This window comes from Streptomyces sp. NPDC002602 (assembly GCF_042889445.1).
GTDB lineage: Bacteria > Actinomycetota > Actinomycetes > Streptomycetales > Streptomycetaceae > Streptomyces.
This window is the reverse complement of the sequence record NZ_JBIAQX010000010.1, coordinates 113503-168982: the sequence shown is the minus strand read 5'-3', so window position 1 is coordinate 168982 and position 55480 is coordinate 113503. Positions and strand designations below refer to the sequence as shown.

Annotated in this window: 51 protein-coding genes; 14 read left to right on the top strand and 37 right to left on the bottom strand. The window is 72.1% G+C overall.

Going from position 1 to position 55480, the window contains the following annotated elements; genetic code table 11:
- The first annotated feature begins 89 nt into the window (after positions 1-89).
- Both ACFYW3_RS25035 and ACFYW3_RS25030 read left to right on the top strand, forming a co-directional pair.
- The gene (locus ACFYW3_RS25035; protein WP_351760922.1) at positions 90-455 is read left to right on the top strand and encodes a hypothetical protein; all 366 of its coding nucleotides are present in this window, start codon (positions 90-92) and stop codon (positions 453-455) included.
- The gene (locus tag ACFYW3_RS25030) at positions 452-1111 is read left to right on the top strand and encodes a nucleotidyl transferase AbiEii/AbiGii toxin family protein (RefSeq protein WP_351760925.1); all 660 of its coding nucleotides are present in this window, start codon (positions 452-454) and stop codon (positions 1109-1111) included. The genes ACFYW3_RS25035 and ACFYW3_RS25030 overlap by 4 nt, the downstream gene beginning before the upstream one ends.
- 62 nt (positions 1112-1173) lie before the next feature.
- Here the strand turns inward: ACFYW3_RS25030 and ACFYW3_RS25025 are convergent, their stop codons facing one another.
- On the bottom strand, positions 1174-2037 hold the full coding sequence (locus ACFYW3_RS25025) for an alpha/beta fold hydrolase (RefSeq protein WP_389387385.1): 864 nt from the start codon (positions 2035-2037) through the stop codon (positions 1174-1176).
- A gap of 76 nt (positions 2038-2113) precedes the next feature.
- Between ACFYW3_RS25025 and ACFYW3_RS25020 the strand changes: the two genes are divergently transcribed.
- Positions 2114-2731, top strand: coding sequence for a sigma-70 family RNA polymerase sigma factor (locus ACFYW3_RS25020; protein ID WP_351760931.1), 618 nt, complete (start codon positions 2114-2116; stop codon positions 2729-2731).
- 79 nt (positions 2732-2810) lie between these two features.
- Here the strand turns inward: ACFYW3_RS25020 and ACFYW3_RS25015 are convergent, their stop codons facing one another.
- A complete protein-coding gene (locus ACFYW3_RS25015) occupies positions 2811-3347 on the bottom strand; it encodes a MarR family transcriptional regulator (protein ID WP_351760933.1) in 537 nt (178 codons plus the stop codon).
- 290 nt (positions 3348-3637) lie between these two features.
- Between ACFYW3_RS25015 and ACFYW3_RS25010 the strand changes: the two genes are divergently transcribed.
- The 3 genes from ACFYW3_RS25010 (at position 3638) to ACFYW3_RS25000 (ending at position 6610) form a co-directional block, all read left to right on the top strand.
- Positions 3638-4717 carry an alkene reductase gene (locus ACFYW3_RS25010; RefSeq protein ID WP_351760936.1) on the top strand — a complete coding sequence of 360 codons (1080 nt, stop codon included), beginning with the start codon at positions 3638-3640 and terminating at the stop codon, positions 4715-4717.
- 52 nt (positions 4718-4769) lie between these two features.
- On the top strand, positions 4770-5675 hold the full coding sequence (locus ACFYW3_RS25005; protein WP_389387384.1) for an NADP-dependent oxidoreductase: 906 nt from the start codon (positions 4770-4772) through the stop codon (positions 5673-5675).
- A 140-nt stretch (positions 5676-5815) separates the two neighbouring features.
- Positions 5816-6610: an alpha/beta fold hydrolase gene (locus tag ACFYW3_RS25000; protein WP_389387383.1), complete on the top strand. Its 795-nt coding sequence runs from the start codon at positions 5816-5818 to the stop codon at positions 6608-6610.
- A gap of 98 nt (positions 6611-6708) precedes the next feature.
- Here the strand turns inward: ACFYW3_RS25000 and ACFYW3_RS24995 are convergent, their stop codons facing one another.
- The 6 genes from ACFYW3_RS24995 to ACFYW3_RS24970 form a co-directional block, all read right to left on the bottom strand.
- Positions 6709-7200, bottom strand: coding sequence for a DUF3515 family protein (locus ACFYW3_RS24995; protein WP_351760944.1), 492 nt, complete (start codon positions 7198-7200; stop codon positions 6709-6711).
- A 64-nt stretch (positions 7201-7264) separates the two neighbouring features.
- Positions 7265-8512: an MFS transporter gene (locus ACFYW3_RS24990; RefSeq protein WP_389387382.1), complete on the bottom strand. Its 1248-nt coding sequence runs from the start codon at positions 8510-8512 to the stop codon at positions 7265-7267.
- Positions 8513-8738: 226 nt separating this feature from the next.
- Positions 8739-9356: an exonuclease gene (locus tag ACFYW3_RS24985; RefSeq protein WP_389387381.1), complete on the bottom strand. Its 618-nt coding sequence runs from the start codon at positions 9354-9356 to the stop codon at positions 8739-8741.
- Between the two features lie 113 nt (positions 9357-9469).
- Positions 9470-9790: a hypothetical protein gene (locus tag ACFYW3_RS24980; protein WP_351760952.1), complete on the bottom strand. Its 321-nt coding sequence runs from the start codon at positions 9788-9790 to the stop codon at positions 9470-9472.
- Entirely contained in the window at positions 9783-11150 is a 1368-nt protein-coding gene (locus ACFYW3_RS24975; protein WP_389387380.1) for a hypothetical protein, read from the bottom strand. Before ACFYW3_RS24975 ends, ACFYW3_RS24980 begins: the two co-directional genes overlap by 8 nt.
- Entirely contained in the window at positions 11147-13960 is a 2814-nt protein-coding gene (locus ACFYW3_RS24970) for a helicase HerA domain-containing protein (protein WP_389387379.1), read from the bottom strand. Before ACFYW3_RS24970 ends, ACFYW3_RS24975 begins: the two co-directional genes overlap by 4 nt.
- A gap of 882 nt (positions 13961-14842) precedes the next feature.
- On the opposite strand from ACFYW3_RS24970, the gene ACFYW3_RS24965 reads away from it, so the two are divergent.
- From ACFYW3_RS24965 to ACFYW3_RS24955, 3 genes are all read left to right on the top strand, one after another.
- The gene (locus tag ACFYW3_RS24965) at positions 14843-15853 is read left to right on the top strand and encodes a M48 family metalloprotease (RefSeq protein ID WP_351760959.1); all 1011 of its coding nucleotides are present in this window, start codon (positions 14843-14845) and stop codon (positions 15851-15853) included.
- Positions 15850-17760, top strand: a complete 1911-nt coding sequence (locus tag ACFYW3_RS24960) for a hypothetical protein (protein ID WP_389387378.1) — start codon at positions 15850-15852, stop codon at positions 17758-17760. The genes ACFYW3_RS24965 and ACFYW3_RS24960 overlap by 4 nt, the downstream gene beginning before the upstream one ends.
- Before the next feature lie 278 nt (positions 17761-18038).
- The gene (locus tag ACFYW3_RS24955) at positions 18039-19004 is read left to right on the top strand and encodes a LysR family transcriptional regulator (RefSeq protein ID WP_351760964.1); all 966 of its coding nucleotides are present in this window, start codon (positions 18039-18041) and stop codon (positions 19002-19004) included.
- 102 nt (positions 19005-19106) lie between these two features.
- On the opposite strand, the gene ACFYW3_RS24950 is transcribed toward ACFYW3_RS24955, so the two are convergent.
- From ACFYW3_RS24950 to ACFYW3_RS24930, 5 genes are all read right to left on the bottom strand, one after another.
- Positions 19107-20297 (bottom strand): NAD(P)/FAD-dependent oxidoreductase, encoded by a 1191-nt coding sequence (locus tag ACFYW3_RS24950; protein ID WP_389387377.1) that lies wholly within the window; start codon positions 20295-20297, stop codon positions 19107-19109.
- Positions 20298-20377: 80 nt separating this feature from the next.
- Complete coding sequence (locus ACFYW3_RS24945) at positions 20378-21322, bottom strand: RNA polymerase sigma-70 factor (RefSeq protein WP_389387376.1); 945 nt, start codon at positions 21320-21322, stop codon at positions 20378-20380.
- 130 nt (positions 21323-21452) lie between these two features.
- Complete coding sequence (locus tag ACFYW3_RS24940) at positions 21453-21911, bottom strand: hypothetical protein (RefSeq protein ID WP_351760973.1); 459 nt, start codon at positions 21909-21911, stop codon at positions 21453-21455.
- 290 nt (positions 21912-22201) lie between these two features.
- The gene (locus tag ACFYW3_RS24935; protein ID WP_389387375.1) at positions 22202-23047 is read right to left on the bottom strand and encodes an SDR family oxidoreductase; all 846 of its coding nucleotides are present in this window, start codon (positions 23045-23047) and stop codon (positions 22202-22204) included.
- A complete protein-coding gene (locus ACFYW3_RS24930) occupies positions 23044-24183 on the bottom strand; it encodes a WYL domain-containing protein (protein WP_351760979.1) in 1140 nt (379 codons plus the stop codon). The genes ACFYW3_RS24935 and ACFYW3_RS24930 overlap by 4 nt, the downstream gene beginning before the upstream one ends.
- A 60-nt stretch (positions 24184-24243) precedes the next feature.
- On the opposite strand from ACFYW3_RS24930, the gene ACFYW3_RS24925 reads away from it, so the two are divergent.
- The gene (locus tag ACFYW3_RS24925; RefSeq protein WP_389387374.1) at positions 24244-24858 is read left to right on the top strand and encodes a TIGR03086 family metal-binding protein; all 615 of its coding nucleotides are present in this window, start codon (positions 24244-24246) and stop codon (positions 24856-24858) included.
- Positions 24859-24923: 65 nt separating this feature from the next.
- Here ACFYW3_RS24925 and ACFYW3_RS24920 read toward each other — a convergent pair whose 3' ends face one another.
- The 5 genes from ACFYW3_RS24920 to ACFYW3_RS24900 form a co-directional block, all read right to left on the bottom strand.
- Positions 24924-26456: an FAD-binding oxidoreductase gene (locus ACFYW3_RS24920; protein ID WP_389387373.1), complete on the bottom strand. Its 1533-nt coding sequence runs from the start codon at positions 26454-26456 to the stop codon at positions 24924-24926.
- A gap of 178 nt (positions 26457-26634) precedes the next feature.
- Complete coding sequence (locus ACFYW3_RS24915) at positions 26635-28335, bottom strand: tryptophan 7-halogenase (RefSeq protein ID WP_351760986.1); 1701 nt, start codon at positions 28333-28335, stop codon at positions 26635-26637.
- Between the two features lie 61 nt (positions 28336-28396).
- Positions 28397-29872 (bottom strand): FAD-dependent monooxygenase, encoded by a 1476-nt coding sequence (locus ACFYW3_RS24910; RefSeq protein WP_351760989.1) that lies wholly within the window; start codon positions 29870-29872, stop codon positions 28397-28399.
- 217 nt (positions 29873-30089) lie between these two features.
- Complete coding sequence (locus ACFYW3_RS24905) at positions 30090-30494, bottom strand: PPOX class F420-dependent oxidoreductase (protein ID WP_351760991.1); 405 nt, start codon at positions 30492-30494, stop codon at positions 30090-30092.
- A gap of 15 nt (positions 30495-30509) precedes the next feature.
- Positions 30510-31994, bottom strand: a complete 1485-nt coding sequence (locus ACFYW3_RS24900) for an MFS transporter (protein WP_389387372.1) — start codon at positions 31992-31994, stop codon at positions 30510-30512.
- Positions 31995-32149: 155 nt separating this feature from the next.
- On the opposite strand from ACFYW3_RS24900, the gene ACFYW3_RS24895 reads away from it, so the two are divergent.
- Positions 32150-32563: a helix-turn-helix domain-containing protein gene (locus ACFYW3_RS24895; RefSeq protein ID WP_267803129.1), complete on the top strand. Its 414-nt coding sequence runs from the start codon at positions 32150-32152 to the stop codon at positions 32561-32563.
- A gap of 26 nt (positions 32564-32589) precedes the next feature.
- Here the strand turns inward: ACFYW3_RS24895 and ACFYW3_RS24890 are convergent, their stop codons facing one another.
- From ACFYW3_RS24890 to ACFYW3_RS24880, 3 genes are read right to left on the bottom strand one after another with little or no spacing between them, the layout of a single operon-like run.
- On the bottom strand, positions 32590-33129 hold the full coding sequence (locus tag ACFYW3_RS24890) for a flavin reductase family protein (protein WP_351760998.1): 540 nt from the start codon (positions 33127-33129) through the stop codon (positions 32590-32592).
- Positions 33130-33163: 34 nt separating this feature from the next.
- Positions 33164-34516 carry a cation:proton antiporter gene (locus ACFYW3_RS24885; protein ID WP_389387371.1) on the bottom strand — a complete coding sequence of 451 codons (1353 nt, stop codon included), beginning with the start codon at positions 34514-34516 and terminating at the stop codon, positions 33164-33166.
- A complete protein-coding gene (locus ACFYW3_RS24880; RefSeq protein ID WP_389387370.1) occupies positions 34513-34998 on the bottom strand; it encodes a nuclear transport factor 2 family protein in 486 nt (161 codons plus the stop codon). The genes ACFYW3_RS24885 and ACFYW3_RS24880 overlap by 4 nt, the downstream gene beginning before the upstream one ends.
- 226 nt (positions 34999-35224) lie before the next feature.
- Here ACFYW3_RS24880 and ACFYW3_RS24875 point away from each other — a divergent pair, with 226 nt between their 5' ends.
- The 3 genes from ACFYW3_RS24875 (at position 35225) to ACFYW3_RS24865 (ending at position 38089) form a co-directional block, all read left to right on the top strand.
- Complete coding sequence (locus tag ACFYW3_RS24875; protein ID WP_267825784.1) at positions 35225-35917, top strand: antibiotic biosynthesis monooxygenase; 693 nt, start codon at positions 35225-35227, stop codon at positions 35915-35917.
- Positions 35918-36269: 352 nt separating this feature from the next.
- Positions 36270-37280, top strand: a complete 1011-nt coding sequence (locus tag ACFYW3_RS24870) for an aromatase/cyclase (protein ID WP_389387369.1) — start codon at positions 36270-36272, stop codon at positions 37278-37280.
- A complete protein-coding gene (locus tag ACFYW3_RS24865; RefSeq protein ID WP_351763492.1) occupies positions 37280-38089 on the top strand; it encodes a 4'-phosphopantetheinyl transferase superfamily protein in 810 nt (269 codons plus the stop codon). The genes ACFYW3_RS24870 and ACFYW3_RS24865 overlap by 1 nt, the downstream gene beginning before the upstream one ends.
- A 103-nt stretch (positions 38090-38192) precedes the next feature.
- Here ACFYW3_RS24865 and ACFYW3_RS24860 read toward each other — a convergent pair whose 3' ends face one another.
- From ACFYW3_RS24860 to ACFYW3_RS24785, 16 genes are all read right to left on the bottom strand, one after another.
- Positions 38193-38432: an acyl-CoA carboxylase epsilon subunit gene (locus tag ACFYW3_RS24860; protein WP_389387368.1), complete on the bottom strand. Its 240-nt coding sequence runs from the start codon at positions 38430-38432 to the stop codon at positions 38193-38195.
- Between the two features lie 26 nt (positions 38433-38458).
- A complete protein-coding gene (locus tag ACFYW3_RS24855) occupies positions 38459-40027 on the bottom strand; it encodes an acyl-CoA carboxylase subunit beta (RefSeq protein ID WP_267803142.1) in 1569 nt (522 codons plus the stop codon).
- Positions 40028-40125: 98 nt separating this feature from the next.
- Complete coding sequence (locus ACFYW3_RS24850) at positions 40126-40485, bottom strand: phosphopantetheine-binding protein (RefSeq protein WP_351763487.1); 360 nt, start codon at positions 40483-40485, stop codon at positions 40126-40128.
- 42 nt (positions 40486-40527) lie between these two features.
- Complete coding sequence (locus ACFYW3_RS24845) at positions 40528-41817, bottom strand: MFS transporter (protein ID WP_389387367.1); 1290 nt, start codon at positions 41815-41817, stop codon at positions 40528-40530.
- A gap of 143 nt (positions 41818-41960) precedes the next feature.
- Positions 41961-42821, bottom strand: a complete 861-nt coding sequence (locus ACFYW3_RS24840) for an alpha/beta fold hydrolase (RefSeq protein ID WP_351763494.1) — start codon at positions 42819-42821, stop codon at positions 41961-41963.
- Positions 42822-43009: 188 nt separating this feature from the next.
- On the bottom strand, positions 43010-44524 hold the full coding sequence (locus ACFYW3_RS24835) for an FAD-dependent monooxygenase (RefSeq protein WP_389387366.1): 1515 nt from the start codon (positions 44522-44524) through the stop codon (positions 43010-43012).
- Between the two features lie 37 nt (positions 44525-44561).
- On the bottom strand, positions 44562-46139 hold the full coding sequence (locus tag ACFYW3_RS24830; RefSeq protein WP_389387365.1) for an FAD-dependent monooxygenase: 1578 nt from the start codon (positions 46137-46139) through the stop codon (positions 44562-44564).
- 1 nt (position 46140) lies between these two features.
- Entirely contained in the window at positions 46141-47076 is a 936-nt protein-coding gene (locus ACFYW3_RS24825; protein WP_389387364.1) for an aromatase/cyclase, read from the bottom strand.
- A 59-nt stretch (positions 47077-47135) separates the two neighbouring features.
- The gene (gene fabG / locus ACFYW3_RS24820; RefSeq protein WP_351763707.1) at positions 47136-47921 is read right to left on the bottom strand and encodes a 3-oxoacyl-ACP reductase FabG; all 786 of its coding nucleotides are present in this window, start codon (positions 47919-47921) and stop codon (positions 47136-47138) included.
- Between the two features lie 95 nt (positions 47922-48016).
- A complete protein-coding gene (locus ACFYW3_RS24815) occupies positions 48017-48289 on the bottom strand; it encodes an acyl carrier protein (RefSeq protein ID WP_053677111.1) in 273 nt (90 codons plus the stop codon).
- A gap of 188 nt (positions 48290-48477) precedes the next feature.
- The gene (locus ACFYW3_RS24810) at positions 48478-49692 is read right to left on the bottom strand and encodes a ketosynthase chain-length factor (protein ID WP_351763705.1); all 1215 of its coding nucleotides are present in this window, start codon (positions 49690-49692) and stop codon (positions 48478-48480) included.
- The gene (locus tag ACFYW3_RS24805; RefSeq protein ID WP_351763703.1) at positions 49689-50960 is read right to left on the bottom strand and encodes a beta-ketoacyl-[acyl-carrier-protein] synthase family protein; all 1272 of its coding nucleotides are present in this window, start codon (positions 50958-50960) and stop codon (positions 49689-49691) included. The genes ACFYW3_RS24810 and ACFYW3_RS24805 overlap by 4 nt, the downstream gene beginning before the upstream one ends.
- The gene (locus tag ACFYW3_RS24800) at positions 50957-51286 is read right to left on the bottom strand and encodes a TcmI family type II polyketide cyclase (protein ID WP_351386728.1); all 330 of its coding nucleotides are present in this window, start codon (positions 51284-51286) and stop codon (positions 50957-50959) included. The genes ACFYW3_RS24805 and ACFYW3_RS24800 overlap by 4 nt, the downstream gene beginning before the upstream one ends.
- A 135-nt stretch (positions 51287-51421) precedes the next feature.
- On the bottom strand, positions 51422-53182 hold the full coding sequence (locus ACFYW3_RS24795) for an acetyl/propionyl/methylcrotonyl-CoA carboxylase subunit alpha (protein WP_389387428.1): 1761 nt from the start codon (positions 53180-53182) through the stop codon (positions 51422-51424).
- Between the two features lie 244 nt (positions 53183-53426).
- On the bottom strand, positions 53427-54362 hold the full coding sequence (locus ACFYW3_RS24790; protein ID WP_389387363.1) for an NAD-dependent epimerase/dehydratase family protein: 936 nt from the start codon (positions 54360-54362) through the stop codon (positions 53427-53429).
- A gap of 28 nt (positions 54363-54390) precedes the next feature.
- Entirely contained in the window at positions 54391-55449 is a 1059-nt protein-coding gene (locus tag ACFYW3_RS24785) for a ScbA/BarX family gamma-butyrolactone biosynthesis protein (protein ID WP_351762977.1), read from the bottom strand.
- Positions 55450-55480: the final 31 nt, after the last annotated feature.

The window sequence follows — 55480 nt, the reverse complement described above, 5'->3', positions numbered from 1 at the left end:
TTGACGACAGGCCCTGGGCCGGCGCACACCATCGGGGGAATCCCCCACCCGTCGTGCCGGGGACGAGTGGGACACGCGATACTGGCCCCATGGCCCAGCTGTCCTCTCCCGTCCCGCCGGCACCGGTCGGCGAGGTGCTCCGCTCGCGGTACGCCGGCCGCCTGCCCGGCTCCCTCGCCGAGCTGACGGGGCCCGTCCGCGGGCCGGTGGCGCTGCCGCCGCACGTCGCGTGGTCCGGGCTGCGGACGTACGACCTGGACCGCCCGCGCCAGCGCATGAGCCTGTACCGGACGGTCCTCGCCGAGGGCCGGCGCGAGGATCTGATCGCCTTCCTGGACCGTGACCTGCTGATCGCGCAGTGGCCCGTCCTGCGCACCCTGGTCAGCCGGCACGTCCGGCAGGTCTGGGAGGACCGCTTCCCGCAGCTCCCGACCCGGACCGCCACGCTCGCGTGAACCTCAGCGGGCTGCACCGCCGACTCCTCGCCGACGTCATCGCCATCGGCTCCCCGTACCCGCTCGTCCTCACCGGTGGTTACGCGGTGCAGGCCCACGGGCTCGTCGACCGGCTCAGCCAGGACCTCGACGTCGCCACCGAGAACCCGGCCCCGATGGAGGACATCTCGGCCGACCTGGTCCACGAGCTCACCAAGCGCGGCTGGGCCGTGGAGGTCGTCGCCGTGGACCCGCTCGCCGCTCGTCTCATGGTCACCGACCCCGTCGACGGCGCGCGGTGCGAGGTGGACGTCCTCAAGGAGAACCTCTGGTCCGCACCGGAGGACACCGAGTACGGGCCGGTCCTCGCCCTCGACGACGTGATCGGCACCAAGGTCCGCGCTCTGGCCGACCGGGGCGCCCCGCGCGATCTCATCGACGTACAGGCGGCCCACCGCCTGCGCCGGCGCGACCTGGGCGAACTGGAGCGTCTGGGCGCGCGGCACGGGCGCGACGAGTTCCGCCTCGACGACCTCCGGGACCGGCTGGCCGGCTCCGAGTGGTACGACGACGAGGAGTTCGCCGAGTACGGTCTCGACGCGCACGCCATCGCCGACCTGCGCGAGTGGGCGCGGCGGTGGGTCATCGACCTCGAAGGCCGACTCACCGACGACTGAGCGGCCCACCTCACGACCGGGCCGAGACCGCCACACGCGGTTCCGGCGGCGAGCCGCGCCGCTCACCCCGTGAAGGCGGCGAGGGTGGCCACGAACCGGTCGGGGTCGTCGATCCAGGGGTGGTGGCCCGCTCCCGGCTGCACCACGAGCACGGCGTCGGGGAAGAGCGTCGCGAGTTCGGCCACCGACGCCGGGGGGCTGTTCAGGTCGAACTCCCCGACGAGCAGCAGCACGGGGACCTCGAACCCCGCGAGCGCCGCCCGCGTGGCCTCCGGGGTGAAGGCGCCCTCGGCCCCGAAGAGGGCGACGGCTTCCGCGTTGTCCGGCCGGCCCGCCTCGTGGTGTCGGCGGGCCTCGGCGTCCCAGCGGCCGTGGAAGAAGGGGGCGACGGCCTCCGTGTCGCCGCCCGTGCCCTCCATGATCGCTTCCAGGGCGGCGAACGCCTTCGGGAACCACGGCTCGTCGCGCCGGAGCAGCGCGAGTTCACGGCGCGTCCGCGCACCGATGTCCAGGCCGACGGCGCGGGTACCGGGGCCGACCAGGACGAGCCGGTCGAGCCGGTCCGGGTACCGGGCGGCGTACTGCGTGGCGATGTTCGCGCCGGCGGAGTGGCCGAGCAGCGTCATCCGGGGCAGCCCGAGGTGGACGCGCAGCGCCTCGACGTCGTCGACGAGGCGGTCGCAGCGGTAGGACGAGGGGTCCTCGGGTACCGCCGAGCCGCCGGTGCCGCGCAGGTCCGGCACGATCAGCGGGCGGTGCGCGGACAGGCCGCCGAGGTCGCCGAGGTAGCGGGAGTCCGCGGGACCGCCCGGGACGCAGACGATCGGGCCGGCCGCCCCGGCCAGGGCGTCGACGGCGGACGGGGCCGGGTCTGCGGTGACGCGGTAGGCGAGCCGGGTTCCGTCGGGTGCGTGAAAGGTGGGCATGACGTGCACCCTGCCGGCCATAACCCGGTTGTACAACCTGGTTATGGGCGAGCGGGTTCCGGTGTACAACAGAGCCATGGGTAGCGAAGACTTCACGCGACGCGGCGCCGCCACGCTGACCGACGAGCAGGCCGGGCGGATGCTCGCCGACCTGAACGACGTCATCCGCGCGGGCGAGGAGGCGCGACGGCTGCGGGCCGAGATGATCAGGACGCTCGTCGACCACGGCTGGACCCAGGAGAAGATCGCCCGCCTGAGCGACATGAGCCAGCCGGCCGTGTCCAAGCAGGTGGCGAAGCACAAGGCGGACGACCCGGCACCCCCGATGGGGCTCGCCCTCGACCAATGCGACGCGCCCTGGCTGGAAGGGCGTCTGTGGGGTTTGGCCGAGGCGCTCGCCGAGACCCTCGACGGCGGCGCCCGCTGCGCGCGTCTCGTCCACGCCATCGCCCGGGGGCGCAGGCGCTTCACGCCCGGGACGGTCGACGAGCTGCGGCGCCTCGTCGAAGAGGACCTGCGGCTGCACCGGGCAGAACTCCCCGCCGACCACCGGACCGCCTACGACGAGATCAGCCGGGGCCTCGACGTCCCGCCGAAGGCCGCCGGCGCCGCCGACGAGCCCGCCGGGCCGCCTTCCGTACGCCGCGCCCTCGCCCACCGCATCCAGCGCGACCGCCTCGGGAACGCCGACTGAAACGACGCCCGGGGCGGGCCCGGGCTCGGGGGCGTCAGCGAGCCGCACTCCCTGGGCGCCTCCCCTCCCCGGGGCGGGCTCAGCGCTCCACGCCGACCTCGCAGGTGGGGTCGACGGCCGCCTCCACGAGGTTCTTCTCCAGGCGTTCGAGGGTGTGCAGGGCGGCCGCGCGCTCATCGTCCGTGAGGCCGGCCGTCGAGATGTCCTCCAGTCGGGTCCAGATCTCTTCGACCTGACGGCGCAGCGCGTGGCTCGCCGCCGTGGGCTCGATCAGCGACGCGCGCTTGTCGGTGGGCGAGGGCCGACGGCGGACGAAGCCGGACTGTTCCAGGCGTCGGACGGTGCGGGTCATGGTGGCCGCGTCGGAGTCCATCAGCCGCACCAGGTCGATCTGCCGTTGGGGACCGCGTTCCCACAGGTGCATCATGACCAGCTCCTGGCCCGGGTGCAGGCCGATGCGGCGCAGCAGCTGACCGGCGAACATCCGGTGGAGGCGGGCCAGGCGGAAGATCGCGTGACTGACGGGTCCGCCGCCGGCCGCCGCCGGCAACGGCACGGTGGCTTCCTGTTCCGTCACCGCGAGCTTGCCCCCGGTGTCCGGCGTGAGCTGCGTCATCGTCTTCCTCCCGTTACCGATCGGCCAGCTTTACTGCCCGGTCAAGGTAACCCTACCGCCACCTGAAGCCGATGGCGCCACTCCGACACCTTTCTGATATGCCCAGGTCAGAGCACCTTCACTGGGCCCTTCCTGTCGCGTCATTCACTTCCCTCTTGGGTCCGGGGAACAAACCCGGACTGGTTACTTGTTCGGACAGGTGATTTACTTGTTCAGACAGGCAACTGCGTCGACTCGGGCACCCTGCCGTGCCCGTGCCGTCCAGACCCACCACTTCGAGGGGACTCGACATGACCACCGCGACCTCCGCGTTCGATCCGATCGAGCTGGGCGGCAAGCGCCTCGCCAGCCGCATCGTGATGGCTCCGATGACCCGCAGCCGCGCCCACGGGGCCGGCGCGGAACCGACGGAGCTGATGGCGACGTACTACGCGCAGCGCGCCTCGGCCGGGCTGATCGTCACCGAGGGCATCCAGCCCTCGCCGGTCGGCCAGGGCTACCCCGACACCCCCGGCCTGCACACCACCGGCCAGGTGCGGGCGTGGCGCAAGGTGACCGACGCCGTGCACGACGAGGGCGGCGTGATCTTCGCCCAGCTCATGCACACCGGGCGGATCGGCCACCCGAGCCTGCTGCCCGACGGCCTGGTGCCGGTGGCGCCCTCCGCGGTGACCGCCAACGGCCGGGTCTTCACCCACGAGGGGCCCAAGGAGTTCGTGACGCCGAAGGAACTGAGCGACGCCGAGATCCGGCAGACCATCGCCGACTTCGCCGCCGCGGCGCGCCAGGCGATCGAGGCGGGCTTCGACGGCGTGGAGCTCCACGGCGCCAACGGCTATCTGATCCACCAGTTCCTCGCCGACCGCACCAACCGGCGCACCGACTCCTGGGGCGGTGACATCGAAGGGCGGATCCGATTCGCCGTCGAGGTCGTCACCGCCGTGGTGGAAGCGATCGGCGCACAGCGCGTCGGCCTGCGGATCTCGCCCGGAAACCAGTACAACGACATGTCCGAGACCAACACCGGCGAGGTCTACGAGGCGCTCCTGGCGCGGATCGCCGGACTGGACCTGGCCTACCTGCACCTGATGGAGGGACCCGACCCCGAGCTCACGCCGCGGCTGCGCACGGCGTGGCCCGGCACGTTCGTGCTCAATCCGTTCACCCACCCGGACGTCACCGGTCCCGACGCGCTGAAGCTGGTCGAGGACGGGAGCGCGGACATGGTGGCCTACGGAGCCCTGTTCCTGGCCAACCCCGACCTGCCGCGCCGCCTCGCCGCCGGCGGCCCGTTCAACACCGCGGACCAGTCCACCTTCTACGGCGGCGACCACCGCGGCTACACCGACTACCCCACCCTCAACGGCTGACGCCCCCGCCAGTCGTCGACGAGGCCCCTACCCGACCACCCGGGAGTCCCTGATGTCCAAAGCGATCACCTTCTCCGAATACGGCACGGCCGACGTGCTGCGACTGTCGGAGGTCACCACCGCGGAGCCCGGTCCCGGCCAGGTCCGCATCCGTGTGCGGGCCGCGTCCGTGAACCCCCTCGACATGAAGATCCGATCCGGGCTGATGGCCGGCAACGCCCCGGCCCACTTCCCCGTGACACCCGGCCTGGACGCGGCCGGTGTCGTCGACGCCGTCGGCGAAGGAGCCGAGGCGTCCGTGGGCGACGCGGTGCTCGGTTCGACCACCGGCGGCAGCTACGGCGAGTACGCCCTGCTCGACCGGCCCGTGGCCAAACCCGACGCCCTGCCGTGGGACGTCGCCTCCTCGCTCGTCACGGTCGGTCTGACCGCCGCCCGCGTCCTGGCGGAACTGGACGTGCGGGCCGGGCAGACCCTGCTCATCCACGGCGCCGCGGGCAGCGTGGGCATCATCGCGGCCCAACTGGCCGTCGCCCGGGGCATCACCGTCGTCGGAACGGTCGGCGAACACGACGTCGAGCGGTTGACCGCGCTCGGAGCGGGCGCGGTCCGCTACGGCGAAGGCTGGGTGGAGCGGGTGAAGGCCGCGGCGCCACAGGGCGTCGACTCCGTCTTCGACGCCTCGGGCGCCGGCGTGCTCGCCGACTCCGTGGCCCTGACCGGCGACAGCGCGCGCGTCGTCACCATCGCCGACATGTCCGCCGCGCGGCACGGCGTCCGCTTCAGCGCGGGCGGCGGCGAGCAGACCGGAGAGTCCTTGTCCGAGCTGGTCGCCCTGGCCGCCGACGGAGGGCTCACCGTCCCGGTCTGGCGCACCTACCCCCTCGCGGAGGCCGCGCGGGCGCACGCCGACCTCGAAGCCCACCTCAACCGGGGCAAGGCCGTCCTGCTGCCCTGACCTCCGGTGGCCGCCGCCCCGCCCGCTCGGAGCGGCGGCCCCGGGGCCTGCCGGAGCAGTCCGCTACCGCCCTGTCCGCCACAAGGGCACACCGAAGAGCGAACCACCTGAAACCCGCCGTCTCGAACATGGGAACCGTCATGTCCGCACACCCCCTCCCCGAACCCTCTTTCGCCCGCACCGTCCTCGGCTCCGGCCCCGGCCTCGCACTCGCGCACGGAGCCGGGAGCAGCGTGGCCGGCACCTACGGCCCGATCCTGGAAGGCCTCGCCGCGCACCACACCGTCGTCGGCGTCGACTACCCCGGCAGCGGCGACACCCCCCGCTCCACCACGCCGCTGTCGCTGGACGACCTGGCCGACCAGCTCGTCGCCGGCGCCGTCGCCGAGGGCCTGGACACCTTCGCGGTGTCCGGATACTCGCTCGGCGGCCCCGTCGCGATCCGCGCGGCCACCCGCCACCCCGAGCGAGTCACCGCTCTCGTGCTGACCGCGACCTTCGCCCACCGCGACAACCGGCTCGCGCTCGCCCTGCCGGTCTGGCGCAAGCTGGCCGCGTCGGGCGACCGTGAACTCCTGGCCGAGTACCTCACGATGATGGCCGTGGGCGCCGACGCCCTGGAGGCGATGCCGGACGAGCAGCTCCGGCAGGCCGTCGGATTCACCGCCGCCGGAGTGGTCGACGGCACCCCCGAGCAGGCCGAACTGGCACCCCGGATCGACGTGCGCGACGACCTGCCGCACGTCCAGGCACCCACCCTGGTCATCTCCACCACCCAGGACCGGTTCACGTCCACCCGCCTGCACCGTCAGCTCGCCGACGGCATCCCCGGTGCCGAACTCGTGGAGATCGCCACCGGCCACCTGCCCATGGTCGAACGCCCCGAGGAGTGGCAGCGGCTCATCGTCGACTTCGCCGGTCGACACGGCGCCTGACCTCCCCGGCGCCCGGCCCGGATCACGACACGGCGGTGATCCGGGCCGCCTCTGCGCCCGCTCGGGGCGGCGACCGGCTCGGTCCGGGACACCGATCGTCAGGTGTCGCTCAGCGCCAGACACCCGGTCTTCCGCGCGAGACTGCCCAAGGCGTCGTTGATCGTGACCAGGGCGTCCCCCGCGGGCTGGGAGCCGCGCGCGAACGCCACCTCGACCGCGGGTTCGCGTCCGTACGTGGTGAACACCCACGCTCCGTCCCGCTCGACCCTGGCGTCGTCCAGGACCCAGTCGAAGCCGTTGACGTTCACACAGGTGTCGATGGTCGGGGCGAGGGGTTCCGCGCCGCAGCGCAACACGACGGCCCCGGCGCCCCATCCGGCGGTCCCCGCGCCGTCGACCGCGTCGCGTCCGCGTCCCATGAGGGTCTCGGGAAGGCGCGCGACCACGTCCGAACACGGAGCGGTCCGGGCGAAGGGTCCCGCCGGCACGCTGTAGTCGGCGCGGGCGTACACGGCGACGGCGGCGCAGAGGGACGCGGCGGCCACGGCGCAGACGAGCACTCCCCGCCTGCGCGGCCAGGTGATTCCCATGCCCGCCACGGTAGTTCCCCCTCGTGGCGCGCCCCTCACCGCCCCGCCCACGCCCCCGCCCGCGTCACGCGCGGTCGCGGGCCGCTTCGCGTCCGGGCCGTGGCGTGCGGTCGTGCCGGGGAAGGAGCAGCGGGGTCGCCCACATGAGGAGACCGGCGACCGCGATGGCCGTGCGCGGGCCGGTGACGGCGGCCAGCAGGCCCCACAGGGCGGTCAGCAGGGCGATGGCCGCCCTGCTGGTGACCGACCACGCGGCCAGGGTACGGACGACCCGGTCCTCCGGGGTCCGTTCGAGCCGGTAGGTGGCGAACACCGGATTGAACACCCCCATGCAGGTGATCAACCCGAACTCGACGGCCATGAGGAACACCAGCCCGGCGGCGCCGGGGCCGACGAAGGCCGTCCCGAGCGACCAGCAGGCCCGCAGCGTCCCGGCGGTGCGCATGACCCTGTGCCGGCCGAACCGGGCGACCAGCCGCGGGGCCAGCCGTGAGCCGATCAGGCCACCCACGCAGGGCGCGGCGAAGGCGAGGGCGTACTGCCAGGGCGCGAACCCGAGCGGGCCCAGCATGAGGACGGCGAGCAGCGGCGAGGTCGCCATGATGAGGCCGCTGACCAGGACCGTGTTGAGGAACAGCGGGCGCAGAGCGGAGTCCGCCAGGATGTACCGCCACCCTTCGAACACCTCGCCGACGCGTGACCGGGGCGGTGCTTGGCCGGGCGCGGGTCGCGGCTCCGGGCCGCCCATCGCGCGGATTCCCGCCGCCGAGAGCAGGTGGCTGACCGCGTTGGCGACCACGGTCACCACCGGGCCGAACGCGGCGATCGCGGCCCCGCCGAGCGGAGGTCCGAGCATGGTGGCGGTCCAGGTCGTGGACTCGAAGCGGCCGTTCGCGACGAGCAGGTCCTCAGGCCGGACGAGCGCCCTCACGCACGCGCCGGTGGCCGCCGTGAAGGCGATGTCGGCCGCGCCGACGACGATCGCCACGACCAGGAGCTGGGGGAAGCCGAGCCAACCGAGCGCGTACGCCGCGGGCACGCTCATCAGCGCGGCGAACCGGACCAGGTCCATCGCGACCATCACGGGCCGCTTGCGGCGGAACTCCAGCCAGGGGCCGAGCGGCAGCGCCAGCGCCGCACCGACCGCCGGTCCGGCGGCCGCCAGCAGCGAGACCCCGGTCGGTCCGGCGTGCAGGACGAGGACCGCGATCAGGGGGAACGCGTCGAACGCGAGCCACGTACCGAGGGTGCTGATCGCGTACGCCGTCCAGAGCCGGCAGAACGGCCGGCCCAGCGAGCGTCCAGCCACCATGATCGACGCACCTCTCGCCCGCTCGTGGAACCACCTCGTCCACCTCGTGTGGACGGGAGGAATCAAAGCGAGTGGCATCCCGGCGGGTCAAACAACCCGTCGACCGGCGGTCACAACCGCGCGTTGTGTGACGGGGCAGGGCCTGGGACGTCGTCCCGCCGCGCCCGCCCCGGCACAGACCGAGGCAGCCACGGCCGCGCACGCGTTCCCACTCGGCGACGCAAGCTCACCTCGGCGGCAGGCCCCGGTGGTCGGCGCGGGGGGCCTCCCAGCGCATCAGGTTCTGGAACAGCTCGCCCTGCTCGATCGCGTCGTCCAGGGCGTTGTGGGTGTGGGGGCGCGAGGACAGCAGGTGACCCGGCATCGACCGCTTCGTCGCATCCCCGATCCGCACGTCGGCCTTGGCCGCGTACAACGACTTCAGGTCCAGGCAGCGGGAATGGCCGAACGGCGAACCGCCCTCGGCGAACCGCATGAAGTACCAGTACATCCACATCCAGTCGTAACCCAGCGGGTACGCGACGAACACCGGCGTGGCGCCCAGCTCGTCCGACACGGCGGCCAGCCACGCGGCCGCACCGTTCATCGCCTCGGCGGGATCCAGCCCCTCCCGCGCCAGCCGCCCGCGGTCCAGGCCACTGACCGCCAGGGCCTCCGGGTCGAAGTCGTCACCGATCGGCTTGAGCTCGGCGTAGAAGGTGCGCTCGGCGGGGTCGACCACCCGGAACCCGTCCCCGTCGCGGACCCCCGCCACCGCGAGACCGAAACTCGACATCGAGAACGGCCCGGGCACCGGCCCGTCGGCCTCCACATCGACCGACACGTAGAACTCTGCTTTCGCCATGCTCTCGCCCTTTCCGAGTGCTGGTGCCGTGACCTGAAAGGTTCACGGCGCTAGGCCGTCTCTTTCGGATCTTGCCGGGCGGCGCGGGTCCGGCAAGATCCGGAAGGGACGGCCTAGGAGGAGACCTGGGCGGTGACAGTCAGCCCCGCGTGGGCCACCGCGTCCAGGATCGTACGTCGCAGTGCCTCCGCCTCTTCGGCGGGCAGCGGATCGCGCGCGTAGTCGAGGGAGAGCAGCCAGTCGTCATCCGCGTAGCGCCACAGCGACAGTTTCACCCTGCCCTCCTCCTTGGCACGCAGCTCCAGCCTCCCGAGCTCCTCGTCCCAGTCGTCATCGAGACGACCGCGCGGAGTCAACCCCACCTGCTCCCGGAACACGGAAAGCCCTCCCTTGGAGAAGGCCCCCTTGAGCCGGACACTCAGCTGCCTATTCACGTGCGTCGCCTCCCGGGCGGTTGATGATCCAGTCTGTGTCGCGGAAGTGTGTGGAGATTCCCGTACCGACGCCGCTCGTGTCCGGAGGGCCCTCCGAGGAGAACAGGGCCGGAGCCACTTCGCGGCCGGTCTCCTGCTCCCAGTGCTTCGTCCACTCGTCCAGTGCGGGGAACGCCCGCTCGGCGACTCTCTTGTCCACGAAGCCGTACTTCGGGTGCATGACGTCAGGCTTCCGCTCAGCGGGATCGGCGGCCTCCCATGTCTCCGTGGCCTTGTCGACCATGCTGTCGGAAGAAATCTGGACGTCGTAGTCGCTCGGCGGCTCGGCCACGCCCTCGGCATCCTCGACCTTCAGCAGGTGCTTGGCGTCGAAGGGTATCCGGGCAGGGCGTTCGGATTCCGGCCGGTCCCCCATCCAATCCGCCAGCCTGGTCTGCGCCTCGGGCTGGTCGGCGAGATCCCTCTCCGTGGGGAAGTCCTTGTGGGAACCGGAGAAGAACTGCGCCGACGAGCCCTGCAGCCGGATGTCGACTCGCTCGGGGTCGATTCCGTCCGCCGCAAGGGCGTCGTTCAGGCTGGACTTGAACTCCTTGAACTGCTCCGGAGCCATTCCCAGGGGTGCCTCGAACCGTTGCCAGGCTTCGACCTGTTGCTCGTCCAGGCCCAGGTACTCGAGGTCCTCGTCCCGAATCTCGTACCCGGTGTCGTCGCACGGCCGGCCACGTACCCGGTCTCCCGATTCGAGCTCCTCCACCGGAACGCGCCCTGCGTCGTCGATCAGCCCGTCGGCCCGGGCCGCCTGCGCCCGGGCATCCACGGCGTCGACGGCATCGACGGCGTCATCGACGGAGTCCGGCTCCGCCGATTCATCGGAAGCCTCGGGCTCCGCCGGTTCGAGGTCCTCGCCCGCGTCATCCGGATCCGCATCCGCACCCGCATCCGCGACGTTGTCGACGGACTCCGGCTCAGGCTCCACCGGGCCCTCGGGGTCGTCCGACTCCGTCGGCTCGACGTCCTCGCCCGCCCCCGCGTCATCGATGCCGTCGGAGGTCTCGCGCTCTTCGAACTCTTCGGGCTCTTCGGGCTCGGCGGGGTCGGCGGGGTCGGCGGGGTCGTCCGCAGCCTCGCCTGAGGCATCGGCGGTTTCAGAGGGGTCGTCTTCAGAGGGGTCGTCGGAGACCTCGGGCTGCTCCGGCCCCTCCGGGTCGGCGTGATCGTCCACCCCGTCCTCGTCAGGAGCCTGGTCGCCGTCCGCCTCCGGCGCCTCCCGCGGTTCCCCGACGGGCTCCGGCACATCCGGCGGTGGAGAGGGCCGCGGGACGTCCGCCTCTCTGGTGCCGGTCGTGTCGAGCTCGCTCATCTCGTGTCCCCCGTTGACGGTTCGGGCAGCACCGGCTTGCGTGGCTTGCGCGCGAAGCACGCGAGCGCGCGGGCGAAGCGCCTGGACCAGTCCTCCGACGGGTCCGCACAGCCGACGGTCTCCTCCAGCACGGACGGCGTGTGGCGCCCGTGGTAGTACTGGCGCGTCTTCGTCCCCTTGCGCGCCTTCCACCGCGGCTCGGCGACCGGGCAGGGATCGGACCCGTCGAGTTGGGCCCGCATCACCGCGGCGACGTGCCCGGCCAGGGCGGTCGGTGAGGCCGGGGCGCCGACCCGGCTGTGCACCGCGCGGTCGACGGCCTGGCCGATGGCGCACTCCACCAGACGCCGATCCGAGGCCCGGTACGGAGCCAGATCGCGGCGCATGGCCTCGCCCGGCAAGGGCGTGACCCAGCCCAACAGATGGGCGGCCACCGCCATTTCGGCCCAGAGGGTGATGCGGAGCTCGTCCTGCTCGGTCAGCCGCTGCGCCGTGCGTAGCTGCCGCAGCGTGCAGGGAGCCGCCGAACAGCCCTCACCGCAGGCCCCGCTGCGCGGCGCGACCATCGGGGCCGGGGACGCCGGACGGATGGCCGCCGCGTCCTCGCGCGACGTGCCGTCCTCCATGCGGACCAACAGGGGGTAGTCCATGCCGTCGGCGAAGACCGCCGCCTCACCGGGCTTGAGGGTGACCAGGTACTCCGACTGCGCCTCGGTGATGTTCATCGTGGCGCCGACGGCCTCGCGGTCGTCCCGTGCCGGCAGCCGGTGGACGATCTTGGCCGCGGTGTTCTTGATGACGTCGGGGACCAGCTTGCCGGGGATCTGGTCGGCGATCACCAGGCCCTCCCCGTACGCGCGGATCTCGGCCAGCAGGCCCGCGAACATCTCCACGGCGTGGGCGCTCGCCCCGCCGTCCTCCGAGCGGCGCAGCAGCCGGTGGGCCTCCTCGAAGACGGTCAGGTGGCGCAGGGGGAAGGAGAGCCGACGGGTCGTCCGCTGTTCCATCCTCAGGTACTCGACGAGCCGGATGAGGATGGTCCCCATCAGGAACGCCTTGTCCTTGTCGTCACCGACGTCCTCGATCTCGAAAACGACGTTCCGCTTGAGTAGTTCACCGAAGTCGACGGGGTGCCCGCCCTCCAGGAACCGGCCCGTCGTGCCGAGCCGCAGGCTGGCGAGCCTGATCTTGATGAAGCCCTGGACGTTGTCGGTGATCTCCTTGCCGTAACCGATCTCCGCGACGATCCGCAGGGCCGTGTGCTCCAGGTCCTCGAGCGTCGGGTAGCGCGGCTCCGTCCCGGCGAAACGCGGTTCGCCGAGGGTGAGGTCCCAGCCCAGGTCCTCGTAACAGCGCGTCAACGCGGCACTTAGCACCTGCGGGAACGGCTCCTGCGGGTCGAACGAGGCGAGGAAGAGCGCGCGGACCATGTCGAGGTGGGTCTGCAGGGGGAAGCGTTCGCCATCCGCGAAGACGGACGGTTCCAGCGGGTTCAGGCCGGCCGGGAGGGCGTCACGGTCACCGGGCTTGATGACGATGACCTCGTGCTCGTCGCCCAGGCGGGCGGACATGAACCGGTACTCCGCCTTGGCCGGTTCGACGACCAGCCACGGCAACCCCTCCCGCGTGGCCGCTTCGAGCAGGCCGCGTACGGTCTGGGACTTGCCGCCGCCCGTCGCTCCGCAGACGAAGGTGTGCCGGTTGAGGGTGGACCGCGACAGGTCGAGGGCGCCGACGGGGCTGCGGTTGCGGTCGAGGACCGTGCCGAGTCGGATCGGATCGGCGCCCGGCCGGGGGGTCCGGGACGCCGTCTCCGGGGTCACGTCGAACTCGGGGCGCAGCGCGAACCGTACGCCGGGCACCTCCCGGGCCGGGGGTCGGGCCAGGGCCGCCAGCAGCTCCGAGCTCCCGTGGAAGGGGAAGTGCGCGGCACCCGGCAGGTCGGCCCCCGTCCCGGCACCGGTCGCGGTTCCGGCCGTGAGGACCGACGCGAGGTCGCCCACCCGACCGGTCGGCCTGAGCGCGTACGGGAGCCCCTCCAGGTCGGCCGACGCGCAGACCAGGGCGGCCACCCGCCGTGCGTCCTCGGGCGTACGGCCGCCGGCCAGCAGGCGTATGCGCCACAGGCCGGTGGCGGACGCCTTCGCCAGCTCCTTGTGCCTGCGTTCCAGCCGGGCGGCTGCCAGGCCGTACTCGGGGGAGCCCGCCGCCTTGGACTGGGCCCTTCGCTGCCGGTCCGCGGTCTCGCCGGTCAGCTCGTCGAGCTCGTCCGGCGCGACCGGATCGGCGAGGAGCAGCCAGGCGAAGCCCTCCTGCCAGACGCCGAGCAGACAGTCCTCGAGCGTGGGGCGCAGCCGGGGCGCCGCCCGCTCCGGGTTCTCGTCGTCGGCGAGCAGTCCGTCGGCGACCGCGGCGACGGCGGTCCAGTGGGGGAAGTGGGCGAGTCCGGCGGCGACGGCCCCGGGGGGCTGCCGCCGCGCTCGCGCCCCGGCGGGGAGGCGGAGCAGGATCGTGCCCGGGTCGTTGGTGTCGTCACCGCCGGCCAGAGAGGCTCCGCCGAGGAAGACGTCGAGGGGCCGGGCGGCCGACGGGCGCGACCAGCCGACGAGGACGCCGCCCCCGCCCGGGTCGTACGGGTCGCGGGCGTGGAAGGCGGAGACGAGGGCGGCGAACCGGTGCCCGCGCAGTTCGTCGTCGGAGTCCGCCGGGCGGGAGGCGTCGGGGCGCTGCCGCGGCACCTCGGTCAGTGCGTACGTGGGCATGGCGAGGAGGTGGTGCCAGGCCCGGCCGTCGGTGTCCGCGGCCGTCATGTCCGGCGTCCCGTCGACGTGTCCTGCTCGCCTTCGCCTTCGCGCGGCATGGTCGACACAGCCCGGCCCCCGTAGATCGATCTCGACGGCACATCCTAGGCCGGAAGGGTTTGCCGGGTCACGGCCTGGAGTCGATCAAGATCGAGACCAACCCGGCGGTGGATACCGCACTCTCCGCCGGGAAGCGAACTGGACGTCGGGCCAAGGGTGATGCAGCATGACTCGACCTCAAGGTCGAAAGATGACATGACTCTCCGCTTCGGCGGATTCGGGGGCGAGTCGAATCACTGGGATCTCCCATGAACCGTCTGCCGAGTCAGCATCTGGTCAATCATCCAGATTTCAGCGCCTTTTACAGCGCATGGCACCCATGGGGGCGGAAATTCCGTGACTCAACCCGTCGATCCTCGCCTACCGCACCACCCCCCGGGCGATGGCGAATTCACCGAACCCGGCTCACCCACGACCCCGCCCTCTCCGCACGGACAGCGGCCGGGGCACCAGGAACCGGCCCCTGCGCAGGACGCGCCCGCTCATCCGCAGCAGGGTCACCCCTACCCGCAGGGCGCGCCCGCTCATCCCCAACAGGGCCACCCCTACCCGCCGGCCCCGCCCGCGCAGGCACCGGGCCACCCGGCCACGCCGCCTCCCCCGGCGTACGGAACGTACGCCGGACAGGCCTCCCACGACCGGCCGGCCGCGCCCGCTCCGCCGCGGCACGCCCCCGGCGCCTTCCCGACACCGCCGGCCGCGGGCTTCCAGCCTTCCGGGCACCCGCCCGTGCCTGGTCAGGGGCAGGGTCCGGGGTACCACCCCGCCCCGGGCCCGACTCCCCCGCCCGCGCCTCCCACGCTCGGGATGCCGCAGCCCGGACACCCACCGATGCCGGGCGGAGCTCCCGCACCCGCGTACCCGCCGGCCGCGTACCAGGCACCCGCCTACCCGCCGGCCGCGTACGATCCGGCCGCGCCGCCGGCGGTCCGTCGCGGCGCGGACTCGTCGTCCATCACCACGATCCTCCTCAACCTGCCCCTGTTCTTCGGCAGTCTGCTCGTCATCTGGCTGGTCTCCCGACTGCTGCCCACGGGGTTGGACGTCGTCTTCGTCATCGCCTGGCTCGCGTCCGGTGCCCTGATGTTCCACCGTCCGACCGAACGCGCCCTGGCCCGGACGCTGTTCAAGGTCCGTGAACCCACGGCCGCCGAACTGGCCAGGCTCCGGCCGCTCTGGGACGACGTCACCCGGCAGGCCGGCATCGACGGCTCGCGCTACGACCTGTGGGTCGAGGACAGCAGTCAGATCAACGCCTTCGCCGCCGCCGGCCACATCGTCAGCGTGACGCACAAGTCGCTCAACACCCTTCCTCCGGAGCGGCTGGGCGCGGTCCTCGCCCACGAACTGGGCCACCACGTCGGCGGTCACGCCTGGTCCGGGCTGCTCGGCGTCTGGTACGCGCTCCCGGCCCGGATCGTCATGGCCGTCGTGAAGTTCGTGGTGACGTTCGTCTTCCTGGTGGCCGCGCAGATCGCCTGCCTCGGCGCGCTCCTGTTCGCCCTGATCATCGGTGCGCTCGCGATCTCCCTGGCCCTCGCCTTCCCGCCCGCGCTCGCCCTGTTCGCCGTCCCCGTCCTCCTCGCCTGGGCGGGGCGGCTCGGTGAGCTGCGGGCCGACCGGTTCGCCGCGGAGATCGGCTACGGGCCCCTGCTGCTGGCCACGTTCACGGACTGGCACGCCCAGGGTGCCGACGACGACAACGGCAAACAGCGCCTGATGGACCGGCTGATGGCCACGCATCCCCCGCTGCACCGGCGCATCCGCGCGCTGGAGCCGTTCGTGGCCGGACCCGCCGGACCCGCCGGACCCCTCGCACCCAACGGAGGGCCGGCCTCATGACCCACCCAACGACCGCGACCGTGGCGGGAGCCGGCACGGCACCACCCGACCACCACCTGCGCCTGTTCGCCCCCGGGCAGCGGCTGGGCTGGACCTACCGCGACCCCGAGTCGCTGCGCCGGCCCTTCCCCGAGCCCGAACCGCAGCGGCATCCCGTACCCATCGCGTACGAGAACCGGGCGCACGCCGCCCGACTGACCCACCAGGAGCGCAAGGACTCCACCGTCAAGACCGGCGGCGCGATCGTGCTCGTGTTGCTGCTGCTGGCCGCCGTGGTCGGCAGCTTCATGGCCGTGCTCGCCGTGGTGGCCGCGGTGGTGTGCCTGGTCCTGGTCGGCCACGCCGGACGGTCGGCGACGACGGCCGGCGCACAACTGGAAACCAAGCGCACGGAACTGGAGAACCACTTCCAGTACGCCTGGCACGACTGGAACCAGCGCCGCCACCAGCACGACGCGGCACAGGACCAGTGGGTGCGGAGCCTGGACGCGTGGGGCGCGCTCCCGGCGGAACCGGGTACGCGGCGCCTGGACATCTTCGGCGGCAGTCAGCGCAGCCGAGAGGGCTTCCTCACCGTCTTCGGCACGTCGACGCTCCAGCAGCGACCGCTGATCGTCCTCGACCTGACGCAGGCCCTCGTGTGCCAGGAGTTGGCGACGCTCGCCGAACTCGCCGACGTCCCCGTCGACGTACAACTGCTGCCGAGCCGCCTGGCCGAGAGCGGGATCGTGAGCGGTCTGACGCCGCAGGAGCTGGTCGACACCCTCGTGGAGGCCGTGTACGCCGACGGCTCGGAGGCCAACAGGGCCGCGCGGGTCATGGACACCAGGATCCTCCACCAGTTGTGCGGGGCACTCGGCGACGACGTCACCCCGGCCCGCCTGGGTGCGGGTCTGCGGGCGCTGATGGGCGAGACCGACGACACCGAGGCCCTCACCCGGGCCGAACGCAACCGCATCGCGGACGACCTGGTGGGCGACAAGAACAAGGACCAGATACGCGACAGCCTGTTGCGGCTCGCTTCGTTCGTCCATCCGCTGGAGCGTCTGGGCGCCGAGCGCAACGGGCGCGGCCCCGGCTACCTCACCTGCATCGCCATGGACTTCACCATGGGATCGGCCGGGACCGAGCTGCTGGCGGACCTGGCGGTGCAGAGCGTGACCCGGCGCCTGGCCTCCTTCCCGGAGGCCGCGCCGTCGGTGGTCGTCGCGCTCGGCGAGAAGGGCCTCCACCGGCAGTACCTGGAACAGCTGGCCAGTGTCTGCGAGCGGCGCGGCGCGCAACTCACCGTGCTGCACCCGCACCTGCGCGAGGGGTCCCAGGAGGTGATCGGCAGTGGCACCGTCGGCTTCATGAAGCTGGGCAACCACCAGGAGGCGGGGGTCGCGGCGGACTTCATGGGCCGCCACCACTCCTTCGTCCTGCACTCGCTGACGAACACCGACGGAACGACGGTCAGCACCTCCGTGGCCAAGACCTTCGGGTCGTCGGTGAGCACCGGCACCACGTACAGCGAGTCGGTGAGCCGGGGGTCGAACTGGGGAAACAGCAGCTCCAGCAACTACCAGAGCGGGCCCGCCTCGTTCTCGACGAGCAGCAGCTCCGGCGGCAGCCACAACAAGACGACCGGCACGTCGACCAGCACGACCCACTCGACGAACGAGTCCACCTCGTACACGACGAGTGACGGCCAGAGCACCAGCCTCGCGCGCGGTGAGCAGCGCGTCTACGAGTACGCGGTCGAGCCGACGCAGCTCCAGGCGCTGGCCGACTTCAGCCTGTTGGTGGTGGAGCGGCGGCCGGACGGCTCCGTGACCGTCCAGGCGGCGGACTGCAATCCGAACATCGTCCTGCTGGACCGGGTGAGCACCCAGCCGCTGCCGTACGCGACGCCCGGCGCACCCTGACGGACGGCCCCGGCCCCGCACGTGCGCGAAGGGGCCGGGGCCGGCTCGCATACGGGTCCACCCCGGGCCGTCGGACAGGCAGGACGTCGACGACAGGGCCTGGGCCGTCTCTTTCGGATCTTGCCGGTCAGGCCCGCGTCGTCCGGTGCCGTGCATCGCGAGGCGGAGAGGCTCCCGAGTACCGGACGTCCTCGGGTGCCTCGACAACGCGGCGAGGCGCGGTGCCGGGCGGCGCGGGTCAGGCACGATCCGAAAGAGACGGCCTAAGGTGGGTCGGCGTGAACCTCGATGCCGTACGCACCTTCGTGGCCATTGCGGAGGCGGGCCGCTTCCAGCAGGCCGCCGACGACCTCTCGATCACCCAGCAGGCCGTCTCCAAGCGCGTCACCGCCCTGGAGAGGGATCTCGGGGTGCGGCTGTTCATCCGCACCCCGCAGGGGACCCGGCTGACCGTCGACGGGCAGGCCTTCCTGCCCCACGCCCGCGCTCTCCTGCGCGCCGAGGAGCGGGCGGCGGATTCCGTACGCCCGGGCCGGCGTGCCCTGCGCGTCGACGTGATCAACCGGCGGATCGCTCCCGCACGTCTGCTGCGCGCGTTCCACAGCGCGCATCCGGAGTGCGAACTCGACGTCGTGACCAACGTCCTCGACGCCGAGTCGGCCATCGCCGCCGTCCGGTCGGGCGCCATCGACGCCACCTTCCGGGCCCTCACGATGGCGACCCGGGAGCTACCCGAGGGCATCGAGACCGCCCGTGTCCTCGACGACCGGCTACAACTCCTCACCGGGCCGGCCCACGCACTCGCGGGGGTCGGCGCGGTCACGCCCGGTGAACTCGCCCGGCACAAGATCTGGATGCCGGGCATCGTGCCCGGCACCGAATGGGCCGCCTACTACGACGAGCTGTCGGCCGAGTTCGGGCTCACCATCGACACGATCGGCCCCAACTTCGGCTCCGACGCACTCCTGGAAGCGATCGCCGGCTCCTCGACCCTGGCGACCTTCGTCGGCGAGGAGGACCCGCTCGTGGGGCCCGCCCACCACGACCTGCGGCGCATCGAGGTGCGCGACCCGACACCGGTCTACCCGCACTCGCTGGTGTGGCTCGGCGACAACCCGCATCCCGCGCTCGCGATGCTCCGCGACCACCTCCGGTCCACCCGGCCGGGCCGCTCCCCCGACGAGACCTGGACGCCGACGTGGGCTCGGGACCGGCGCCCCCGCCGCGGCGCCTCCCCGGCCTGAGCGCGCGGGCCGGGAGGGGCGCTGCGGAGCACACCGAAGCGCGGGGGGACCCGATGGGGCGGTCCGAGCGGGGGGTCGGACGCGACGGACGCGACGGGCGCGTCACGTGGTGACGAGTCGGGTCTCCGCCTCGCGGGTCGCCGCGAGGCGACGGCGGCGGCTCGGCATCAGCATGGTCGGGTGCGAGACGCTCCAGGCGGCGGCCGAGCAGATCAGCTCCTTGATGCGAGCGCCGCCGCGGCCGGCGATGACGGTGGAGGTGACCTCGTCCTCGTGGGTCACGCGCTGGAGGATCCCGTCGCGGCGTCCGAGGCTGACGCACTGGGCGGCGTAGCCGATCGTGGTCTCCGGTACCTGGCGCCCGGTCAGGCGCGCGGCGAGGGCGTCGGCTGCCTGCCACGCCATCGGGCCGGCCGTGGCGCAGGCCATCCGCAGCGGTTTGCCGCCCGCCCCTTCGGCGCGTGCGGCGTCGCCGACGGCGTACACGTCGGGGTGCGAGAGCGAGCGCATCGTGCCGTCGACGACGATCTGCCCGGTGTCGGAGACGGTCAGGGTGGTGGCGGCGGCGATCGGGTGGACGGCGAAGCCCGCGGTCCACACGGTCACCCGGGCGGGAATCCGTCCGGCCTCGGCGGTGACCACGGCGTCCGCCTCGACGCGCGTGACGTCGGCTCCCGCGTGGACGGCGATGCCGAGCCGGTCCAGGACGAGGTGCAGGTGGCGTCGGGCCTTGTCGCCGAGCCAGTCGCCGACACCGGCGCGGGCGGCGATGGAGACCTCGAGGTCCGGGCGCGCCTCGGCGATCTCGGTGGCCGCCTCGATACCGGTCAGGCCGCCGCCCACGACCAGCACGGTCGCGCCGGGCTCCAGTTCCGCCAGACGCGCCCGCAGCCGCAGCGCGTCCTGCTTCCCGGCGACGTTGTGGGCGTGCTCGGCGACGCCGGGGACGCCGTGGTCGGTGGTGGTGCTCCCCAGGGCGTACACGAGAGTGTCGTAGCCGAGGGTCTCGGGGCCCTGCTCGCCGGTGAGGGCGACGGTCTTGCGGTCCGCGTCGACCGAGGCGACCCATGCCGTGCGCAGCCGCACGCCGGTGCCCGCGAAGACCGCGCGCAGCGGGCGGGGCCGCAGGTCCTGGCCGGTGGCGAGCTGGTGCAGTCGTACGCGCTCGACGAACTCGGCGTCGCCGTTGACCAGGGTGATCTCGACGTCGTCGCGGTGCAGGCGCCTGGCGAGGCGACCGGCGGTGACGGCTCCGGCGTACCCGGCTCCCAGGACGACAATGCGGTGCTTCATGGTTCGCTCCTATCCGGTGGGACTCACCTCCTGAACCGGACAGCCACGCGATCCCTGACAGGTATCGAACGTGACGTGGGTCACCACACCTCGGCGAGGGGGTGGTGCGGGCCGGTGGCCGCCCACCGGCGGGTGATGCGGTCCAGCTTGTCGGGGTTGACCTGGATGTGGATCGCCCCGACGCCCTCGGGAGTCGCCCCGAGGCAGATCACGCCGAGGATCTGCTCGCCGGACGCGATCAGCACGGCGGGAGCGCCGTTGACGACGGCGGCGTGCAGGGCGGCGCTGCCGCCGACCCGGGCCCGCTTGGCGGGGGTCGGTCGGAAGAGGGAGCGCAGGTAGCGCGCGATGCGGAGCGCGCCGATGACGGGGGTCCTGCGGGCCTGGACGTTCGCGCCGCCGTCGGCGACGCTGACCGCGTCGTCGGTGAGCAGCCGGATCAGCGGGTCGGTGTCGCCGCTGAGGGCCGCGGCGAGGAACTCCTCGACGACCTTCCGCGCGGCGGCCGCGTCGACCTCGGTGCGGGCCCGGTGCGTGGCGAGGTGTTGTCTGGCACGCCGGTGGATCTGCTGGCAGTTGGACTCGGTGAGGTCGAGGATCTCCGCGATCTCCCGGTGCGCGTACCCGAACGCCTCGCGCAGCACGTACACCGCGCGCTCGTTGGGCGTGAGCCGCTCCATCAGGGTGAGCATGGCGACGGAGACCGACTCGCGCTGCTCGGCGGTGTCGGCCGGGCCGAGCATCCGGTCACCGGCCAGGACGGGTTCCGGGAGCCACTGTCCGACGTAGGTTTCCCGCCTGGCCCGCGCGGAGGTGAGCTGGTTGAGGCAGAGGTTGGTGAGTGCCTTCGTCAGCCACGCCTCGGGCGTCTCGATCCGTTCCCGGTCCGCCGCGTGCCACCGCAGGAACACGTCCTGTACCGCGTCCTCCGCGTCTCCGGCCGACCCGAGCAGTCGGTACGCGATGGCCTCCAGGCGGCCCCTGGAGTTCTCGAACAGATCGACCTCGTGCGTACGGAGCGGCATCGGGCCATGATCGGCCATGTCGGCCGGCGTCGTCCACCCGCCCGCGACCGACCCGATGCCCCGGGCCGGACGTGAAGGGGCCCCGCTCCGGTCCGTGTCGGGCCGGGGCGGGGCACCTTCGTGTGCGACGTCAGGGGGCGGCGGCCGTTCCCGACGGTGCGGGGTGCGTGTCGGTCGGGTGCCAGCGGGGGCCGCGCTGTTCCGCCAGCCGGAAGGCGGCCAGCGCCTTGAGGTGCTTGGCGATCGTCGGCGGGGTGAACCCGACGGCGGCGGAAAGCTCTTCCAGGGTGGCCCCGGCCGGTGCGGTGGCCCTCAGTCCGTCCCAGGTGCGCGCCGCGGGCAGGCCGAGGCCGCCGTTGCGGACGGAGGTGTGGAACAGGTCGTGGTGCGGCTCCGGCCCACTCGGATCCGCCGCGGCGGCCACGGGGTCGGCCCCGGAGGACGACACGGGGTGGGTCTCCGCGGACGACACGGGGTCGCTCTGCGCGGGCCACACGGGGTCGGGCCCCGGGGCGGGTACGGACATGGCGGCCGGCACGCGCACCGAACGGCCCCGGGCCGGTCCGACCGGCCGGGGCGTCATGTTCACGGTGCGGTGCCTTCGGCCCTTTTGACGTTTGCTCACAGGCTTCGCGTCCCTTCACCAGTACGGATCACGTGAGGGGAACGAGTGAGCGGGAGACCGGTGACTCGCGAACCCGTTTTCGTTCGTCTGAAAGGGTGCCCGCCGCGTCACACGGGGCCTGTACGTCGCAACGCGGGCCCCGTACTTCGGGCGGCACGGGCCCCGGACCAAACGGGGACGCGGGCCTCCCCGCCGTCCCGTGCGGGGGACGGGCGGGCGGCGGGGAGGCCCGCGGGTTCGGTCGGCCGGCAGGCCTACTTGAAGGCCGGCAGGCTGCGCTCGGCCCAGGCGGAGAAGGGGGAGGCCGGGCGGCCGAGGACCTTCTCCACGTCGGGGCTGACGCGCTGCTCGGCCGGGAGGGGCTGTCCCAGGATGTCGAGGGTGCCCTGGACGACGCCCTCCGGCATGAACTGCGACATGTGGGCGTAGGCGGCCTCGCGGCTGAGCTCGATGAAGGTGATCTCCTCGCCGAGGACTTCGGCGAGCGCGGCGGCCTGCTCGCGCGGGGTGACCGCGGCCGGGCCGGTCAGCTCGTAGGTCTGGCCGGCGTGGCCCTCCTCGCGCAGGGCGACGGCGGCGACGGCCGCGATGTCCGCCGGGTCGACGACCGGGAGCGCGACGTCGGCGAACGGCGCGAGAACGGTCCGGTCCGCGCGGACCGACTCGACCCAGGCGTAGGCGTTGGAGGCGAAACCGCCGGCGCGCAGGACGGTCCACTCCAGGCCGGAACCGCGAACGGCGTCCTCGAACTCGCGCAGCCGGTTGTGGGACTGCGCGTCCGGACGGGTGGCGGTGATCTGCGAGGAGAGCAGGACGACCTTGCGGACGCCGGATTCCCTGGCCACGGTCAGCAGGGTCTCGGCGCTCTCGCCGCCGCCGAGCAGTTCGCCGGCGAGCAGGATGAACAGGGCGTCGGCGTCCTTCAGGGTCTCGCGCAGGCTCTCCGCCCGACCGAGGTCGGCCTGTACGTGGCGTACGTCCTGGGCGAGTTCGGCGGGCAGCGGGTTGCGGGAGACGGCGGTGACATCGGCGCCGGCCGCGGTGAGGGCGGCGATCAGCGGGCGGCCGACGTTTCCGGTGGCTCCGGTGACAACGATCATGAGAATGCTCCTTCATCAAGGGTCATGGTGGGAGAAAGCCGCTGTCGGGGGCGGCGCCGCGGTGGCCGGACGGTGTCCTTCGCCGTGATACCGGGGACGCTAACATCCTCGACATAGTAAGTACCTAGGGGAAAGTGACTATCCCTCCGGGAGGTACTGTCCCCGGACGGGACGACCGGCCCCGGTGCGGACTGCCCGTGTACGGAGGCGAGTTCGCGGCCGAGGCGCGCCAGGTGGGCACGCGCCTCGGGTGGGCCGAGTACTTCGACGCGGGCGCCGAAGCCGGCGAGTCGGGCCGTGAGCACGTCGAGTGACGGCCCGTCGGCCTCGATGTCGTGGCGGCCGTCGGCGCGCGGCCGCGGCCCGCGCAGCCGGTCTCCGAACAGCTCGCGCAGGGCGGGCAGCACGTCGGTGTGCACCGCCGCGCGCACCGTGGCGGTGCGCAGGCTCCGTTCGACGCCGTCGGTCAGCGCCTGCCATGCCGTGGCCAGGTCGAAGTCCTCGGGGCGGCGGGCGGGTTCGCCGGTGGCGGTGACGGAGGTGACCCCGGTGTGCCGGAAGGACCGCAGGCCGTCCTCGGTGGCGGCGACCAGGTGCCATTGGCCGGCCTTGCAGACCAGGCCGAGCGGGTCGACGGTCCACCGCCCGGGCGGGGTGTCGGGGTCCGCGTACCCGAGGGTGATCCGCACCCGGTCCAGGACCGCCTGTTCCAGGGCGTCGTGGTGCGGCCCGCCGGCGGTGCGCACGGCGGCCCGGGACCAGTCGAGGCCGTCCACGACGAGTGCCTTGGACGCGGCCTCGGCGTGCGGGCGCATGGGGGCGGGCAGCGCCTGGACCAGTTTGCGCAGGGCGGCGCGGAGTTCGGGTGAGGCCGAGAGCGGGCCGGCGGCGAGGAACAGTGCCCCGATCTCGCGCTGGGTGAAGCCGGTGAGGTCGGTACGGGAACCGCCCACCAGGCTCCAGCCGCCGCCGCGTCCGCGCTGTGAGTAGACGGGCACGCCCGCCAGGGTCAGCGCCTCCAGGTCGCGGCGGGCGGTGCGTTCGGACACTTCGAGTTCGCCCGCGACCTCCTTGACCGTGACGCGTCCGCGCGCCTGGAGGAAGAGCAGCGTGGCGACCAGACGATCAGCCTTCATTTTGCCCACGTTCTTTTTAATAGGCCATGAGATGACCTGTTTGGTGGGGAAGATGGAGTCATGACAGAGACTGTGAATGTTTCCGGCGCCCCCGCCACCCGTCCGTCCACCGACCCCCGCGGCGGCCTCTTCAAGGTCGTCGCACTGGCCCACGAGGTCCTCGCCGGCATCCGCCCGGACCAGTACGACGAGGTCACGCCCTGTCCGGACTACTCGGTCCGGGACATGGCCAACCACCTGGTGTCGGTGCTGCGCCGGGTCGCCGTGCTCGGTGCGGGCGGTTCCTTCATGAGCGTTCCGCACTTCGCGGAGGACATCGCCGACGGTGACTGGGCCGAGGCCTGGGCGGTCTCCGTCAAGGAGTTCGACGCGGTCTGGTCCGACCCGGCCGTGCTGGGTCGTCAGATCGGTCTGCCCTGGGGCCCGGTGCCCGGTGTGGTCGCCTCGGTGATCTACACCAACGAGTTCGTCCTGCACGTCTGGGACCTCGCCAAGGCCACGGGCCAGAACCCGGCGTGGGACCCGGAGATGCTCGCCGCTCCGCTGGCGAACATGCACCGCGCCGTGCCGGCCGAGCCGCGTGGCGGCCAGGTTCCGTTCGGTCCGGTGGTGGAGGTGCACGAGGATGCTCCCGCGATCGACAGGCTCGTCGGCTGGTACGGCCGCCGTCCCTGACGGCCGCCCGGGATCCGGGGTCGCCGTCCCGGGACGGCGACCCCTTCCCGTGTCCCGGGTCCGGATCAGCCGGCGGACCCGATGCCCTGCGCGAAGGAGAAGAACCGCGCGGGGTCGTACTTGGTCTTGATCCTGGCCAGGCGGGCGTAGTTCTCGCCGTAGTAGGACCGCTTCCAGTCCGTGAGGGCCGGGTCCATCCAGTTCTGGTACGTCTCCCCGTTGGACAGCGGGTCGATCGTCCGGAAGCCGTTGTCGATCCAGTGGGTGGCGGCCGCCCGCGCGTCGGCGGTGTTCTGCTGCGGATCGTTGATCAGGGCCCGGTAGTTGACCGAGAACAGCGAGTCCCGGTGGACGTACGCCGTGTCCGTGCGCCCCGGGTCGTTGGCCGCGCCCCCGAAGAAGTGCAGGTCGAGGTAGCGGGCCTGGCCGGCCCGGCGCTCGGCGTCGAAGGCCGTCATCACGTCCGTCCAACCGGTGTGTCCCAGCGGGCGGCCGGCCAGGCGGGTGCGCTCCAGACCGAACTCGGGTCGGGTCAGCACGCCGGACGGGGACTTGCCCGCGCGTTGGCACTGGTCCTGGCTGAGCGTCCCGCAGCCGAAGATCATCATCATGAGCTGCTGGTACGTCATGACGGCGTCCTGGCGGGCCAACGGGGCGCCCGTCAGGGCGATCAGCCGGGCCGCCTCGGCGTCCCGCTCGGCCGGGGTGCCCCGGGAGGCCAGCATGATGTTGACGTTGGGGACGGAGCCGGGTGCCGCGTCCGGCTGGACGACGTATCCGCCGCCGCCGATGGTGCGGGGCGCATCCACCAGCCACGTCGTGGCGGCGTCCAGGACGTCCGCGGCGCGGTCGTACGGGAAGATCAGGTTGGTGATGGCCATCTGGTCGCCGACGTGCGGGGTGACCGTGAAGCGGGTGACCACGCCGAAGTTCCCGCCGCCACCGCCGCGGATCGCCCAGAACAGGTCGCTGTTGCGGGTCGGCGAGGCGGTGACCACCCGGCCGTCGGCCAGGACCACCTCGGCCGAGGTGACGGCGTCGCAGGCCATGCCCATCGGGCGGGTCAGGAACCCGTAGCCGCCGCCCTGGAGGAAACCGCCGGCCGCGACGGTCGGACAGCCGCCCTCGCTGACGACGAGGCCGTGCGGGGCCAGGGCATTGAGGATGTCGACGTTCTTGGCGCCGGGTCCCACGTTCACCGAGCCGTTGCCGGCGGCGACGGCGACCGTGTTCAGCCCGGACACGTCGATGATCAGGCCGGGGGTGGTCGAGTAGCCCCCGAAGCTGTGGCCGCCGCTGCGGACGGCGGCGGGCAGGCAGTTGTCCTGGGCGAAGCGCAGCGCGACGGAGACGTCGGCGGAGCTGACGCAGTAGGCGACGGCCTTGGGGTTGGCGGCGTCGAACTGGGCGAGTTCGAGCTGCTTGGCCACGCCGTACGCGGCGTCGGTGGGCAGGACCAGCCGGCCCTGGAGGTTGCGCGCGAGCTGGTTCCAGGGGGCGCGGCCGGCCTCGGCCGCGGCGGTGAGGTTCGCGGCGGGCAGGACGGTCAGGCCGACCGCGGCCGTGCCGGCGCCGATGAGTGCTCTACGAGTGATCACGGGTTGTCCCATGGGTCGAGGCGACGGGGGTGTGACAAGGCGGTGTGACGAGGCGGTGTGACGAGGCGGTGTGAGGAATCGATGAGGGGGCCGGAGCGGCCTCCGGGCCACCGGCCCGGCCGCCCGGAGGGGGACGGCGGGGCCGGTGGAGCCGGGAGGGGCCGGGAGGGGCCGGGGCTCAGGAGACCTTGCGGCCGCGCACGCCCTGCCGGACGACGCCCTTGAGCATGGAGCGTCCGAGGTCGCGCATCTCCTTGGGGCCGGAGGTGCTCGCCCACCACATGAACTTCATCATCGTGGGGGTGGTCGCCCGGAAGAACCGGTGGTCCTCCGGGTCCTTCCAACCGAACGGCGTGTTGACCGACTCGCAGTCGCGGATCGCCTGGAAGACGATGTCCGCCGCCTTGTCCCCGTCGATCTCGCCGGCCTCGAACCGTTCGCAGGTCTCGGCGGTGATGTCGAAGAGCTGCTTGAAGGCGTGACTGTCCGGCCACCACAGGCCCGTGTAGGGGGCCTTCTCCATCTCCCTGAAGTGGCGGTCGTCGCCGTCCAGGGTGAAGTTCTGGCGCGCCATGATCTGGCGCATCGTGGCCGGGGTGGTGAAGCAGGCCCACACGCGGAAGACGGCGTTCCAGAGGCGGAAGTGGTTGAACGCGATGTAGGAGGCGTTGACGATCTTGTCGTTGTACTCCAGCAGGCCCTGCTCCAGGCGCTCCACGTACTCGAAGCGCTCCACCGAGAAGTCGTCCTCGCGCAGCGCGTCCAGCACCCGGTAGGCGAGGGCGTCGACGACCTCGAAGGTGTTGGACAGGCCGCGCGAGTACAGCGGGTCGATGAAGCCCGCGGCGTGCGACATCAGGCACCAGCGGTGGCCGATGGTCTGCTTGGAGGAGTACTGGATCCGGTCGGTGGAGACCCACTCGCGGACCCGCTTGGCCCCGTCGAACTGGCGCTTCACCGCCGGGTACATGTCGAGGTAGTGGTTGAACTCCTCGTCGGGGGTCATGTCCTTCGGCTTGGGGTACAGCCGCTCGTCGAAGGTCAGGCCGACGCTGCAGAGGGGGTTCTTGGAGTCCTTGTAGTTGTCGAACGGGATGATCCAGAACCAGCCGCGCTCGATCAGGTGGTGGAGCGTGCCACCGTGGAAGGGCGATTCGGCGGGCGGGCGCAGCGCCTCCGGGTAGTTGCACACGTCGTCGTACGGCTTGATGCCGACGTAGTGCGTGAAGAGCGACCGCGAGTGGTGCTTGTGGCGGGGCGGGTTGTCGCGCAGGGCGAACTTCTCGGCGAGCGGGGAGCGGAACCCGCTCGCGTCGATGAGGAACTTCGCGCGGAACACCTCACCGGTGTGGCCCGTGACGGTGACGCCGTCCTCGTCGAAGTCGAGGTCGGTGGCGCGCCAGTTCTGCCGGATCGTGCAGCCGTACTTGGCCGCCACGGTCAGGTAGTACGAGTCGGTGTCCTGCCGGTAGAGGTGAACGGCCTCCGTCAGCATCTTGGGGATCACGAACATCGTGGCCTCGGCCGGGTTCGGCTCGCGGTTCTTGTCGTGCGAGACGAAGCCGAAGCTCTGCTTGCGGCCGTGGTGCGGGCCCATGTGCTCGGTGATCGCCTTGACGTCGAGCATGTGCTTGATCTCGGGGACGTCGTAGCGCGCGGCGAGGATGTGCAGCCACTCGACGAGCTGCGGGTTCTGCGACTCGCCGACGGCGAAGCGCGGGTGCTGGCCGGCGTCTATGAGGACGACGTTGGCGCCCTGGCGGGCCAGGATCGCGCCGGTGATCGAGCCCGCGAGACCCGATCCCAGGATCAGGACGTCGCACTCGTTCCACTCTTCGGCCTGGGGGGCCTCTTTCGTTGCCTCAGCCTTGGTGGGCAAGACCGTACTCCTCTTTGTCGATTTCACTCGGCGCTTGCGTGGACGCCGGCCGGTCATCGGGTCAGGCGGTGTGGCGCGGCGCGCCGAACCAGTCGGTCAAGGCCTGGGCCAGGCCCTCGGCGGAGCCGTCGGCGGCGACCCAGGCGACGTAGCCGTCGGGGCGCACCAGCAGGCTCGCGGCCGGGGCGTCGGCGTCGTTGCGGGTGGCGGTCACCACGTCCACGCGGTCCGTCCAACCGGCGGCGGCGGCGCGCAGTTCGGCGTTGTCGTGCAGGTCGAGCAGGACCGGGCGGCCCTTGTGGAGCAGTTCGTACGTGCTGGTCTTCGCGTCGTCGACCAGGAGCTCCTGGTCGGGCAGGCGGCGGCCGAGCAGCGGGTGGTCGCCGGGGGCGGCGCCGTAGGTGGTGTCGAGGCCGGTGACCAGTCCGACGAGGTGGGTGCGGACCTCCTCGATGCGGACCAGCTCGGCGAAGAGCTCGCGCAGCGGGTCGGCCTCGGGGCCGCCGAGGTAGAGGGTGCGCTGGACCAGGGTGTTGGCGACGATGCGGGCGCCGACCGGGTGGCGCTCGGTGTGGTAGGTGTCGAGCAGCCCCTCGGGGGCGGTGCCCTTGACGGCCGCGGCGAGCTTCCAGCCGAGGTTGACCACGTCGCCGACGGCGGCGCTGATGCCCTGCGCACCGATGGGCAGGTGGATGTGGGCGGCGTCGCCGGCGAGGAAGACGCGGCCCTTGCGGTACTCGGCGGCGTGCCGGCTCGCGTCGGTGAAGTAGCTGGTCCACAGCGGGGTGGCGCCGCTGATGTCCTCGCCGGTCACCCGCTGGAAGGATTCGGCCACCTCCTGGAAGGTGGGGGGCTCCTGGGTGGGGCGGACGCCGGCGCCGCGCTCGAAGACGACGACGCGGGTGGCGTGCGGGCCGAGCGGGAGGACCACGACCATGCCCTGCTCGCCGACCTCGCCGGTGGGGCGGATCCGCAGCGGGACGCCGGTCACGTCGGCCATCTTCATCTCGATGGTGGCGCTGGTGCCGGGGAAGTCGATGCCGGAGAGGCGGCGGACGATGCTGCGGGCGCCGTCGCAGCCCACCAGGTAGGCGGCGCGCAGGCGCTCGACGCCCTCGGGGCCGGCGATCTCGACCTCGACGGCGTCCTCGCCGTCGGTGAGGCCGACGACCTCGTGGCCTCGGCGGATCTCGGCGCCCAGGCTCACGGCCCAGTCGTGGAGGATCGCCTCGGTGCGGGACTGGGGCACTCCGCGGACGCCGAAGTTCCCGCCTTCGATGATGCGGTAGTCGATGGGAAGGCCGCCGAAGTGGCCTCCCGGAATGGTGTCGAGTTCCCCGAATTCCGCGAGGAGACCGCGCTGTCCGAATTCCTCGATGGTGCGGGCCGAGAATCCGAGTGCGCGGGATTGGCGCATCGGTTCGGTGAGGCGGTCGAGGACGATCACGGAGAGACCGGAAAGGCGCAGTTCTCCTGCGAGCATGAGTCCCGCAGGGCCCGCTCCGGCAACGATGACATCGGCGTTCAAGCTTTCCATCTTCCCTCTCCCGCTGGCGTTTTCTTCAGTATTCCGAGGGGCCGCGGGAAGCTGAACGGTCTCCGATACAGGGCTCTGAAAAGTTCGTCAGATCCCCGGCAGCAGTGTCAGGGGACCGCTCCGGGGAGGTGAGAGGGGGTGCGGGCGGACGCGCGAGGGTGCCGGAAGCACTGCTTCCGGCACCCTCGTCACGCGTACCGCTGTCCGCGGTGTCCTCTCAGCCGCCGAGCACCCGGTCGACCCGGATCTCGACGACGGCCAGGCCCGGCGGTTGCGGCGGCGCCGACCGGTATCGCCTGGTGTAGCGGCGTACTCCCTCCGCGACCCGGGAGGGGTCGGTGGAGACGGTGGCCGTCCCCTCCAGGGTGAGCCACTGCCAGCCGGCCATCTGGCAGACCGACACCCGGCCGCCCGGATTGGCCAGCAGGTTCCTGGCCTTGCGCCGGGTCGCCGTGGTCATGACCCTGGCGAGGCCCGCGTCACCGTCCCAGGTGAAGCGCACCGGCGCGGTGTGGGGGCTGCCGTCGGGCCGCAGCGTGGTGAAGGTGCACAGGTGGTTCTCGGCGAGGAAGGCCTCGGCCTCCGCGGAGAGCCGCAGTGCCGGTGTGCGTGTGGGTGCCATGGAGGGGTTCCGTTCTCAGTGGACCGGCGTGCCGGCCGGCTGGTCCTCGGCCTTGGTCAGGGGCAGCAGCACCAGGGTCACCAGGAAGGCGAGCGCGGCGAATCCGGCGCTGATGAGGAAGGCGTCGTGGAAGACGGTGGTGCGGGCCTCGCGGACCAGGTCCGGGACCCCGTGCGCCTTGGCGGTCAGCTCGGGGATCCGGCGGAAGGCGAAGGTGGCGGCGACGGCGAGGCCGAGGGCTCCGCCGATCTCCTGCGCGGTGTTGATGAGGCCGGCGGCCAGGCCCGCCTCCTGCTCCTCGGAGCCGGCGAAGGCGGAGATCTGGAGCGGGACGAAGGAGGCGCCCAGACCCAGGCCGCAGATGATGAACGCGGGGAGCAGCTCGGTGAGGTAGGCGGCGTCGGAGGGGGCGTTCCACAGGAGCAGCATGCCGCCGCTGACCAGCGTCAGACCGACCATCAGGACGGGCTTGGCGGCGACCTTGGTGACGACCTGGGAGGCGATGCCCGCGCCGACCGCGGTGGTCAGCGCGAGGGGCACGTAGGCGAGACCGGTCCGGATGGCGGACCACTCCAGCACCTGCTGCATGAAGAGGCTGGCGAAGAAGAACAGGCTGACGCAGGTGCCCAGCAGCAGGATCGCGATGACGTTGGCGGCGCGCAGCGAGGGGCGGCGGAAGATGCCGAGCGGCATCAGCGGGGCCTTGGCGCGGCGTTCGATGAAGAGGAACGCGATCAGCAGGACGGCGGCCAGTGCGAAGCCTCCGTAGATGCGGGCGGCCGGGACGTCGGAGTCGTCGATGGTCTGGCCGAGGGTGAAGATGAGCAGGATCAGACCGGCGGTGAGGACGACGGCGCCCGCGAAGTCGAAGCCGCGGGTGCGCTCGGCGGCGCGGCTCTCGCCGACGACGAGCGGGGCGATCAGGGCGCCGATGATGCCGATGGGCACGTTGAGGAAGAAGATCCAGCGCCAGCCGGGGCCGTCGGTGAGCAGACCGCCGAGGGTGACGCCGGCGACGGCGGCGACGCCGCTGAGGGCGCCCCAGGCGCCGAGCGCCTTGTTGCGCGCCGGGCCTTCCTCGAAGTTGTTGGTCAGCAGGCTGAGGGCGGCGGTGGCGATGAAGGCCGCGCCCAGGCCCTGGGCGCCGCGGGCGCCGATCAGCATGGAGGAGTTCTGGGCCAGGCCCGCGAGCAGCGAGGAGGCGGCGAACAGGAGCAGGCCGGTCTGGAGCATCCGACGGCGGCCGAGGGTGTCGGCGAGGCGGCCGGTCAGCAGCAGGAAGCCGCCGAGGACCATGCCGTAGGTGGTGACGACGTACTGAAGTGCCGTCTGGGAGATGCCGAGTTCGTCCTCGATGGTCGGCAGCGCGACGTTCACGATCGACACGTCGAGGAAGGTCATGAAGCCGGCCAGGCAGAGGAACGCCAGGATGAGGCCGGGGTGCCGGGCGGGCCCGGTGTCCGGGGTTGTGGGGGTTCGCAGGGACTCTTGGATCGACATGCCACTCCTCGAAGCGGGATGAGAACGGGGACGGAAAACGGGGACTGCGGGAGGGGCGTCGGCCTGCAACACCGGCGCTCTCTGGTGGCTTTCGGGAAGCTAGCATCCCCAGTAAAGTAGGTACCTAGAGGAAAGTGACTTCCTGGAGGGTTCGCATGAACAGCAGCACCGCCCTGTCGGGCGAAGCGGCGGCGCACGCCGCCCGGGTGACGTCGGAACAGGCCTGCCCCATCGCCCCGGTGCTCGACATCGTCTTCAGCCGGTGGACGACGCCGATCCTGTGGACGCTGAACGAGTTCGGGGTCCAGCGTTTCGTGCAACTGCACCGCAACATCGGCACGATCACGCCGAAGGTGCTGACGCAGCGTCTGCGGCAGTTGGAGCGCGACGGGCTCGTGGTGCGCACCTACCACCCCGAGGTACCGCCGAGGGTGGAGTACGAGATCAGCGAGCTCGGACGCAGCCTGGCGCCGCTCTTCTCCCACCTCGCGGACTGGTCGGCCGACAACCTGCCCCGAGTGGAGCGCGCGCGGCAGGAGTTCGACGCGGCGGACGGGAGCGCCCGCTGATCGAGGCGGGGCGCACGGCCGGGGGTTCAGCGCGCGGGCAGGTCCGCGGGTTCGCGGTCCAGCTCGCGCATGTTCCCCTGGAAGAAGATCAGCGGGTCCTCCTCGGCGCCGGGTGCGTCGAGTTCGACGACCTCGCCGAGCAGGATGGCGTGGTCGCCGCCGTCGTACTCGGCGATGAGTCGGCAGTCCAGGAAGGCCAGCGCCTCGCTGAGCACCGGCAGTCCGGCCTCCGAGCGGTGGTGCGGCACGTCCTCGAAGCGGGCGGACTGCCGCCCGGCGAACGCCCAGGCTATGGACTGCTGCTGCCGGGTGAGGAAGTTGACCACGAAGCCGCCGCTCTCCCGGACCACCGGCAGCAGCCGGGAGTTCTGGTGCAGGCATATGAGCACCAGCGGCGGATCCAGCGAGACCGAGGTGAAGGAGTTCACCGTGGTCCCGGCGGCGTCCTGGCCGCCGCCCGAGGTGATGACCGTGACACCGGTGGCGAAGTGCCCGCACACGTCGCGCAGCGCGCGTCCGTCGATGGGAGCCCGGTTCTCGGTGGTTGCTGACTGAACGGGAATCACGACATGCCTCTCTCTCGGCTTCGGCCTTCGGCTCTCAGGTACGGGGTGCGATGAAGTCCGCGGCAGGCGCGGGAACGGTCGGCGACCGCACCTCGTCCGCGTCCGACGGCGCTGCGTCGGCGAGCGGTTCGGCGGCGGGCGCGGGACGGCGGCGCGACAGCAGGGGGCCCGCCATGGCCGTCGTCACCAGCGCCATGATCACCAGCATGGTGAACATGCGTCCGTCGAGGACACCGAGGCTGACGGCGGCGTTCAGGATGATCAGTTCGGTCAGGCCCCTGGTGTTCATGAGCAGGCCCAGGTCCCTGGACTCCCGCCAGGAGAAGCCCGCCAGCCGGGCCGGGAGGATGGCGCCCACGAGCTTGCCGGCGCAGGCCACCAGGATGATCAGCGCGAGCGCGACGTAGTCCGATCCGGTCAGCGCGCCGAGGTCCACCCCGAGACCGGTGACGATGAAGAACACCGGGAGCAGCACGACGCTGACGTGGTCCATGGGCTTGCGCAGGTGCTCCGCCAGGACCCGGGAGGGTTCGCGCGGCATCACGAAGCCGAACAGGAACGCCCCGAAGATCGCGTGGATGCCGATCCAACTGCTCAGGAACGCCGAGGCGAGCGCGCCCGCGCACAGCACGGACAGCAGCGCGGGCCAGCGTTCGGCGGCGGCCCAGCGCCACACCAGGCGTGCCACGAGCGGCTTGACGACCAGGAACATCAGGGCGACGAAGCCGACGCTGAGCGCGCCGATCCGGGCGAGGTTCGAGTAGTCGCCGTCCGAGGCGACCAGGGCCGACACGTACGCGAGCAGGCACCAGGCGAGCAGGTCGTCGATGGCGGCGCTGGCCAGGGACAGCGAGCCGACCTTGGTCTCCATCAGCCGGTTCTCGGTGAGGATGCGGGCCAGCACCGGGAAGGCGGTGACCGACATGGCCGTGCCGAGGAAGGTGGCGAAGGCGATGAAGGAGATCTCCTTGCCCGCCACGACCATGTGCTCGGGGTAGAGGAACGGCGCGAGCGCGACACCCAGTCCGAAGGCCACGGCGATGGACGACATCGAGACGCCGGCCGCGAGCTTGGCGTGCGGTTTGATCAGGCGCTTCTCGAACTCCCAGCCGACCACGAACATGAAGAGGATCAGGCCGACCTGGGAGACTGCCGACAGCAGCGGGCGCACCTCGGCCGGAAAGAGACGCTCGGTCAGGTGCCCGGGCAGCAGGCCCAGGATGCTCGGGCCGAGCAGGATGCCCGCGGCGATCTCACCGACCACGGCGGGCTGGCGCAGCCGCTGCGCGAGGCGGCCGAGTGCCGCGCCGGCGAGCAGGACCACGCCGATGTCGAGCAGCATCATCGCCAGGGTGGACTCCTTGAGCCCGGCCGCCAGGGTCGTCATCGGGACTCCTCGGTCACGGGCGGATTCCCCTCGGCCGCGGGCGGGTTCCCCTCGACCACGGGCGGATTCCCCTCGGTCCACAGGACGCGGAAGGTGAGCGCGGACAGCTTCCAGCCCTCGTCGGTCAGTTCGGCCTCGCCCGTCGCCAGGGTGCCGACGGTGAACAGCGGCCGGCCCGGGGTCCCGGGGTGGTGGACGTGCGTGGAGACGAGGTTGGCGCGCAGCACGGCCCGGCCCTCGTCGACGAGGTTCACGACCGCGGGCGATCCCAGGTGCTGGGTCGCGGCGAAGGCCGCCAGGGCGTCCCGGTGGTAGGCGGCGAGGCCTTCGAGGCCCTTGTGACCGCTCATGGGGAACTCGACCCGGGCGTCACGCGTGAACAGGCGCGCCGCCCAGGCGTCGTCCAGTTCGTCGTCGTCGAGACCGATGAGGTAGCGGTCCAGCAGAGTACGTGTGTCGGCGGTTGCCTGTCCTGGATGCATGGGGCGAGCATGGCGCCCGCCCCTTGGGGAACCACGCCGTTTTTCAGACCTCTGACAAAGTCGTGAGAAGTCCTTGAAAGGCTTTCCGGAGCTTGACAGAGCGGATCCGAATTCTGACGCAACAAGGCTTTCCCCGCTGCCCTTTCATTGAGCAGGATGCACTGGGAACACCGGCCGGCAGTGATGGCCGTTCGTACATCATTTTCCTCGAATGGAAGAGAAGAGAATGCCGAAGATTGCAGCCGACGGTCAGCACCTGACTGTTCTCAACCTGTTCTCGACCGACGCTCCCGAGAAGCAGGTCAAGCTGCTCGCCGCCATGCGGGAGATCGTGGACTCCGCGGCCTACGACGGCTGGATCTCCAGCACCGTACACGCCGGCGAGGACAAGCCGGGCACCGCCAACTTCATTCAGTGGCGCAGCACCGAGGACCTCGAAGTGCGTTACTCGGGCGAGGAGTTCAAGCACCGTACGCTGCCGCTCTTCGGCGAGATCACCACCTCGATCCGGCTGCTCCAGAACGAGATCGCCTTCGTCCAGGCGAAGCCGGAGCTCGACGGCGTCGAGATCTCCCCGCAGCGCGACGACTACACCGCGATCGAGCTCTTCGGCGTCGCCGAGGAGGAGCAGGAGGACCTCGTCGACGCGCTCGGCGCCTCGCAGGAGTACCTGCTCGACGTGCCCGGCTACCGCAGCCACACCGTGCTGCGCGGCCTGCGCGCCCGCGGCATCGAGGGCAAGTTCGTCGTCTCGTACTCGCAGTGGGACGGCAAGGAGGCGTACGACGCCTTCCGTGCCCAGGCCGAGGCCGACCGCACCCCCGAGCGCCGCAAGGTCGACGCCCGGGTGAGCGCCCTGCAGACCTGGCAGGACGAGAACACCTACCGCGTCGTGCACACCCGCGCCGCCGGCGAGTGATCCGCGTCCCGGTGGGGGTTCCGGCCGGCTGTGCGGCGGCCGGAGCCCCCGCCGGGACCGCGTACGGACCCGGGCACGCGGGCCCCGAACCAGGCCGCCGCCGTCACAGCGACGCGGTGGCCCACTGACAGAAGTGCCGCTGCCGGGACCCCCGCCCGGCAGCGGCACTTCTGCGCTCCCCCGGGGTACGCCCCGCTCCCCCACCCGTCCCGTCCGCGGACATCACCCACAGATTTGCACCTCGCGGGCGAAGCGGGACGTCGTGTTCCCCCGTCAGTGCATCCCCACGGCCACATGCGGCGAACCCGGCTCCCGCAACTCCCCGCGCCCTTCAAGGACGAGGAGTCCGAACATGAAGCAAGCGGGCGTGCGCCAGACGGCGCACGAGATCACCGTGGCGGCCCCGGCGGCCACGGTCCACCGGTTGATCGCCGACGTCGACAACTGGCCCAGCACCTTCCCCGCCACCGTCCACGTCTCCCACGAGGAGGCCCCGGAGGGCGAGCAGCGGCTGCGCGTCTGGGACACCGCGGGCGCCGGCGGGGCGGTGCGCACCTGGCGGCTGCGCCGCATCGTCCAGGACGCCGACCTGCGGGTCAATTTCGAACTGCTGGCCACCGAGGCGCCCGTGGCCTCGATGGGCGGCGCGTGGCTCGTCGAGCCGCTCGACGAGAACTCCTCGCGGGTCCGGCTGTTCCACGAGTTCCGGGCCGAGGGCGAGGACCCGGCCGTGCTGGACCTCATCGGCGAGCGGGTGGGCCGGGAGGCCGAGGCCGAGTTGGCGGCGTTGAAGCGGAACGTGGAGTTCGCCCACGGCGCCGAGGACGTCACCTTCTCCTTCGAGGACACCGTCACCATCGACGGCTCCGCCAAGGACGCCTACGACTTCGTCAACGAAGCCCACCTGTGGTCCGAACGCCTGCCCCACGTCGCCACCGTCCGCCTCACCGAGGACACCCCCGGCGTCCAGACCCTCGAAATGGACACCCGCGCCAAGGACGGCTCCGTCCACACCACCAAGTCCCACCGCGTCACCTTCCCCCACCACAAGATCGCCTACCAACAGGTCACCCTCCCCGCCCTCATGACCCTCCACACCGGCTACTGGACCTTCCGCGACACCGACCACGGCGTCACCGCGAGCTCCCAGCACACCGTCACCCTCAACACCGACAACATCACCCGCATCCTGGGACCCGACGCCACCGTCGCCGACGCCCGCGCCTACGTCCACACCGCCCTCTCCACCAACAGCCTCGCCACCCTCAACCACGCCAAGACCCACGCCGAGAACCGACCCGAGACCCGTTCCGAGAGCCACACCGAAACCCGCGCGGAGACCCTTTCCGGGAACCAGCGCTGATGGCGGTGGCGAACGTACTGCCCCTCGGCGACGGGCAGTTGGACGTGTGGCTGCTGCCACCCCCCGAGTCGCCCCGTGACGTGCCCATGGGCGACCTGGACGACCGGGAGCTGCGGCGCGCGGAGGCGTACCGCCGCTCCGACGACCAGCGCATGTACGCGGCCGCGCACGTGGGTCTGCGCCGGGTCCTGGCCGTGTACACCGGCATCGCGCCCCGCAATCTCGCCATCGCCGGCGAACGGTACGACGGGTCGGGCGGCCGCAACGGCCGGCCCCGGGTGCTCGGCGTGCCGGGCGCCCCCCAGTTCTCCCTCTCGCACAGCCACGGCCTGGCCCTGGTGGCGGTGGCGGAGACCCGGGTGGGGGCCGATGTCCAGCGCATTCCCTCGGCCGGGACCGCGGAGGCCTGTCTGCCGGCGCTGCACCCGGTGGAACGCGAGGAGCTGGAACGGTTGCCCGAGGACCGCCGCACGGCGGCCTTCGGGCGGTTGTGGACCCGCAAGGAGGCCTACCTCAAGGGGATCGGCACCGGGCTGGCCCGCGGCACCCACCTCGACTACCTGGGCGAACAGCGGGCGCCGGACCGGCCCGAGGGGTGGGTGGTCGGCAATCTCCCGCTGTGTGACGGCCATGTGGCCGCGGTGGCGATCCTGGGCGACGGGGACCACCGCATCGTGATGCGGGCGGTACCGGACACCCTGCTGTACGCGCCGGAGGCGGCGGAACGCCTCGCCGGCGTCGAGCCGGGGCTGCGCACGGTCCTGCGGGACCACCGCCCCCGGTCCTCGCCGTCGGCCCGGGCGGCCTGAGCCGGAACACGGCGACAGGTCGACAGCACGAAGGGGCCGGGGAGAAATCCCCGGCCCCTTCGTGCTGTCCCGTCGCGAGCGGTGTCGCGTGCGCCCCGGAGCCTCAGGCGGCGCGTGGCGCGGGCCGCGCCGGTGAGCGCCAGGTGCGCGGCCCGTCGAAGCCGGCGACCCGGTCCGGGCGCCGCCAGAGGGCGACGACCTGCTGACGGCGGGCCACGTCGTCGGGTTCGACGCCCGCGCCCGCGGCGCGGGCGAGCAGGATCGCGGTCAGGGCGGCCAGTTCCTCCGGGGAGGGGTTGCCCCTGACGATGCGCAGCAGGTGTTCGTCGGCCGGTCCGTTCACGGCGGCTTCTCCTCTGGTCGGCGCGGTCACTGGGGCGGGTTGCCGTGCTTGCGCCGCGGCAGGTCGGCGTGTTTGGCGGCGAGCATCGCCAGCGAGCGGGCCAGCACGGAACGGGTGTCGCGCGGGTCGATGACGTCGTCCACGAGCCCGCGCTCGGCGGCGTAGTAGGGGTGGACGAGCTCTTCCTTGTACTGCGCGATCTTCTCGCGGCGCATCGCCTCCGGGTCGTCGGCGGCCGCGATCTCCCGCCGGAAGACCACGTTCGCGGCGCCCTCGGCGCCCATCACGGCGATCTCGTTGGTGGGCCACGCCAAGGCGATGTCCGCGCCGATGGAACGGGAGTCCATGACGATGTACGCGCCGCCGTACGCCTTGCGCAGCACCACGGAGACGCGCGGGACGGTGGCGTTGCAGTACGCGTACAGCAGCTTGGCGCCGCGCCGGATGATGCCCTCGTGTTCCTGGTCCACACCGGGCAGGAAGCCGGGGACGTCGACGAGGGTGACCAGCGGGATGTTGAAGGCGTCGCAGAACTGCACGAACCGCGCGCCCTTCTCGCTCGCCTTGATGTCGAGGACGCCGGCGGTCGAGGCGGGCTGGTTGGCGACGACGCCGACGGTGTGGCCGTCGATCCGGGCGAGTCCGCACACGATGTTCTGCGCCCAGGCCGCGTGGACCTCCATGAACTCGCTGTCGTCGACGAGTTCCTCGATGACTCCGCGGATGTCGTACGAGCGGTTCCCGTCGGCCGGCACCAGCTCCAGCAGCCGGTCGCCGAGACGGTCGGCGGGGTCCCCGCTGAGCACCCGGGGCGGCAGCTCGCGGTTGTTGGGGGGCAGCAGGGAGATCAGATAGCGGACCTCCGCCAGGCAGGTCTCCTCGTCGTCGTGGACGAAGTGGGCGACGCCCGAGGTGCCGGCGTGGACGTCGGCGCCGCCGAGGCCGTTCTGGGTGATCTCCTCGCCGGTCACCGCGCGGACCACGTCCGGGCCGGTGATGAACATCTGCGAGATGTCGCGGACCATGAAGATGAAGTCGGTGAGGGCCGGGGAGTACGCGGCGCCGCCGGCGCAGGGGCCGAGCATGACCGAGATCTGCGGGATGACGCCCGAGGCCTTGGTGTTGCGCTGGAAGATGCCGCCGTAGCCGGCGAGCGCGGAGACGCCCTCCTGGATACGGGCGCCCGCGCCGTCGTTGAGGGAGACCAGCGGCGCACCGGCCGCGATGGCCATGTCCATGATCTTGTGGATCTTCGTGGCGTGGGCCTCGCCCAGCGCGCCGCCGAAGATCCGGAAGTCGTGCGCGTACACGAAGACCGTACGGCCCTCGACCGTGCCCCAACCGGTGATCACACCGTCGCCGTACGGTTTCCTCGCCTCCAGGCCGAAGCCCGTGGCCCGGTGTCTGCGCAGCGGCTCGACCTCGCTGAAACTTCCCTTGTCGAGCAGCAGAGCGATCCGCTCGTGCGCGGTCAACTTGCCCTTCGCGTACTGGCGTTCGGTGGCCTTGGGGTCCGGTCCGTTGCGTGCCTCCTCCTTGTGGGCCTCCAGTTCATCGAGCCGTGCGGTGAGGGCCTCGGGTATCGCGGGCGGCATGGTGGGTCTCCTGTCCGGTGTCGGCGTGCGGGGGCGGTACGGGTGGTGGCGGGCGGCGTACGGGTGGCGGCGGTACGAACGTGGTGGCCGCCCGCGCCTCAGACGGTGGCGGTCTCGGGCCGGTCGACGGGCGGTGTCCCGGTGATCGCCAGCCGCGGTGCCAGCAGCTCGGCGAGCTCGGTGAGGGTGCCGTCCAACAGCGTCTGGGCGGACACCTCCGCACCCAGGTCCCGGCGGATCCCCCGGGCCAGGTGCAGGGCGTTGAGCAGGTCCAGCCCCTGGGTGCGCAGGGGCTGGTGCGGGCTGGTCCGGTGGCCCGGCGGGACCTGGAGCAGCTGGTCCAGGTGCAGGCGCAGGCAGTGGGCGAGGGTGGCGGTCAGGACGTCCGGGCTCATGGCGCGCAGTTCGGACAGGTCCGGGAGGTGCCCGATCGAGCCGTGCGCGGAGTCGTCGGTCATGTCGGTGCCTTTCGTCGGGTGCGCGCCGGGGTACGCCGTGTGTCAGGGGCGGCCGGCGGACCGGGTTGGGGGAAGGGGAGCGGGTCCGCAGGACTGCGACCCGGTGTCCGTGGCGGTCCGGGAGCCACGCCGAATCCGGGTCGCGGGCAGCGCCGCCAGGGCGGCGAGCAGCGACACGGATCCGCCGACCCACAGGCCCGAGCGCGCCCCGTAACGGCTGGTCAGCCAGCCGACGAGGAGGGCTCCCAGCGGGGTGAGGCCTTGCAGGATCAGCGTGTAGAGGGCCATCACCCGCCCCCGGTAGCGGGGGTCGCTGCCGAGCTGGATCCGGTGGTTGGCCGCCTGCGCGAAGTAGATCGTGGCGAAACCGGTCAGTGCGAGCAGGACGGCCGCCGAGACGTAGTCGGGGGCCCAGCCGGCGGCGGTCTCGCTCACGCCGAACGCCAGGGCCGAGCCGGTGACGGTCCGGGCCGCCGGGCGTCCGCTGCGGGCAGTGGTGGCGAACGCGGCGAGCAGCGAGCCGGCCGCGAAGGCGGTGGTGAGCAGGCCGAACGCGGTCGCGTCGGCGTGGAAGACGGTCTTGGCGAGCAGCGGCAGGGTGAGCTGGAAGTTGAAGCCGAACAGGCCGACGACCGCCAGCAGGGCCAACGGGACCAGCAGGTCGGGCCGGGCGCGGACGTACCGCAGCCCGTCCGCCACTCCCGATCCGCGGCCCGAGGGTTCGGAGCGCAGCAGTTCCGCGGGCCGCATCAGCCGCAGGGCCGCCACGGTGGCGAGGTAGCTGACCGCGTTGACGAGCATCACCGGCCCGGTGCCGACGGCCGAGATGAGCAGGCCGGCCAGGGCCGGGCCGACCACCCGCGCGGTGTTGAAGTAGGCGGCGCTCAGTGCGGAGGCGTTGGGCAGCAGGTCGGGGCCGACCAGCTCGGCGACGAACGCCATCCGGGCGGGCACCTCGAAGGCGTTGACGGTGCCGAGCCCGATCGCGAACAGGTACAGGTGCCACAGCCGCACGTCGCCCGCCAGGACCAGCGTGGCCAGGACGAGGGCCAGGGCGCCGGAGGCCAGGTTGGCGAGGGTGAGCAGCAGCCTCTTGTCGTGGCGGTCGGCGAGCCGGCCGCCGTACAGGGTGAGCAGCAGCATCGGTGTGAACTGCAGCGCGGTCAGGGTGCCCAGGGCGGTGGCGGAGTCCCCGGTCAGGTCCAGGACCAGCCAGTCCTGGGACACGACCATCATCCAGGTCCCCGCCACGGACACCACCTGCCCGGCCGCGAACAGCCGGAAGTTGCGTACGGCGAGCGAGCGGAAGGGCTTGGAACGTGTCTTGTCCATGGGGGGTGGTACGCCTCGCCTCTCGTGGTCTGCCTGTGCCGTGCCGTGCCGTGTCCTGCCATGTCCTGTGGTGCCGTGCGCCGTGTCCTGTGTGACGTGTCCTGTGTGACGTGTCCTGTGGTGCCGTGTCCGGTGTGCGTGTCTCAGGCCCGGGCCAGGCACTCCTCCAGGAAGGCCAGGGCGCGCAGGTGGTAGGAGCGGGCGACCCAGCCGAGGCTGAGGTTGTGCCCCGCGTCGGGCTGCCGGTCGATGGTGACGAACGGGGCCGCGGTGAACAGTTCGGCGATCTCGTCGAGGTCCTCCTCGTCGTTACGCCACCACAGTTCGTGCTCGGCGAAGGTGAGGCGGACCGGTACGGGCACCCGGGCGGCGGCAGCGGTGAAGCTCTCGGGCCAACGCGCCGCCTCCGCGCGCTCGCGCAACGGCATGGGGGCGACGAGCGCGGCGGCGTCCCGGAAGGTGTTCGGCGGGTAGAAGCGCAGGGCGCCCCAGTTCCGCTTCCAGTGGCCGTGCCGGTGCGGGTCGCGGAGGTCCCCGGGGTCGACCGCGTAGTCGCGGCCGCAGCCGGAGACGTCCAGGCCCAGCAGGGCGGGCCCGGCGGTTCCGGGACCGGCCTGTTCGGCGGCGTAGGTGAGGGCGAGCTTGCCGCCGAAGGAGTGCGCGACGAGGAAGACCCCGGCGCCGGAGGGGTACCGGTCGGCGAGGTGGGTGATCGCGGTCCTCAGCGCGGCGGACTGTTCGGACAGGTTCTGGCCGCGCGGCAGGTGCGCTGCGGACAGGCCGTAGCCGGGACGGTCCACGGCGACGACGGTGTAGCCGAGCCGGGCTCCGAGGGTGAGGAGGGAGACGTCCGGGTGGGCCTGGCCGTCGAAGTAGCCGGCGCTCATGCCGCCGCCGTGCACCGCGACGATGGTCGCGCGGGGCGGGCCGACGGGCTGGGCGATCAGCGCGGACAGGGTGAAGGCGCCTGCCTCCAGGGTGATCGGCCGGACACCCGGCGACATGCCGGGCGCGGTCTCGTCCGCCCCGACGGGCAGCAGGACGGGGGCGTTCACTGGGCCCCCCGGGCGTGGGCGGGCCGGTGGGTTCTTCGACTCATGATCTCTTCCTGGGACGGTGGGCGGGGCGGCCCCGGGGGCCGGGCGGACGGCCGAGGTGCCCGGCCGTTCCGGCTCCCGGGGTCCGGGCGTGGTCAGGCGGGGATGCCGAACCACTGCCGCAGGGCCGGGGCCAGTTCGGCGGGGTCGGTGCCCGCCCAGGCGACGTAGCCGTCGGGGCGGACCAGGACGGCCGTGGCGCCGGCGAAGACGGCCGGGTCCCGGGGGACGCCGGTGGTCGTGGTGACCCGGTCCTTCCAACCGGCAGCGGCCTCGCGCACGTCGGGGTCGTTGGCCAGGTCGAGGAGGACGCCGCGGGCGGGGTGCAGCAGTGCGGCGGTGCCCACGGGGCCGTCGGCCGTGATCAGGTCGCGCGGCGGGAGCCTGCGGCCGAGGAGCGGGTGGCGGTCCCCGGGCGCGGCCGGGTCCTCGCCGGTGGCCGGGGTCGCGTCGACGTCGTAGCGGACGTCGAGGTGGCTGACCATCCCGGCGAGGTGGCGCTTGACGGGGTCCAGCGCGATCAGTTCGGTGAACAGGGCCCGCAGCGGCTCCGATTCGACGCCGCCGAGGAACACGGTCCCCTGGGCGAGGGTGTTGGTCAGCAGCCGCGCCCCGACGGCGTGGCGCTCCTCGTGGTAGGTGTCGAGCAGCGATGCGGGGGCCCAGCCGGCGAGGGTCGCGGCGAGCTTCCAGCCGAGGTTCACGGCGTCCTGGACGCCGGTGCTCAGGCCCTGTCCGCCGGCGGGCAGGTGGATGTGGGCGGCGTCGCCGACCAGCAGCACGCGCCCGCGCCGGTACTCGCTCGCCTGCCGGGTGGCGTCGGTGAAGGAGCTGACCCAGTCGGCGCCGCCGCCGGAGATGTCCTCGCCGGTCAGCCGCTGCCAGGCCGCGGCGACCTCCGCGAAGTCGGGGGTCTGGCTGCGGTCGGCGGGCGGGGCGCCGTGCTCGCACACGATGATGCGGTCCACGCCCTCGGCGAGCGGCGCGGCCATCACCATGCCGGCGGGGACGCGCTCGCCGAGGAACCGGGGCGGTATCGAGCAGCCGACCACGTCGGCGAGGTACATGCCCCGAGTGGCGTCCGTGCCGGGGAAGGCGAACCCGGCGAGCCTGCGGACCAGGCTGTGTCCGCCGTCGGCGCCGACCAGCCAGCGGGCGCGCAGCCGCTGTTCGCCGTCGGGGCCGGCGACGGTGGCGGTGACCCCGTCCGCGTCCTGCTCCAGGTCGAGGAACTCCCACCCGCGCCGGATGTCGGTCCCCAGCTCGCGGGCCCAGTCCTCCAGGACGGTCTCGGTGCGCGACTGGGGGATGCCGCGGGCCCCGAAGTGGGCGTCCTCCAGGGCGGTGAAGTCGAACCGCACCCCGCCGAAGTGGCCCAGCGGGCTGGTCTCCAGCCCGCCGAAGCGGGGTACGAGGCCCCGCTGGTCGAAGGACTCCAGGGCGCGGGCGGTGAAGCCCAGGCCGCGGGACTGGCCGGTGGGCCGCTCCAGGCGTTCGGTGACGATGACGTCCGCGCCGCCCAGGCGCAGCTCGCCGGCGAGCATCAAGCCCGCCGGGCCGGCGCCGACGATGATGACGTCCGCGTCGATGGTGTCGACGTCCTTGGCCATGAGTGTGCCTTCCTGGTTGCCGGCGCCGGCCGCCGCCTCAGCGGGCGGCGGCGGTCGCGGCGTGTCGGTGGGTGGGGTGCGCGCCGTCCGTGCCGGCGGGCGCGGTGGCCGGTGCGCCGAACCAGCGGCGCAGCGCGGTGTGCGGGCCCCGCGGGTCGGTGCCGGGGTCGCCGGCCCAGACGACGTGTCCGTCGGGCCGTACGAGGAGGGCCTCGCCGGGGGTCAGCGCACTGCCGGCCAGGGGGCGGGCGGTGATGTGGTCGACCCGGTCCGCCCAGGGGGCGAAGGTGGCCGGGTCCGCGCCCGTGCCGAGGTCGAGCAGCAGGCCGCGGCCGGTGCGCAGCAGTGCGGCGGTGGTGTCGTCGGCCGGTCCGTCCAGCGCGGAGGGGGGCAGCCGGCGGCCGAGGAGCGGGTGGTCCGTGCCCGGTCGCCCGGTGTCGGCGTCGTCCGTGACGGGGTAGCGGATGCCGAGGCCGCTGACGGCGCCGGCCAGTTCGGTGCGTACCCCGTCGAGCGCGACGAGTTCGGTGAGCAGGGTGCGGGCCGGTTCGACCTCGGGTCCGCCGAGCAGCAGCAGGGTCTGGGCCCGGATGTTGGCCAGGACCGCGGCGCCGACGGCGTGGCGTTCGGTGTGGTAGCTGTCCAGGAGCCCGTCGGGGGCGTCGCCGCGCACTTCGGCGGCGAGCTTCCAGCCGAGGTTGAAGGCGTCCTGCACGCCGAGGTTGAGGGCTTGTCCGCCGCTGGGCATCTGCTGGTGCGCGGCGTCGCCGGCGAACAGGATCCGGCCGTGCCGGTACCGGGCGAGTTGCCGGTTGGCGTCGCCGAAGGCGTTGACCCACAGGGGGCTGCCGTGGGCGATGTCCTCGCCGGTCACCCGCTGCCAGGCGTCGACGACCTCGTCGAACGCGGGGGCGCCGGAGCGCGGGACGGCCCGTTTGCCGAACTCGTGCACCATCACGCGGGTGACGCCGTCGCGGGTGGCGGAGATGGCCAGGCCGTCGGGCAGGCGCAGGAAGCGTCGGTCGGGCGTCTCGACTCCGCCGAGGTCGGCCCGCAGCAGTTCGCGTTCGGCGTCGCGGCCGGGGAAGTCGGCGCCGATGAGCCGCCGTACGGTGCTGTCCTCGCCGTCGCAGCCGACCAGGTACCGGGCGTTGATGCGGACCGGGCCGTCCGGGCCGATGCCGTCGGCCGTCACCCCGTCCGGTCCGGCGGTCAGGGCGACCAGTTGGTGGCGGCGGAGCAGGCCCGCGCCCAGCTCGACGGCCCGGTCCTGGAGGAGTTCCTCCGTGCGCCGCTGGGGCACCTTCCACTGGCCGGGGTGGGAACCGGGCAGGGTGAGGTCCAGTCCGATGCCGCCGAAGTGCCCGCGCGGCTCGCGGGGCGGGGTGCCCAGCTCGGCCAGCAGGCCCCGACTGTCGAAGATCTCCATGGTGCGGGCGTGCAGGGTGGTCGCCCGGGATTCGGTGGTCGGGCCGGGGCGCTGGTCGAGGACGAGCACCCCGACCCCGCCGAGTCCGAGCTCGCAGGCGAGCATCAGTCCGGCGGGGCCGGCTCCGACCACCAGGACGTCGGTGTCCAGGGGTCCCCGCGCGATGTCGGGGTGGTCCGATGCCATGTCAGTTCTGGTTCTCGGCGTGGGTCTTGGCGTGGTTGAGGGTGGCGAGGCTGTTGGTGGAGAGGGCGGTGTGGACGTAGGCGCGGGCGTCGGCGACGGTGGCGTCGGGTCCCAGGATGCGGGTGATGTTGTCGGTGTTGAGGGTGACGGTGTGCTGGGAGCTCGCGGTGACGCCGTGGTCGGTGTCGCGGAAGGTCCAGTAGCCGGTGTGGAGGGTCATGAGGGCGGGGAGGGTGACCTGTTTGTAGGCGATCTTGTGGTGGGGGAAGGTGACGCGGTGGGACTTGGTGGTGTGGACGGAGCCGTCCTTGGCGCGGGTGTCCATCTCGAGGGTCTGGACGCCGGGGGTGTCCTCGGTGAGGCGGACGGTGGCGACGTGGGGCAGGCGTTCGGACCACAGGTGGGCTTCGTTGACGAAGTCGTAGGCGTCCTTGGCGGAGCCGTCGATGGTGACGGTGTCCTCGAAGGAGAAGGTGACGTCCTCGGCGCCGTGGGCGAACTCCACGTTCCGCTTCAACGCCGCCAACTCGGAGCGGCTGTTCTTGTCGACGGCCTCGTCGATCCAGAGCAGGTCGTGCGCGTCGTCGTCGATCGCCCGGTAGTCGTGGAGCAGCCGGACCCGCGAGGAGTTCTCGTCGAGCGGCTCGATGATCCACGCGCCGCCCATCGAGGCGACCGGGTTGGTGGTGACCTCTTGGCGGAAGGTGATCCGCAGGCCCTGCGGGTCGAGTTCGCGGCGCGAGGTCCAGTTCTTCGGTTGGCCGTTGGCGGTGGCCCAGATCCGGATGCGCTCGTGCGTGCCGTTGAAGTCGACCCGGTCCACGTGGATGGTGGGCGGGAAGATGCGCGGCCAGTTGACGACGTCGGCCAGCAGCCGGTACACGTCCGATGCCGGCGCGGCGATGGTGATCTCGTGCTCAACCTCGCGGGTTGTCATGACGGCTTCCTCTTCGAGAACTCGGGCGCGTCGGCACCCTGGTGGCAAGGGGGTGCGGATCAGAAGTTGCCGAGCCCGCCGCAGACGTTGATCGCCTGCGCCGTGACGGACGCGGCGGTGTCGGAGGCGAGGTAGGCGACCATGCCGGCGACCTCTTCGGGCGTGGAGTACCGGCCGAGCGGGATCTTCGACTGGAACTTGTCGAGGATGGCGTCCTCGGAGGTGTCGTAGGCGGCGGCGTATCCGGCGCGGACGCGCTGGGCCATGGGCGTCTCGACGTAGCCGGGGCAGACGGCGTTGACCGTGATCCCGGTGGGGGCGAGTTCGTTGCCGAGGGCCTTGGTGAAGCCGACCACGCCGTGCTTGGAGGCCGAGTACGGGGCGCCCAGGACGACGCCCTGCTTGCCGGCGGTGGAGGCGATGTTGATGATGCGGCCGCGGTTCTTGTGGCGCATCCCGCCGGTGTTGAGAACTTCCTTGGTCAGCCGGAAGACGCTGGTGAGGTTGGTGTCGATGACATCCGCCCACAGCTCCTCGTCGATGTCCGCGGTGACACCGCCACCGGACCGGCCGGCGTTGTTGACCAGCACGTCGACGCTGCCGAAGCGGTCGACCGCGGCCTGGACGAACGCGGCGGCGGAAGCCGAGTCCCGTACGTCGAGGACCGTTCCTTCGGCTTCGAGGCCCTCCGCCTGGAGCTCCTTGACCGTGGCGGCGACATTGTCGGCGTTGCGCGCGCCGATGAAGACCGCGTGCCCCTGGGCACCCAGTGCGCGGGCCGTGGCCAGGCCGATGCCGCTGGTGGCGCCCGTGATCAGGGCGATCCGCTTCTCCTGCGTCGACATGATTCGTCTACTCCGTAAGTGTCCGGGGGTGATTCGGCGGGGCCGGGCGGAACGCGTCCGCCCGGCCCGGGGAACGAACTGGTGCGGCGGGCCGCTCAGGCGGCGCTGGGCACCGCGGTGAGGTGGCCGTTGACGGCCGCGATCAGCGCGCGCGGGGTGTCGGCGTCGGTGAGCAGGTCCTCGTCGAGGACGATCTTGTACTCGCGCTCGATGCGGCTGCCGGTCTCCAGCAGGGCGAGGGACTCGTAGCCGAGCGCCTCGAACTGGACGTCGAGGATGTCACCGTCGAGGTCGACGCCCTCGTCGGCGCCGGCGCCTTCGAGGAGGATCCGCCGCAGGTCGTCAAGGGTGAAGGTCTGAGTGGACACGTGGGGCCCTTCATGGCTCGTGGATGGGTGGTGTGGGGATGGTGCGTGTGGGGGGTCCGTGGGACGTGGGGGGTCCGTGGGATGTGAGGCGGTGGGGGAAGGCGTCCTCCGCCGCCGGTCGGGGGGTGGCGGCGGCGGGGGACGCCGGGTTCATGGCCGGCCGTCGTACGGGGACCGGCGGGCGGGACCTACTCCGCGGCGCGGACGACGACGGCCGAGTTGAAGCCGCCGTAGCCGCGGGCCACGACCAGGGCGGTGCGGACCTGCGCGGCGCGCGGCCGGTCCACGACCAGGTCGAGCGCGTACTCCTCGGCCGGGTGCACGTTGACGGTCGGGGGGATGAGCCCGTCCTCGATCGCCAGCAGGGCGGTCGCGACGTCCAGCGGCGCCGCGCCCGAGTACAGCCGGCCCGTCATCGTCTTGGGTGCGGTGACCGGGACGCCCCGCTCGCCGAAGACGGCGCCGATGGCCTCGGCCTCGACACGGTCCAGTTCCGGGACACCGGCGGCGTCCGCGAAGACCACGTCCACGTCCTCGGGCCGAACACCCGCGTCGTCGAGGGCGAATTCGATGGCCTTGCGCAGCGCGGGCTCCCGGTCGCTGCCGGGCGCCGCGTCGAAGGTGGCGCCGTAGCCGGCGATCTCGCCGTAGATCTTCGCGCCGCGCGCACGGGCCGACTGCGCCGACTCCATGATCAGGATGGCGCCGCCCTCCCCGGGCACGTAGCCCGAGGCGTCCGCGTCGAACGGCAGGAACGCGCGGGTCGGCTCGTCACTGGTGCTCAGCCGCTTGGCGGCGAGCTGCGCGACCCAACCCCACGGGCAGATCGAGGCGTCGACCCCGCCCGACACGATCATCGGGGTGCCCTTGCGGATCAGCCGGCGGCCCTGCGCCAGCGCGTCCAGACCGCCGGCCTCGTCGCTGACGATCACTCCGCTGGGGCCCTTGAGCCCGCTGCGGATGGAGATCTGGCCGCTGTTGACGGCGTAGAACCAGGCGAAGGACTGGTACGCGCTGACGTACTGCGCGCCCTGGCTCCACAGCTTCTGCAGCTCGTTCTGCCCGAACTCGAAGCCGCCCGAAGAACTGGCCGTGACCACGCCCATGTCGTACTCGGGCAGGCTCTGCGGGTCGACGCCCGCGTCGGCCAGCGCCCACTCGGCGGCGACCAGCGCGAGGCGCGTCATCCGGTCGGTCTGCGGGAGCAGCCGGCTCGGCAGCAGCTCCTCGTCGGAGAAGCCGGGTATCTCGCCGGCGAGGGTGGACGGGTAGCCGGCGGGGTCGAACCGGGTGACCCGGCCGATGCCGTTCTTGCCCGTCCGGGTCGCCGCCCAGTAGTCCTCCGTGCCCAGGCCGTTGGGCGCCGTGATGCCCAGACCCGTCACCACAACCGAGGTGGTCATGCCACGCTCCTCTCGGGACGCGCCAGCACCATGGCGCTCTGGAAACCGCCGAAGCCGCTTCCGACGGTCAGGACCGCGTCGGTCAACTGCTCCCGGGCGACCAGGGGGACGTAGTCGAGGTCGCACTCCGGGTCCGGGGTGTGGAGGTTCGCCGTCGGCGGGACGACGTTGTTCTCCATCGCCAGCGCGGACGCGGCGATCTCGATGGAGCCGATGGCGCCGAGCGAGTGCCCGACCATCGACTTGATCGAGCTGACCGGGGTCCGGTAGGCATGGTCGCCCAGGCTCCGCTTGAACGCGGCGGTCTCGTGGCGGTCGTTCTGCTTGGTGCCCGAGCCGTGCGCGTTGATGTAGTCGATCTCGGTCGGGTTCATCTTGGCCTCGCACAGCGCGACCCGGATGGCCTCCGCCATCTCCTTGCCGTCCGGCCGCAGACCGGTCATGTGGTAGGCGTTGGAGCGGGTGGCGTAGCCGGCTATCTCGGCGTAGACGTGCGCGCCGCGCTTCCTGGCGTGCTCCAACTCCTCCAGGACGAACACCGCCGCGCCCTCGCCCAGGACGAAGCCGTTGCGGGTTCCGTCGAAGGGCCGGGAGGCGTGACCGGGGTCGTCGTGGCGGGGGGTGGTCGCCTTGATCGCGTCGAAGCAGGCCATGGTGATCGGCGAGATCGGCGCGTCCGAGGACCCGGCGATCATCACGTCGACCGAGCCCTCGCGGAGCAGGTCCACGGCGTGACCGACCGAGTCGATGCCCGAGGTGCAGCCGGTGGAGACCACGGTGCTGGGCCCCTGCGCGCCGACCGCCCAGGCGACCTCGGCGGTGAAGGAGCTCGGCACCAGGTAGTTGTAGAGGTGCGGGACCGCGTACTCGTGGTCGACCAGGTGGAGTCGGCCGCCGTCGCTGACGACGTTGTACTCCTCGTCGAGGCCCATCGTGGCGCCGACGGCGCTGCCGATGGTGACGCCCACGCGGTACGGGTCGTACGTCTCCAGATCGATGCCGCTGTCGGCGACGGCGCCGCGGGCGGCGACCACCGCGAACTGCGCGGCCCGGTCCATGCGCCGGATCTCCTGCGGGGTCAGGCCGTGTTCCTGCGGATCGAAGTCGATCTCGGCGGCGACCCGCGAACGGAAGGGGCTGGGGTCGAAGAAGGTGATGCCGCGGGTCGCGGTGCGGCCCTCGCTCAGCAGGTTCCAGAAGTTCTTGGTCCCGACACCACCGGGCGCGAGCACCTCGATGCCGGTGATGACCACACGTCGTCCGGTCACGCGGACGCCTCCCAGGTGTAGAAGCGCTTCGCCATCGCGTCGGCGGGGGAACGCCAGGTGGCGGGGTCGTAGGCCCCGATGAACGGCTTGAGGTCCTCGCTGATGCCCACGAAGCGCGGGTCACCCTTCGCGGCCTCGATCAGCTCGCCACCGTTGTCGGTGTCGAAGTCCTGCAAATGGAAGTACAGGCCCCGGTATTCGAAAAGCTGCCGGCGGCGCGTACCCATGCGGTGGGGCATCTCGGTGGCGTCGAACTCACCGAAGAGTTTGGCGACGTCAATGCTGGAACCGGGATCCATCCGCGCCACGATCAAAGTGCTGTGCATTCGTTCCCTCTCCTCACGACCCATGAATTGGAATTAAGTATGCGAGGCCCGAATGACGTTTTCAACGAAGATTACGTCAGGGAATTGTCAGGACTCGCAAGAATTCCGCAGGCGAATTCAGCGGAATGCCATGTATCAGTCCTTGATCTCGCAGATGGTGGCGCCGGAGGTGAGGGAGGCGCCGACTTCGGCCTTGAGGCCGACGATGGTGCCGGAGCGGTGTGCGTTGAGGGGCTGTTCCATCTTCATGGCCTCGAGGACGACGATCAGGTCGCCCTCGTTGACCTGCTGGCCTTCCTCGACGGCGATCTTGACGATGGTTCCCTGCATCGGGGAGGCCAGGGTGTCGCCGGAGGCGGCCGGGCCGGACTTCTTGGCGGCGCGGCGCTTGGGCTTGGCGCCGCCGGCTGCGGCGGTGCGGGCCAGGGTCATGCCCAGCGAGGACGGGAGGGAGACCTCCAGTCGCTTGCCGCCGACCTCGACGACGACGGTCTCGCGGCCGGGCTCGTCCTCGGCGTCCTCCGCGGCGGGGGCCACGAACGCCTTGATGTCGTTGACGAACTCGGTTTCGATCCAGCGGGTGTGGACCGTGAACGGTCCTTCCGTGGGGGCGAAGGCGGGGTCGGTGACGACGGCGCGGTGGAAGGGGAGGGCGGTGGCCATGCCCTCGATCTCGAACTCGGCGAGTGCGCGGGCGGCGCGTTGGAGGGCCTGTTCGCGGGTGGCGCCGGTGACGATCAGCTTGGCGAGGAGGGAGTCCCAGGCGGGGCCGATGACGGAGCCGGACTCGACGCCCGCGTCGAGGCGGACGCCGGGGCCGGAGGGGGGTGCGAAGCGGGTGACGGTGCCGGGGGCGGGCAGGAAGCCGCGGCCGGGGTCCTCGCCGTTGATGCGGAACTCGAGGGAGTGTCCGCGCAGTACCGGGTCGTCGTAGCCGAGTGCCTCGCCGTCGGCGATGCGGAACATCTCCCGCACCAGGTCGAGGCCGGAGACCTCCTCGGTGACGGGGTGTTCGACCTGGAGGCGGGTGTTGACCTCCAGGAAGGAGATCAGGCCGTCGGCGGAGACCAGGAACTCCACGGTGCCGGCGCCGACGTAGCCGGCTTCCTTCAGGATGGCCTTGGACGCGGCGTACAGCTCGGCGTTCTGGGCGTCCGTCAGGAACGGGGCCGGGGCCTCCTCGACCAGCTTCTGGTGGCGGCGCTGGAGCGAGCAGTCGCGGGTGGAGACGACGACGACGTTGCCGTGGGTGTCGGCCAGGCACTGGGTCTCGACGTGGCGGGGCTTGTCGAGGTAGCGCTCGACGAAGCACTCGCCGCGTCCGAACGCGGCGACGGCCTCGCGGACGGCGGAGTCGTACAGCTCGGGGACCTCTTCGAGGGTCCGGGCGACCTTCAGGCCGCGACCGCCGCCACCGAACGCGGCCTTGATCGCGATCGGGAGGCCGTGTTCCTTCGCGAAGGCCACGACCTCCTCGGACCCGGAGACCGGGTCGGGGGTGCCGGCGACCAGCGGGGCGCCGGCGCGTTGGGCGATGTGACGGGCGGCGACCTTGTCACCCAGATCACGGATGGCCTGCGGCGGCGGCCCGATCCACGTCAGACCCGCGTCCAGGACGGCCTGCGCGAAGTCGGCGTTCTCCGACAGGAAGCCGTACCCGGGATGGATCGCGTCCGCGCCGGAGTCCGCCGCCGCCCGCAGGACCTTCGCGATGTCCAAATAGCTGGCGGCCGGGGTGTCACCACCCAACGCGAACGCCTCATCCGCCACACGCACATGCAGAGCGTCCCGATCCGGATCCGCGTAGACAGCCACACTCCCGATACCCGCATCCCGGCAAGCCCGAGCAACGCGGACAGCGATTTCACCACGGTTGGCGATGAGCACCTTGCGCACGATGAACGTCTCCTGACTCATTCGGAGTCACCAGACTGTGCGGTGTTCGGCCAAATGTTCAATGAGGCCGTTTACAGGACTGCGTCAGAATCGCCAAGGCGCATACATGCGTGATGCGCCTGTGTCGGAATTTGGGAAAGAAACGGCCAGGTGTCCGTCAAACCTGTCGGACGAGGACGCGAACACGTCCACCATGTGCGGGTGCAGCAGCACCGGGCTGCCGCACCCGCGAGGCGATATCCGGTCAGGCGGCCCGGACCAGTTCCCGGTACCAGTCCCCCGTCGCGGGGAATTCCTCCTCGAATCCCGGACCGGGCACCATGCGGAGATCGGTCCACAAGGGTGCGCTGTCGAACCAGTGGCTGGTGGCCAGCATGTCGATCGCCTTGGTCGCGTACGCGTCGCCCGCCAGGAGCGCGCGTGCTTCGTCGACCGTCGGGCCGCCCCTCGTGGGGGGCAGTCCGGCGCAGCGGGCCACCGCGGCCAACAGCGCCGCCGCGGTGACGGGGCGGGGGTGGGCAGCGTGGTAGACGGACGCGGTCAGGCTCGTGGCCGGTGCGCGTGCGACCCCCACCAGCAGGGTGGCCAGTTCGGTCGCGGAGACCACGGACATGCGCGCGTTCCAGTCCGGCACGCCTGCGGGCAGCGCGTTCAGGAGCCGGACCAGGCCCGGCACGACCCAGCGGTCTCCCTCGCCGTACACGAGGTGGGGGCGCAGTACGATCCCGCCGGCGTCGAGAACCGTGTCCTCCGCCGCCGCCCGGGTGAGGGAGGTGGGCGAGGACGGGCGGCGGGTGAGCCGCTCCGGACGGGCACGGTGGTAGGTGCCCCGCCCGTAGACGGAGGCGGTGCCGAGGTACACGATGCGGGACACTCCCGCACGCCGGGCCTCGGCGACCAGGGCGGCGGTTCCCCGGGCGTTGACGGCCTCGTTGTCCTCGGCCGTCCCGCCGATGCGGGAGGCGCAGTGCAGCAGTACGTCGATTCCCTCGCACACGCCCCGCAGCGAGCGCGGGTCGGCGAGGTCGGCCCGTACGACACGAACGGGGCCGGCGGAGGAGGGGGCGGAGGCGGACTCCGAGGGCGGGCGGTGGTGGGTCATCACCGTCAGTGCCGCGCCGAGACGGCCGGCTTCACGTGTGACATGGCTTCCGACGAAGCCGGCCGCACCAGTGATCATGAGCACGCGGACTCCCGTCAGGATGGGATCAACCGTTGCGGGGACTGAGTACCAGGTCGGCGGCGAAGACGGTCTGATCGTCCTGGAAACCGCAGACCTGTACGAGGATGTGGCCGGCGGCGTCGACGAGACCGGGATGGGCCTCTATGCGGCAGGGCCTGTCGAGCTCGGCGTAGCGGGCGAAGGTGCTGTCGAGGCTGATGACGAGGGCGTCCGGCAGGCCGGTGGAGGCGTGCGCGGCCTGCCGGGCCGCCTCCAGGAGCACCATGCCCGGGACGTGGTCGACCGGGTGGTCGAAGAAGATCGGGTGCGTGCTGTCGACGCGCAACTCCCACTGGTGGTCCCGCTCGGCCGTCGGATCCTCGGTGAGGACCACGTGCGTGGGGGCGGTACGGCCGACCAGGGCCGGGTCGATCGGGCTGCCGGGGACGCGGTCCGTGCTGGTGGGGCGGTCCCCCCGCAGTCTTCGGTGCACGGCCGGGCTGGTGCAGCTGAACGCCGCCCCCGCGGTGGCCAGCGGCACGCCGTCGACCAGGGCGGTGACGTCGTAGCGCATCCCGGAGAGGACCCTGCCCCGACGGACCACGTCGTGGCACACGGTGCGCAGTTCCACCTCGGCGGGGGCGGGGCCGGCCACGAGGAGGTCCTTGGTGGTGGCGAACGACATGTCCCACATCAGGAACTGGTGGCCGAAGGGGACGTCGAACTCGGCGTGCGAGAGCAGGGCGCCGATCTGGCGCACGGACTCGATCAGCAGCATCGGGTCCTGGTAGCCGCCGGTCTGGGAGAACAGCGAGTGTCCCCGGGGCCATTGGGACCGGACGACGAAGGCGTCGGGCCCGTCGGGAACGCTTTCGATGCCGGGTCGCGGACCCGAGCGGCGGGTGGGCGAGGCATCGGCGGCCGGCTCCCAGCCGGTGAGCAGGACTTCGGAGACGGCGGCGCGGTGGACGTACTCGCGCGGAACGGTCGTGGTGAGACCGGCGTGCCCGGTGGTGGTGCGAGGTTGAGGAACCGCGGTGCGAGGCTGCGGAACTAAGGCGCTGTCCCGAACGGGCTCGCGGGTCGTGGACGCAAGAGACGGCATGCGTAGCACTCCTGATCTGATGCTGGGCAGG

Excerpts from the sequence above, each read along its gene's own strand:
- ACFYW3_RS24845 (WP_389387367.1), bottom strand. The coding sequence starts at position 41,817 with ATGGACAAGACACGTTCCAAGCCCTTCCGCTCGCTCGCCGTACGCAAC.
- ACFYW3_RS24985 (WP_389387381.1), bottom strand. The coding sequence starts at position 9,356 with ATGGCGAAAGCAGAGTTCTACGTGTCGGTCGATGTGGAGGCCGACGGG.
- ACFYW3_RS24995 (WP_351760944.1), bottom strand. The coding sequence starts at position 7,200 with ATGGGAATCACCTGGCCGCGCAGGCGGGGAGTGCTCGTCTGCGCCGTG.
- ACFYW3_RS24910 (WP_351760989.1), bottom strand. The coding sequence starts at position 29,872 with ATGGAAAGCTTGAACGCCGATGTCATCGTTGCCGGAGCGGGCCCTGCG.
- ACFYW3_RS24880 (WP_389387370.1), bottom strand. The coding sequence starts at position 34,998 with ATGCATCCAGGACAGGCAACCGCCGACACACGTACTCTGCTGGACCGC.
- ACFYW3_RS24945 (WP_389387376.1), bottom strand. The coding sequence starts at position 21,322 with ATGCCGCTCCGTACGCACGAGGTCGATCTGTTCGAGAACTCCAGGGGC.
- ACFYW3_RS25015 (WP_351760933.1), bottom strand. The coding sequence starts at position 3,347 with ATGACGCAGCTCACGCCGGACACCGGGGGCAAGCTCGCGGTGACGGAA.
- ACFYW3_RS24930 (WP_351760979.1), bottom strand. The coding sequence starts at position 24,183 with ATGAAGGCTGATCGTCTGGTCGCCACGCTGCTCTTCCTCCAGGCGCGC.
- ACFYW3_RS24850 (WP_351763487.1), bottom strand. The coding sequence starts at position 40,485 with ATGACCGACGACTCCGCGCACGGCTCGATCGGGCACCTCCCGGACCTG.
- ACFYW3_RS24835 (WP_389387366.1), bottom strand. The coding sequence starts at position 44,524 with ATGGCCAAGGACGTCGACACCATCGACGCGGACGTCATCATCGTCGGC.
- ACFYW3_RS24990 (WP_389387382.1), bottom strand. The coding sequence starts at position 8,512 with ATGGTGGCTGGACGCTCGCTGGGCCGGCCGTTCTGCCGGCTCTGGACG.
- ACFYW3_RS25000 (WP_389387383.1), top strand. The coding sequence starts at position 5,816 with ATGTCCGCACACCCCCTCCCCGAACCCTCTTTCGCCCGCACCGTCCTC.
- ACFYW3_RS24810 (WP_351763705.1), bottom strand. The coding sequence starts at position 49,692 with ATGACCACCTCGGTTGTGGTGACGGGTCTGGGCATCACGGCGCCCAAC.
- ACFYW3_RS25010 (WP_351760936.1), top strand. The coding sequence starts at position 3,638 with ATGACCACCGCGACCTCCGCGTTCGATCCGATCGAGCTGGGCGGCAAG.
- ACFYW3_RS24875 (WP_267825784.1), top strand. The coding sequence starts at position 35,225 with ATGCCGAAGATTGCAGCCGACGGTCAGCACCTGACTGTTCTCAACCTG.
- ACFYW3_RS24975 (WP_389387380.1), bottom strand. The coding sequence starts at position 11,150 with ATGAGCGAGCTCGACACGACCGGCACCAGAGAGGCGGACGTCCCGCGG.
- ACFYW3_RS24905 (WP_351760991.1), bottom strand. The coding sequence starts at position 30,494 with ATGGCACCCACACGCACACCGGCACTGCGGCTCTCCGCGGAGGCCGAG.
- ACFYW3_RS24965 (WP_351760959.1), top strand. The coding sequence starts at position 14,843 with ATGCCGGGCGGAGCTCCCGCACCCGCGTACCCGCCGGCCGCGTACCAG.
- ACFYW3_RS24935 (WP_389387375.1), bottom strand. The coding sequence starts at position 23,047 with ATGATCGTTGTCACCGGAGCCACCGGAAACGTCGGCCGCCCGCTGATC.
- ACFYW3_RS24865 (WP_351763492.1), top strand. The coding sequence starts at position 37,280 with ATGGCGGTGGCGAACGTACTGCCCCTCGGCGACGGGCAGTTGGACGTG.
- ACFYW3_RS24925 (WP_389387374.1), top strand. The coding sequence starts at position 24,244 with ATGACAGAGACTGTGAATGTTTCCGGCGCCCCCGCCACCCGTCCGTCC.
- ACFYW3_RS25025 (WP_389387385.1), bottom strand. The coding sequence starts at position 2,037 with ATGCCCACCTTTCACGCACCCGACGGAACCCGGCTCGCCTACCGCGTC.
- ACFYW3_RS24840 (WP_351763494.1), bottom strand. The coding sequence starts at position 42,821 with ATGTCGCCGGGTGTCCGGCCGATCACCCTGGAGGCAGGCGCCTTCACC.
- ACFYW3_RS24885 (WP_389387371.1), bottom strand. The coding sequence starts at position 34,516 with ATGACGACCCTGGCGGCCGGGCTCAAGGAGTCCACCCTGGCGATGATG.
- ACFYW3_RS24785 (WP_351762977.1), bottom strand. The coding sequence starts at position 55,449 with ATGCCGTCTCTTGCGTCCACGACCCGCGAGCCCGTTCGGGACAGCGCC.
- ACFYW3_RS24790 (WP_389387363.1), bottom strand. The coding sequence starts at position 54,362 with ATGATCACTGGTGCGGCCGGCTTCGTCGGAAGCCATGTCACACGTGAA.
- ACFYW3_RS24950 (WP_389387377.1), bottom strand. The coding sequence starts at position 20,297 with ATGAAGCACCGCATTGTCGTCCTGGGAGCCGGGTACGCCGGAGCCGTC.
- ACFYW3_RS25035 (WP_351760922.1), top strand. The coding sequence starts at position 90 with ATGGCCCAGCTGTCCTCTCCCGTCCCGCCGGCACCGGTCGGCGAGGTG.
- ACFYW3_RS24895 (WP_267803129.1), top strand. The coding sequence starts at position 32,150 with ATGAACAGCAGCACCGCCCTGTCGGGCGAAGCGGCGGCGCACGCCGCC.
- ACFYW3_RS24800 (WP_351386728.1), bottom strand. The coding sequence starts at position 51,286 with ATGCACAGCACTTTGATCGTGGCGCGGATGGATCCCGGTTCCAGCATT.
- ACFYW3_RS24900 (WP_389387372.1), bottom strand. The coding sequence starts at position 31,994 with ATGTCGATCCAAGAGTCCCTGCGAACCCCCACAACCCCGGACACCGGG.
- ACFYW3_RS24830 (WP_389387365.1), bottom strand. The coding sequence starts at position 46,139 with ATGGCATCGGACCACCCCGACATCGCGCGGGGACCCCTGGACACCGAC.
- ACFYW3_RS24960 (WP_389387378.1), top strand. The coding sequence starts at position 15,850 with ATGACCCACCCAACGACCGCGACCGTGGCGGGAGCCGGCACGGCACCA.
- ACFYW3_RS24870 (WP_389387369.1), top strand. The coding sequence starts at position 36,270 with ATGAAGCAAGCGGGCGTGCGCCAGACGGCGCACGAGATCACCGTGGCG.
- ACFYW3_RS25005 (WP_389387384.1), top strand. The coding sequence starts at position 4,770 with ATGTCCAAAGCGATCACCTTCTCCGAATACGGCACGGCCGACGTGCTG.
- fabG (WP_351763707.1), bottom strand. The coding sequence starts at position 47,921 with ATGTCGACGCAGGAGAAGCGGATCGCCCTGATCACGGGCGCCACCAGC.
- ACFYW3_RS24825 (WP_389387364.1), bottom strand. The coding sequence starts at position 47,076 with ATGACAACCCGCGAGGTTGAGCACGAGATCACCATCGCCGCGCCGGCA.
- ACFYW3_RS24855 (WP_267803142.1), bottom strand. The coding sequence starts at position 40,027 with ATGCCGCCCGCGATACCCGAGGCCCTCACCGCACGGCTCGATGAACTG.
- ACFYW3_RS25020 (WP_351760931.1), top strand. The coding sequence starts at position 2,114 with ATGGGTAGCGAAGACTTCACGCGACGCGGCGCCGCCACGCTGACCGAC.
- ACFYW3_RS24970 (WP_389387379.1), bottom strand. The coding sequence starts at position 13,960 with ATGACGGCCGCGGACACCGACGGCCGGGCCTGGCACCACCTCCTCGCC.